49 protein-coding genes, 16 tRNA genes, 3 rRNA genes and 1 riboswitch (2 of these 69 running past the window's edge) are annotated in these 57,671 nt (G+C 46.4%); of the genes, 21 read left to right on the top strand and 47 right to left on the bottom strand.

Going from position 1 to position 57,671, the window contains the following annotated elements; genetic code table 11:
• Positions 1-1,645, bottom strand: the 5' portion of a protein-coding gene (locus tag B2M23_RS12715; RefSeq protein ID WP_052237480.1) for a glycoside hydrolase family 3 C-terminal domain-containing protein. It extends 977 nt beyond the left edge of the window; only the first 1,645 of its 2,622 coding nucleotides appear in the window; its start codon is at positions 1,643-1,645; the stop codon falls past the left edge of the window.
• Between the two features lie 19 nt (positions 1,646-1,664).
• A complete protein-coding gene (proC, locus tag B2M23_RS12710; protein WP_038354057.1) occupies positions 1,665-2,474 on the bottom strand; it encodes a pyrroline-5-carboxylate reductase in 810 nt (269 codons plus the stop codon).
• A 179-nt stretch (positions 2,475-2,653) separates the two neighbouring features.
• On the opposite strand from proC, the gene B2M23_RS12705 reads away from it, so the two are divergent.
• The 4 genes from B2M23_RS12705 to B2M23_RS12690 are packed head-to-tail and all read left to right on the top strand — an operon-like array spanning position 2,654 to position 7,561.
• Entirely contained in the window at positions 2,654-3,397 is a 744-nt protein-coding gene (locus tag B2M23_RS12705; RefSeq protein ID WP_038354058.1) for an ABC transporter ATP-binding protein, read from the top strand.
• Positions 3,398-3,406: 9 nt separating this feature from the next.
• Positions 3,407-5,368 (top strand): FtsX-like permease family protein, encoded by a 1,962-nt coding sequence (locus B2M23_RS12700; RefSeq protein WP_038354059.1) that lies wholly within the window; start codon positions 3,407-3,409, stop codon positions 5,366-5,368.
• A gap of 38 nt (positions 5,369-5,406) precedes the next feature.
• Positions 5,407-6,969 carry an ATP-binding protein gene (locus B2M23_RS12695; protein ID WP_038354060.1) on the top strand — a complete coding sequence of 521 codons (1,563 nt, stop codon included), beginning with the start codon at positions 5,407-5,409 and terminating at the stop codon, positions 6,967-6,969.
• Positions 6,947-7,561 (top strand): response regulator transcription factor, encoded by a 615-nt coding sequence (locus tag B2M23_RS12690; RefSeq protein WP_038354061.1) that lies wholly within the window; start codon positions 6,947-6,949, stop codon positions 7,559-7,561. The genes B2M23_RS12695 and B2M23_RS12690 overlap by 23 nt, the downstream gene beginning before the upstream one ends.
• Positions 7,562-7,859: 298 nt before the next feature.
• Here the strand turns inward: B2M23_RS12690 and B2M23_RS21250 are convergent, their stop codons facing one another.
• The 5 genes from B2M23_RS21250 to B2M23_RS12675 are packed head-to-tail and all read right to left on the bottom strand — an operon-like array spanning position 7,860 to position 11,921.
• On the bottom strand, positions 7,860-8,006 hold the full coding sequence (locus tag B2M23_RS21250; protein WP_167617902.1) for a hypothetical protein: 147 nt from the start codon (positions 8,004-8,006) through the stop codon (positions 7,860-7,862).
• Positions 8,007-8,015: 9 nt separating this feature from the next.
• Positions 8,016-9,173 (bottom strand): uroporphyrinogen decarboxylase family protein, encoded by a 1,158-nt coding sequence (locus tag B2M23_RS12685; RefSeq protein WP_038354062.1) that lies wholly within the window; start codon positions 9,171-9,173, stop codon positions 8,016-8,018.
• A gap of 25 nt (positions 9,174-9,198) precedes the next feature.
• On the bottom strand, positions 9,199-10,575 hold the full coding sequence (locus tag B2M23_RS12680; protein WP_038354063.1) for an MFS transporter: 1,377 nt from the start codon (positions 10,573-10,575) through the stop codon (positions 9,199-9,201).
• A 31-nt stretch (positions 10,576-10,606) separates the two neighbouring features.
• A complete protein-coding gene (locus tag B2M23_RS21245; RefSeq protein WP_167617900.1) occupies positions 10,607-10,753 on the bottom strand; it encodes a hypothetical protein in 147 nt (48 codons plus the stop codon).
• Between the two features lie 10 nt (positions 10,754-10,763).
• Complete coding sequence (locus tag B2M23_RS12675) at positions 10,764-11,921, bottom strand: uroporphyrinogen decarboxylase family protein (protein ID WP_038354064.1); 1,158 nt, start codon at positions 11,919-11,921, stop codon at positions 10,764-10,766.
• A gap of 197 nt (positions 11,922-12,118) precedes the next feature.
• Between B2M23_RS12675 and B2M23_RS12670 the strand changes: the two genes are divergently transcribed.
• The 3 genes from B2M23_RS12670 to B2M23_RS12660 are packed head-to-tail and all read left to right on the top strand — an operon-like array spanning position 12,119 to position 14,192.
• Entirely contained in the window at positions 12,119-12,781 is a 663-nt protein-coding gene (locus tag B2M23_RS12670) for a TetR/AcrR family transcriptional regulator (RefSeq protein WP_052237481.1), read from the top strand.
• 22 nt (positions 12,782-12,803) lie between these two features.
• Complete coding sequence (locus B2M23_RS12665) at positions 12,804-13,895, top strand: 3'-5' exonuclease (RefSeq protein ID WP_038354065.1); 1,092 nt, start codon at positions 12,804-12,806, stop codon at positions 13,893-13,895.
• Between the two features lie 18 nt (positions 13,896-13,913).
• Complete coding sequence (locus tag B2M23_RS12660) at positions 13,914-14,192, top strand: type II toxin-antitoxin system HicB family antitoxin (RefSeq protein ID WP_038354066.1); 279 nt, start codon at positions 13,914-13,916, stop codon at positions 14,190-14,192.
• A gap of 53 nt (positions 14,193-14,245) precedes the next feature.
• Here the strand turns inward: B2M23_RS12660 and B2M23_RS12655 are convergent, their stop codons facing one another.
• Positions 14,246-15,148, bottom strand: coding sequence for a ribokinase (locus tag B2M23_RS12655; protein ID WP_052237482.1), 903 nt, complete (start codon positions 15,146-15,148; stop codon positions 14,246-14,248).
• Between the two features lie 149 nt (positions 15,149-15,297).
• Here B2M23_RS12655 and B2M23_RS12650 point away from each other — a divergent pair, with 149 nt between their 5' ends.
• The 3 genes from B2M23_RS12650 (at position 15,298) to B2M23_RS12640 (ending at position 19,343) form a co-directional block, all read left to right on the top strand.
• Complete coding sequence (locus B2M23_RS12650; RefSeq protein WP_038354067.1) at positions 15,298-16,176, top strand: putative ABC transporter permease; 879 nt, start codon at positions 15,298-15,300, stop codon at positions 16,174-16,176.
• Positions 16,177-16,259: 83 nt separating this feature from the next.
• Complete coding sequence (locus tag B2M23_RS12645; RefSeq protein WP_038354068.1) at positions 16,260-18,449, top strand: DNA topoisomerase III; 2,190 nt, start codon at positions 16,260-16,262, stop codon at positions 18,447-18,449.
• Positions 18,450-18,491: 42 nt separating this feature from the next.
• A complete protein-coding gene (locus B2M23_RS12640) occupies positions 18,492-19,343 on the top strand; it encodes an Mbeg1-like protein (RefSeq protein ID WP_038354069.1) in 852 nt (283 codons plus the stop codon).
• Positions 19,344-19,426: 83 nt separating this feature from the next.
• Here B2M23_RS12640 and B2M23_RS12635 read toward each other — a convergent pair.
• The 5 genes from B2M23_RS12635 to fdhF all read right to left on the bottom strand — a co-directional run bounded on the left by B2M23_RS12635 (position 19,427) and on the right by fdhF (position 23,946).
• Positions 19,427-19,501 (bottom strand) — tRNA-Gly (locus B2M23_RS12635).
• 118 nt (positions 19,502-19,619) lie between these two features.
• Positions 19,620-19,704, bottom strand: a tRNA-Leu gene (locus B2M23_RS12630).
• Between the two features lie 118 nt (positions 19,705-19,822).
• Positions 19,823-20,590: a formate dehydrogenase accessory sulfurtransferase FdhD gene (fdhD, locus tag B2M23_RS12625; RefSeq protein WP_038354070.1), complete on the bottom strand. Its 768-nt coding sequence runs from the start codon at positions 20,588-20,590 to the stop codon at positions 19,823-19,825.
• A complete protein-coding gene (locus B2M23_RS12620; protein ID WP_052237483.1) occupies positions 20,529-21,194 on the bottom strand; it encodes a molybdenum cofactor guanylyltransferase in 666 nt (221 codons plus the stop codon). The genes fdhD and B2M23_RS12620 overlap by 62 nt, the downstream gene beginning before the upstream one ends.
• 64 nt (positions 21,195-21,258) lie before the next feature.
• On the bottom strand, positions 21,259-23,946 hold the full coding sequence (gene fdhF, locus B2M23_RS12615; protein WP_038354071.1) for a formate dehydrogenase subunit alpha: 2,688 nt from the start codon (positions 23,944-23,946) through the stop codon (positions 21,259-21,261).
• A gap of 291 nt (positions 23,947-24,237) precedes the next feature.
• On the opposite strand from fdhF, the gene B2M23_RS12610 reads away from it, so the two are divergent.
• Entirely contained in the window at positions 24,238-24,507 is a 270-nt protein-coding gene (locus B2M23_RS12610; protein WP_038354072.1) for a hypothetical protein, read from the top strand.
• Between the two features lie 116 nt (positions 24,508-24,623).
• Here B2M23_RS12610 and B2M23_RS12605 read toward each other — a convergent pair.
• From B2M23_RS12605 to B2M23_RS12540, 14 genes are all read right to left on the bottom strand, one after another.
• Positions 24,624-24,708 (bottom strand) — tRNA-Tyr (locus B2M23_RS12605).
• A 10-nt stretch (positions 24,709-24,718) separates the two neighbouring features.
• Positions 24,719-24,794 (bottom strand) — tRNA-Thr (locus B2M23_RS12600).
• A gap of 170 nt (positions 24,795-24,964) precedes the next feature.
• Positions 24,965-25,040 (bottom strand) — tRNA-Lys (locus tag B2M23_RS12595).
• A gap of 28 nt (positions 25,041-25,068) precedes the next feature.
• A tRNA-Asp gene (locus B2M23_RS12590) sits at positions 25,069-25,145 on the bottom strand.
• 18 nt (positions 25,146-25,163) lie between these two features.
• Positions 25,164-25,238, bottom strand: a tRNA-Glu gene (locus B2M23_RS12585).
• Between the two features lie 68 nt (positions 25,239-25,306).
• Positions 25,307-25,381, bottom strand: a tRNA-Asn gene (locus B2M23_RS12580).
• Between the two features lie 9 nt (positions 25,382-25,390).
• Positions 25,391-25,507 (bottom strand): 5S ribosomal RNA (gene rrf / locus B2M23_RS12575).
• A gap of 75 nt (positions 25,508-25,582) precedes the next feature.
• Positions 25,583-28,446 (bottom strand): 23S ribosomal RNA (locus B2M23_RS12570).
• A 173-nt stretch (positions 28,447-28,619) separates the two neighbouring features.
• Positions 28,620-28,696 (bottom strand) — tRNA-Ile (locus B2M23_RS12565).
• A gap of 17 nt (positions 28,697-28,713) precedes the next feature.
• Positions 28,714-28,789: transfer RNA gene (locus tag B2M23_RS12560), tRNA-Ala, on the bottom strand.
• A 22-nt stretch (positions 28,790-28,811) separates the two neighbouring features.
• Positions 28,812-28,887, bottom strand: a tRNA-Ala gene (locus B2M23_RS12555).
• A 70-nt stretch (positions 28,888-28,957) separates the two neighbouring features.
• A 16S ribosomal RNA gene (locus B2M23_RS12550) occupies positions 28,958-30,481 on the bottom strand.
• The 16S, 23S and 5S rRNA genes sit together here with 9 tRNA genes alongside, the layout of an rRNA operon.
• Before the next feature lie 416 nt (positions 30,482-30,897).
• Complete coding sequence (locus B2M23_RS12545) at positions 30,898-31,461, bottom strand: ECF transporter S component (RefSeq protein ID WP_013379303.1); 564 nt, start codon at positions 31,459-31,461, stop codon at positions 30,898-30,900.
• 88 nt (positions 31,462-31,549) lie between these two features.
• Positions 31,550-31,680: riboswitch (FMN riboswitch) on the bottom strand.
• A gap of 71 nt (positions 31,681-31,751) precedes the next feature.
• The gene (locus B2M23_RS12540; RefSeq protein WP_013379302.1) at positions 31,752-32,684 is read right to left on the bottom strand and encodes a magnesium transporter CorA family protein; all 933 of its coding nucleotides are present in this window, start codon (positions 32,682-32,684) and stop codon (positions 31,752-31,754) included.
• A 414-nt stretch (positions 32,685-33,098) separates the two neighbouring features.
• Between B2M23_RS12540 and B2M23_RS12535 the strand changes: the two genes are divergently transcribed.
• The 4 genes from B2M23_RS12535 to nudC all read left to right on the top strand — a co-directional run bounded on the left by B2M23_RS12535 (position 33,099) and on the right by nudC (position 39,007).
• Entirely contained in the window at positions 33,099-34,637 is a 1,539-nt protein-coding gene (locus tag B2M23_RS12535) for a sensor domain-containing diguanylate cyclase (protein WP_227206249.1), read from the top strand.
• A 192-nt stretch (positions 34,638-34,829) separates the two neighbouring features.
• Positions 34,830-36,467: a glutamate/gamma-aminobutyrate antiporter gene (gadC, locus tag B2M23_RS12530; RefSeq protein ID WP_013379298.1), complete on the top strand. Its 1,638-nt coding sequence runs from the start codon at positions 34,830-34,832 to the stop codon at positions 36,465-36,467.
• An 80-nt stretch (positions 36,468-36,547) separates the two neighbouring features.
• Positions 36,548-37,966: a glutamate decarboxylase gene (gene gad, locus B2M23_RS12525; protein ID WP_038354114.1), complete on the top strand. Its 1,419-nt coding sequence runs from the start codon at positions 36,548-36,550 to the stop codon at positions 37,964-37,966.
• Positions 37,967-38,179: 213 nt separating this feature from the next.
• The gene (gene nudC / locus B2M23_RS12520; protein ID WP_038354115.1) at positions 38,180-39,007 is read left to right on the top strand and encodes an NAD(+) diphosphatase; all 828 of its coding nucleotides are present in this window, start codon (positions 38,180-38,182) and stop codon (positions 39,005-39,007) included.
• A gap of 59 nt (positions 39,008-39,066) precedes the next feature.
• Here the strand turns inward: nudC and B2M23_RS12515 are convergent, their stop codons facing one another.
• The 8 genes from B2M23_RS12515 to B2M23_RS12480 form a co-directional block, all read right to left on the bottom strand.
• The gene (locus B2M23_RS12515) at positions 39,067-39,720 is read right to left on the bottom strand and encodes a TetR/AcrR family transcriptional regulator (protein ID WP_013379295.1); all 654 of its coding nucleotides are present in this window, start codon (positions 39,718-39,720) and stop codon (positions 39,067-39,069) included.
• A gap of 200 nt (positions 39,721-39,920) precedes the next feature.
• The gene (locus B2M23_RS12510; RefSeq protein WP_013379294.1) at positions 39,921-40,358 is read right to left on the bottom strand and encodes an ACT domain-containing protein; all 438 of its coding nucleotides are present in this window, start codon (positions 40,356-40,358) and stop codon (positions 39,921-39,923) included.
• Positions 40,359-40,388: 30 nt separating this feature from the next.
• Positions 40,389-41,441 (bottom strand): nicotinate-nucleotide--dimethylbenzimidazole phosphoribosyltransferase, encoded by a 1,053-nt coding sequence (gene cobT / locus B2M23_RS12505; RefSeq protein WP_038354116.1) that lies wholly within the window; start codon positions 41,439-41,441, stop codon positions 40,389-40,391.
• 91 nt (positions 41,442-41,532) lie between these two features.
• The gene (locus B2M23_RS12500) at positions 41,533-42,114 is read right to left on the bottom strand and encodes an HDIG domain-containing metalloprotein (protein ID WP_038354117.1); all 582 of its coding nucleotides are present in this window, start codon (positions 42,112-42,114) and stop codon (positions 41,533-41,535) included.
• A 13-nt stretch (positions 42,115-42,127) separates the two neighbouring features.
• Positions 42,128-42,982 carry a shikimate dehydrogenase gene (locus tag B2M23_RS12495; protein ID WP_038354118.1) on the bottom strand — a complete coding sequence of 285 codons (855 nt, stop codon included), beginning with the start codon at positions 42,980-42,982 and terminating at the stop codon, positions 42,128-42,130.
• A 168-nt stretch (positions 42,983-43,150) separates the two neighbouring features.
• Entirely contained in the window at positions 43,151-43,984 is an 834-nt protein-coding gene (locus tag B2M23_RS12490) for a MetQ/NlpA family ABC transporter substrate-binding protein (protein WP_013379290.1), read from the bottom strand.
• Between the two features lie 20 nt (positions 43,985-44,004).
• Entirely contained in the window at positions 44,005-44,664 is a 660-nt protein-coding gene (locus tag B2M23_RS12485; protein WP_013379289.1) for a methionine ABC transporter permease, read from the bottom strand.
• Entirely contained in the window at positions 44,654-45,688 is a 1,035-nt protein-coding gene (locus B2M23_RS12480) for a methionine ABC transporter ATP-binding protein (protein WP_038354119.1), read from the bottom strand. Before B2M23_RS12480 ends, B2M23_RS12485 begins: the two co-directional genes overlap by 11 nt.
• A gap of 333 nt (positions 45,689-46,021) precedes the next feature.
• On the opposite strand from B2M23_RS12480, the gene B2M23_RS12475 reads away from it, so the two are divergent.
• From B2M23_RS12475 to B2M23_RS12465, 3 genes are all read left to right on the top strand, one after another.
• A complete protein-coding gene (locus B2M23_RS12475; RefSeq protein ID WP_038354120.1) occupies positions 46,022-47,116 on the top strand; it encodes a putative NPN-dependent ornithine cyclodeaminase in 1,095 nt (364 codons plus the stop codon).
• Between the two features lie 66 nt (positions 47,117-47,182).
• The gene (gene pyrE, locus B2M23_RS12470; protein ID WP_038354121.1) at positions 47,183-47,848 is read left to right on the top strand and encodes an orotate phosphoribosyltransferase; all 666 of its coding nucleotides are present in this window, start codon (positions 47,183-47,185) and stop codon (positions 47,846-47,848) included.
• 167 nt (positions 47,849-48,015) lie between these two features.
• Positions 48,016-48,516 carry a hypothetical protein gene (locus tag B2M23_RS12465; RefSeq protein ID WP_052237492.1) on the top strand — a complete coding sequence of 167 codons (501 nt, stop codon included), beginning with the start codon at positions 48,016-48,018 and terminating at the stop codon, positions 48,514-48,516.
• 53 nt (positions 48,517-48,569) lie between these two features.
• Here the strand turns inward: B2M23_RS12465 and B2M23_RS12460 are convergent, their stop codons facing one another.
• Positions 48,570-49,010, bottom strand: coding sequence for a hypothetical protein (locus B2M23_RS12460; RefSeq protein WP_038354122.1), 441 nt, complete (start codon positions 49,008-49,010; stop codon positions 48,570-48,572).
• A 169-nt stretch (positions 49,011-49,179) separates the two neighbouring features.
• On the opposite strand from B2M23_RS12460, the gene B2M23_RS12455 reads away from it, so the two are divergent.
• Entirely contained in the window at positions 49,180-49,779 is a 600-nt protein-coding gene (locus tag B2M23_RS12455; protein WP_038354123.1) for a nitroreductase family protein, read from the top strand.
• A gap of 81 nt (positions 49,780-49,860) precedes the next feature.
• Complete coding sequence (locus B2M23_RS12450; RefSeq protein ID WP_038354124.1) at positions 49,861-50,574, top strand: ATP-binding protein; 714 nt, start codon at positions 49,861-49,863, stop codon at positions 50,572-50,574.
• A 365-nt stretch (positions 50,575-50,939) separates the two neighbouring features.
• On the opposite strand, the gene B2M23_RS12445 is transcribed toward B2M23_RS12450, so the two are convergent.
• The 11 genes from B2M23_RS12445 to gatC form a co-directional block, all read right to left on the bottom strand.
• A tRNA-Lys gene (locus B2M23_RS12445) sits at positions 50,940-51,015 on the bottom strand.
• Between the two features lie 166 nt (positions 51,016-51,181).
• Positions 51,182-51,257 (bottom strand) — tRNA-Gln (locus B2M23_RS12440).
• A 9-nt stretch (positions 51,258-51,266) separates the two neighbouring features.
• Positions 51,267-51,342: transfer RNA gene (locus tag B2M23_RS12435), tRNA-His, on the bottom strand.
• A gap of 20 nt (positions 51,343-51,362) precedes the next feature.
• Positions 51,363-51,439, bottom strand: a tRNA-Arg gene (locus tag B2M23_RS12430).
• Between the two features lie 13 nt (positions 51,440-51,452).
• Positions 51,453-51,526 (bottom strand) — tRNA-Gly (locus B2M23_RS12425).
• Between the two features lie 405 nt (positions 51,527-51,931).
• Complete coding sequence (locus B2M23_RS12420) at positions 51,932-52,423, bottom strand: metallophosphoesterase family protein (RefSeq protein ID WP_038354125.1); 492 nt, start codon at positions 52,421-52,423, stop codon at positions 51,932-51,934.
• Positions 52,424-52,441: 18 nt separating this feature from the next.
• Positions 52,442-53,041 (bottom strand): RdgB/HAM1 family non-canonical purine NTP pyrophosphatase, encoded by a 600-nt coding sequence (gene rdgB, locus B2M23_RS12415; RefSeq protein WP_038354126.1) that lies wholly within the window; start codon positions 53,039-53,041, stop codon positions 52,442-52,444.
• A 20-nt stretch (positions 53,042-53,061) separates the two neighbouring features.
• Positions 53,062-53,784 (bottom strand): ribonuclease PH, encoded by a 723-nt coding sequence (gene rph / locus B2M23_RS12410; protein ID WP_038354127.1) that lies wholly within the window; start codon positions 53,782-53,784, stop codon positions 53,062-53,064.
• 68 nt (positions 53,785-53,852) lie between these two features.
• Positions 53,853-55,292 carry an Asp-tRNA(Asn)/Glu-tRNA(Gln) amidotransferase subunit GatB gene (gatB, locus tag B2M23_RS12405; RefSeq protein WP_038354128.1) on the bottom strand — a complete coding sequence of 480 codons (1,440 nt, stop codon included), beginning with the start codon at positions 55,290-55,292 and terminating at the stop codon, positions 53,853-53,855.
• A 17-nt stretch (positions 55,293-55,309) separates the two neighbouring features.
• Positions 55,310-56,773: an Asp-tRNA(Asn)/Glu-tRNA(Gln) amidotransferase subunit GatA gene (gene gatA, locus B2M23_RS12400; RefSeq protein WP_038354129.1), complete on the bottom strand. Its 1,464-nt coding sequence runs from the start codon at positions 56,771-56,773 to the stop codon at positions 55,310-55,312.
• A 10-nt stretch (positions 56,774-56,783) separates the two neighbouring features.
• Positions 56,784-57,071, bottom strand: coding sequence for an Asp-tRNA(Asn)/Glu-tRNA(Gln) amidotransferase subunit GatC (gene gatC / locus B2M23_RS12395; RefSeq protein ID WP_013379276.1), 288 nt, complete (start codon positions 57,069-57,071; stop codon positions 56,784-56,786).
• A 192-nt stretch (positions 57,072-57,263) separates the two neighbouring features.
• On the opposite strand from gatC, the gene B2M23_RS12390 reads away from it, so the two are divergent.
• A protein-coding gene (locus B2M23_RS12390; RefSeq protein ID WP_052237493.1) for a class I SAM-dependent methyltransferase crosses the window boundary here: on the top strand, positions 57,264-57,671 show its 5' portion. 213 nt of this gene lie beyond the right edge of the window; 408 of the gene's 621 nt are visible here — the first part of the coding sequence; it begins with the start codon at positions 57,264-57,266; its stop codon lies off the right edge, out of view.

The following is a 57,671-nucleotide window of genomic DNA, read 5'->3' as shown; positions in this document are numbered from 1 at the left end:
AGCGCACAGACCGGTTCACATAGTCATAATAGCGGTATCCTACAAAAATACTTTCACCATAATTGACACTGTCCTCTGTTCCTGGAAAGTTGATGTAGGCGGGCGTATCCTCCAGACGCATGGGAATAGTCTCTGCCAGCCGCCCTGATGGATTGACACAGCCAAAAAGGATATCCGAAACTGCAGCGCCTACGGCCTGGCCGCCCAGCCAGGCTTCCAGAACGGCCTTTGGCTGATCTTCAAATTCCAGGTCTACCACGCCGCCGTTGAATAATACAACGATGGTGTTGGGCTGTTCCTCACAGACACGCTGGATCATTTCCAGCTGGTTTTCGGGCAACTTAAGGGAGGTGCGGTCATATCCCTCGGATTCCAGCTTATCTGGCAAACCGGCACACACCACTGCCACATCGGCCTTTCCGGCCGTTTCCGCTGCTTCTTTTACGATTCTCCTGTGCTTTTCATCAGAGCTGTCTGAATAGCCCTGGGCCGTCAGCAGCTTCACCCTGTCCGCCATCTCAGCCGCAATGGCGTCATAGGGCGCCTCAATCCGGTAAGGATTGATCTTCGAGCTTCCTGAGCCTTGATACCTGGGGTCAAAGGCCATTTTTCCGATAACGGCAATGGTTTTTAACTTTTCCTTATCCAGGGGCAGCAGACTATCTTCATTTTTGAGCAGAACCATGCTCTCAGCCGCAATACGGCGCGCCAGCAGGTGCTGCTCATTAATATCCACAGGCTCCGGTGTGCCGGCTGCCTGTCGGTTTTTCTCTGCCTCAAGGGCAAAGGCAATGAGCCGCTCTGCCATTTCATTCAGCCTTGTCTTTTTAAGTTTTCCTTCCTTGATGGCGTCAAATATTTTTTTATCATTGACGCCGCCGCTTCCTGGCATTTCAAGGTCAAGTCCTGCCTTCACACCCTTTACTCGGTCATAAACAGCCCCCCAGTCGGTCATTACAATCCCCTGGAAGCCCCACTCATTTCTCAAAATTTCTGTCAGAAAATGCTTGTTTTGGGATAAAAATTCACCGTTTATACTGTTGTAGGAGCACATAACCGCCATTGGCCCCGCTTCCTTAACCGCAATCTCAAAGCCCTTTAGATAGATTTCGCGCAAGGCCCGTTCATCAATAAGTGCATTGACGGTCATCCGGTGTGTTTCCTGGTTATTCCCCAGAAAATGCTTTAAGGTCGCGCCGGTGTGCTCTCTCCTGGCGCCCTCAACAAAAGCCTTGGCCAGATGGCCGGACAGGTACGGGTCCTCTGAATAATATTCAAAATTCCGGCCGCACAGGGGCGAACGTTTAATGTTCAGCCCAGGACCCAAAATCAGGTCAACGCCTGCCGCGTGGGCTTCCCTGGCAATAGCAGAGGCCATCTCCCGGATCAGCGATTCGTCAAAACTGCAGGCCGCAAGGGTAGCCGGAGGAAAGCAGGTTGCAGGCAGACTGTCACCCACACCAATTTTTCCCTCTTCCTTTTCAGCCTCAACCCGCAGGCCGTGAGGGCCGTCTGACATCACCACTTTCGGAATTCCAAGCTCCTCATAGGACTTGGTCTCCCAGTTATTTTCACCAGAACAGAGTGATGTCATCTGCTCCAGATTCAGTTTTCTTCTCAATTTGGTAATTAAAGAAGAATCCATGCTCAAAACCTCTTTTCGTTTATTTCTTCAATAAGCTGATGGACTTAAGCGCGCACGCGTCAACCGCTGAGATTACCGCGTCTCGGAATCCCGAAGCCTCCAATGCCCGCACTGCCTCGATGGTGGTACCGCCGGGGGTGCATATCTGGTCTTTTAGAACGGCTGGATGCTCACCTGTTTCCAGCACCAGTTTCGCCGCACCGTATACAGACTGGGCGGCCAGACGATAAGCCTGATCTCTGGGGAAACCGTGCAGTACACCGCCGTCAGCCATGGCTTCGATAAGAAGCATGGTGTAGGCTGGTGCCGAGCTCGCGATGGAAGGCACAACATTCATCAGCTTTTCGTTTATGATCTCAACCCTGCCAAAGCTTTTGAATATGGTCATAACCTCTTCAATATCCTGCTCTGTCATTAGCTCATCCGGACAGACTGTCGAGTCCGATTCACCGACAAAAGCAGGTGTGCTTGGCTGAGTCCGGATCACCTTAGTATCCTTACCCAAAATATCTTTAACATCACTAAATTCCACACCCACTGCAATGACAATCACAATCGCATCTTTTTTGGTATGGCCGGCAATCTCACGCAGAACATCGGCATAGACAAAAGGCTTAACCGCCAGCACCAGGTAATCCGCTTCGCCTGCAACAGCGATATTTGATTCGGCCGTCCGAATGCCAAATTTTTCAGCCACCTTCTGGCGCTGTGACTCCGATGGGTCGTAAGCGATGATGTGCTCCCCTGTAAAGAGACCGCTGCTCACCACGCCGCCGATCATGGCCTGAGCCATATTACCGCATCCAATAAAACCAATTGTATCTTTCATTCTAATCCTCCGTCCGTTCAATTATTTTTAAATTGTAAACCTCAAAACTCAATTACACCTTTATTTTAAACCTCTTTAACCCTTTATACAAACAAAATTATGCGCTTTTTACTCACTCATTATTTTTCTGCCTTCCGTATACTAAAGGCAAGCTTAATAAAAACAAGGAGAACAAAATCATGTCCGTTTTACTGAATGCACAAAATCTGACCAAATATTATGACAAAAACCAATGTCCGGCTCTGGATCGTGTTTCGTTCAAAGTAGCCTCCGGTGAATTTGTAGGGATTATGGGCGCCTCCGGCTCCGGGAAAACCACCCTGCTCAATGTCCTGTCCACCATTGATTCACCCACAGAAGGGAGCATCACCCTCGGCGGGATGAATATACAAGGGCTCAACGACAATGCCGCAGCAGATTTCCGGCGTGACCACCTTGGGTTTATCTTTCAGGAATATTTTCTGCTCGACAGTCTGACAGTACAGGAAAACATCGCCGTACCGCTTACGCTGATCGGCGCTCCGGCCCACAAAATTGACACAACGGTTCAAAAGCTGGCAGAGCGTTTTGGCATCGCTTCCCTTTTGGGCAAATACCCCGCCCAGCTCTCCGGTGGACAGCGCCAGAGGACCGCTGCAGCAAGAGCCTTGGTGAAAAACCCCGACGTCCTCTTCGCCGACGAGCCCACCGGAGCACTGGATTCCGCCTCAGCGGCTGCCCTCCTGAAAAAGCTCAGCGCGGTAAATGCCGAGCTGAAGACCACCATCCTCATGGTAACCCATGACGCCTATGCCGCAAGCTTTGCAAGCCGCATCCTCATTTTTAAGGATGGACGCATCACTAAAGCGCTGCACCGAAAAGAAGAGACATCTTCCCGTTTCTATACGCAGATTCTAAACGCTGTTTCAAGTTTAGACCAGTAGGAGGCTTTTATGAAACTTTTTGACCTTGCCTATAAAAACCTTAAAAAAAATTATCGCTTCTACCTGCTGTATTTTCTTTCTGTCACCCTTGTTCTCGCAGTTTACAGCTGCTTTAAGGCTTTTTCCATGAATACCTTAGTCATGGAAAAAATATCTGAGGACGGACGGGTTGAGACAATGACGAGTGTGGTCTCTGTGATCCTCATGGCTTTTGTCCTGTTCTATATGGCCTATTCCAACAGCTTCTTCACAAAACGGCGAATGGGAGAGCTGGGTATTTACGCCCTGCTTGGCTTTCGAAAAACAAAAATAATGGTGCTTCTTTTTTTTGAAAATCTTCTGATCATTTCTGTTGCCCTGCTTTCAGGCTTGATCATCGGCAGTTTTTTACATAGAGGCGTGATTCTTCTGTTGACAGTTCTCCTGAAATTAAAAATTAATCTGTCCGAAATTCCACTTTTTAATCCAGCTGCATTATCTCAAACGATCCTGTTTGTCTCTGCCGCTCTGATTTTTCTTCTCCTGTCCAATGGCTTTTTTTTAAAAAAGGTCAGCGTCTTGTCCATAGTAAAACTTGAGAAGAAAAGTGAAAAGCCCTTAAAGCTTCATCCTGCTTCGGCTGTTCTTGGGCTGGCATTTCTGGTTTCAGGCTACTGCCTGGCTTTTAACATTACCGCAGGTATCCGATCCCTCTGGGTCACCGTTGGATTTCTGCCCATGGCTGGGCTGACCTTTCTTCTGGTAACCACTGGAACAATATTCTTTATTCACTCCTTTCTGCCCTTTGGCATCCAAAGCATCCGCAGACATAAAAAAATGTTTTATAGGCCGGATACCATCATAGTTTTACCAAAGTTTGTCCACCGCATCCGCAGCAACGCGCGGATACTTATCCTGCTCACCCTCCTCTCTGCCGCAACCCTTGGTATCCTCGGCTCCACGCTCTGTACCTATTCCTTTTCGGAGCAGGGCCTTTCCAGAATCACCCCCGCCGCCCTTGAATTTCCTGGCGATAATCCAGAAAAAATGCAGGAGGCCCTCAGCCTTATCCAGCGCCATCACCCCGTGGAGGATTATCAGGTCATTGAAACGAACCTGCTGATCGCTGCTTCCAACTCATCTGAACTTCCAGATTTTGAGTACACCAGAAAAAACAATGGCCCGCATTTCGCCATTATGAGCGAGACCGACTACAATCAGAGAATGTCCGCCATGAAAAAAGCTGCCGCACCGTCTCTCACACAAAATGAAGCGATCCTCGTGCGCTATCTGAGTGACAGCAGCCTGTCTGCTGGAGCCACCTATGACCTCGCATTGCCAGACGGAACATCGCAGCGTGTTTATATCGTAGAGACCACTCTGAACAACGCTACCGGCTTTGCCAACGAAGGCGTTGGAACACTGGTTATTTCAGACACCCTCTATGCCGCGTTAGTGCAATCGAACCTTGAAGCGACCTCAGTGGTCAGTATTTTTGGGAGCAGCCTGTCAGAGGACTCCGCCACAGCCGAAGCCCTCTCACCGCTTTTCGAGGATGACTACCGTTTCGCAAGCGCCTGCCTTAAGAGGGATGAATTTCTGATTGCCAGCAGTCCAAACCTGCTCTTAACCGCCTTTGGCGCGTTCATATTTTTTATTGCCATGGGCTGTATCCTCTATTTCAAAAGCGTCTCGGATACCAGCTATGACATAAAGGATTTTGAGATCTTAAAAAAGCTGGGCTGCCAAAATAAAGCCCTGCACCGCATCATTGCAAAACAGAACCTGATTCTTTTCAGCATTCCCTGTATTCTCGGCGGCTTACACAGCTTCTTTGCCCTGCAGTGCTACAATGCCCTCATGCCGCAAATCATCAGCAGCGCTGCTCTGCTGCCGCCTTTTATGCTGTCCTACGTTTTGTACCTGCTCGTTTTTGCGCTGTACTATATCATCACACAATATGCCTGCTGCAGAATCGCCGACAAGGCCTGATTATGCTATAATAAAACTATCACAAAAAGGAGAACGCCATGAAAAGCCAATATCTTCACTCTCTGCTGCTGATTATCCTCCATCAATTGCTCCTGACTGTCTTTTTGTGCTGCGAATTTTGGCTTCATCTGGATTTTGGAGTGGAAGCGGTGATGCCTCTGACGGTCATTTTGCTGACAGACTTTGGCGCAGCTTTTATCCAGCTTCAAAACTACCGCTCCAATTCCTTTTTAAAACATTACACCCTGGTGCTGGTCTTTGTATCCTGGTGCATGCTCTTCCTGCGGCTGGAGCTCCCAGTTTTTTCGGGACTTGGCCTTCTGCTCTACGCAACCCTGCCTCTGGTACTCTCCCGCTTTTTCCTGAGCTTTATTTTTCAGGCGTCTCTCTACTCAGGCAGGAAACTTGCTTTGTACCTTCAACTGATACTCACACTGATGACACTGGTGAGCTTTCCCAGTCCTTACCTGTTTAATCTGCTTCTGGGTGTTCAGTGTCTGGTAAACATTGCCTCCTTTGGCGTAATCCTTCTGGCCAATAAAAAAAGAAGCCTGTACTTTTTCAGACAGGAAGGGCGCAGTCTGCTGATTTCCCTGCTGCTGATTCTCCTTCCCGCTGTTCTGTACAGCCTCGTCTTCCGGTACAGCCCTGTCTTTCTGTCCAACACCGGCCTTTACGTTCTCATCGGCCTGCCGTTTATCAGCGTTCACAGAATTTTAAAAACCAGCCGGCAGAACACCTCTGCTAGCGGCCATCCCGCAGTCTCTTTCCTTTTATCGCCCATTACTCTTTGCGGTGCGGCTGTCTTATCCGCGCTTGGCTGGTTCCTCGCCCTTCCTGTTATTGCGGTTTTTATTTTGCTGCACACAGCCCTTTGGTTTATTCTGCTTTACTATTTTGGCGCTGCGTATCAAACTTTTAAGATTTCAGCCAATAAGGGTGGTGCTCTCTACAGTGATCCCCTCACCTGGCTTAACCGTGAGGAAGCTCTGAAAAAAGAGTTTTCAGACTATCTGCACGATGCGGTTCTGCAGGATCTTCTATCTGTGAAAAACCTGGCTGCAAAGGCAGACTGCCCAGAGATCAGAGTCCTAATCATCCGCACCTTAAATCAGCTGAACACCTCTATCCGTGATGAAATGCAGGCTTACTCACCAACGCTTCTAAGCTCAATGACTCTGAGAGAAAATTTTGAAAAGCTGCTGGAAGGCGTTGCGGAAACTTATTCCTTAAAAAAGGTGCAGGTCCGTCTGGACTGCCCCGATGATCTCTTTCTCATCGAGCCTTATAACCGCATCGTTTTCCGTTTAATAAAAGAGCTGGCGAATAACGCCTTTAAGCATTCCGACGCGTCAGAAATCAAGGTCTGCCTGTCTGTGAAGGACTGTTGTATCCACCTGTCTGTCCTCGACAATGGAACTGGCTTCACCTCCTTACCTTCCGACCTTTTCAGGCATAAGGGCCTTGTATCTGTTTCGGAAACCCTCACAGCAGCCGGAGGCGATCTGAATATTGCGCCCAATGAACCTTCCGGGCTCTGTGCTTCTGTGACCCTCCCCATGAAAGGAGATACTTCTTATGAACATTTTATTGATCGATGACCACGCTCTTTTTGCCAAAAGTCTTGAAATTGTTTTGGCGGATGCGCCTGAAATCGAGAGGTTCACGACACTCCTGAACCCATCAGAGGCTGCCGCGCATATTCGCTGGCTTCATCCGGATATCCTTCTCCTCGATATCAATCTCGACACAGTCAGTGATGAAGACGGTATTGCGCTTGCTTCCGGGCTTAAAAAGGAATTTCCCGGCCTAAAGCTTGTCTTCCTGACCGGCTACGACCTCCCGGTTTACCGCCATGCCGCCGAAAAGCTGGGAGCCTGTGGTTTTTTAAACAAAAATCTTGAGCCTGACAGGCTGCTTGAAAGCCTGATTCAGATTAACAAAGGCGTTCTTGTCTTTCCCAGGGCAAATGAATATATCGAAGAACTGACCGCAACAGAAACGAAAATTTTACAGCTTTTATCGGAAGGGTATAAGCGCAAGGCCATCGCCGAGATGCTTTTTTCAAGTGAACGCACAATTTCAAACCATATTCAGCATATTTTTGACAAGCTCGATGTCTCCTCCTCGCTTGAGGCGGTGACAAAGGGCATAAAATTAGGCTATATCCGTCCTTCCTACCATAAAAAATAAGCCTGCCCCACAATGGGAGCAGGCTTAGAATATCAAAAAAATTGAGAGACGAAGCTTTTTACCTAAGGAAGAAAAAATCATCCTGCGGACACTACGCCCGCGCCTATATCTTCTTCACTAAAGTTGTTGCTTTACGACGCCAGTGTCCGGACATTCCTGTAAAGCGGCACGATTCCTGGCTGTTTACCACAGCGCCTGGATCTTTTTTCTTATCTGGATAAAAGGCGCAGTCTCGGGCTTCTCCACTTCTTTGACAGTCTACAAACCCAATCTTCAATGGGATAGGCTTATTTTCATTTTACATCAGCATAAACATTGCAAAGCTGAACATCTGCTCCTCCAGCCCCTGGAAGGTATCCTCCGCCATGGGAATATCTTCTTCCGCAATACCATACTTTTCCATGTTTTCGTCTAAATTATTGTAATACTCTGATTTAATCTCCATTCCTGCCTCCTAATAAACCGCGTATTCTTTCACAAAACGCAGCAGTGCCTGATATTTATCAATTTCCACATCGCTGACTCTGAGAATGGATTTATCCAGGCTGAAGATATAACGCCCTCCGGGTGCCAAAATGTCAATGATTTCCTTTGCCTTGTCCTGAATTTCATCCAGTGTTCCTGTCTTCAGCATTGCCAGCGGATAGAAACCAGTCAGTATGAACTTGTCTCCCAATTTTTCCTTAAAGGCCTTCGGATCTCCAAACTCAGCCATCAGCTGGCAGCCTGCGGGCAGCTCACGAATATAATCAAGGAAGCGTGTGAAGTCATGCTCGAGGAAAATCGAGACATTCGTATTTGTTTTTACCAGCTCTTCCACAAGCTTTTTAAAGGTCGGCCAATAAAAGCGTTCAAAATCCTTTTCCTTCATATAAGGTGCCATGTGCAGCGGAATCATACAGCCCCCTGCCTTTTCCGGCGTTCCCTTGGCGCCAGCCTTGATCATCAACGGCAGAATCGCTTCACAGGCAGCTTCCACCTTGTCCGGCACACGCCGGATATCCATCATCATGCCCGTGAAAGATCTCAACAGGTCAGCGATAAAATCAAAGGGAGCGTCAGTCTGGGCAAAGGCTCCTCCCAGATTTGACTTCCCATATTTCAGGCACAACTCATTTTTCGCTGCCCCAACCTGCCCCATAGTGCTGTAAAAGGTATGGAAGCCCTTTGCCAGCGCTGCCGAGGACAAAGGCCAGGGCTTATCCAGCTCGGTATAAAGTCTGGGAATAACGCTGTCCCATAAAAATTTATAGGGTTCCGCGGTCAGGGCATCGTATTCTTTGGGTTCCATGGCTGCAATCTCAGGGTGCTGTAAAAAACCATCTGTCCCCATCACAAAATGTTTTGCCCCTAAAATTTTATAAAAATGGGCAAAACGGACTGCTGTTACGCCGAGATTATCACTCTCAAAATCCTGCGCTGCTTTTTCCATGGCGTCGATCAGATATTTTATATCATACTGTTGTGTCTTAAGATCATAACCGGCGTATTCCAGGGCCGCCGCGCCATCCATGTTCAGGTTGATGGGTACGCGCTTTGGTATTTTACCTGCGCGCACATCCATATAAAGCTGATTTCGTTCCTCTATCATTTTCTGTAAATTATTCTCCATTTGTCTCCCTCTGTTCCACCCGAACTTAATTTTTCCGGTTCATAATCTCTTCACGCATTTCTGGCAGTTCCTTTTCATTGATATTGTAGAAAAACAAAAATACAACACCAACAAGGAGTAATCCTGCCGGCAGCAGCATAGAGATCATGTTAATGCCGCTCACCACCTGGGCTGTTGGTTCAACCCCGGCCTGAAAACCGGTTGATGCCAGCCCGAAGGCAGCGATGCTGGTTGAAAAGACAGCTGCAACCTTAATGGACAGCTGGAATACGCTAAAGATTGCCGCTCTGGCGTTCTTACCGGTTCTATACTCACCAAAGTCAACAATGTCTGCGTACATGGCTGTATTCACAACATTCCCAAGGGAATAACCCAAGTACCCAATGGATGCCAAAATCGTAATCAGTGTCGGGTTTCCGCTGTTTAGAAACATTAACACAAAACATACCGCCATCACAATGTTGCCGCACATATAGGTCGTTCTCTTGCTGAGCTTTTTGGTGATAAATGGAACCAGCGTCGCCCCGATGAACAAAAGAATATTAACAGAACCAAAGAATACAGCAACCTTGGCCGGATCGTTGACCACATATTTAAAGAAGTATGGGAACATCGAAAATACCAAAAGGCTTGCCAGAATCCGGGTAACGTCGGTCAGGAACAGCAACAGCAGCGGCCGTGTTGTCACAATCTGCTTAAGCATATCCTTTACGGAAGGCCCATTATTTTTAGCGTCTTTGATTTCTTCCTTGCTGCTCATTACTTTACGGTCTTTGGTTGCAAAGAAAAGGGTCAGATAGGTAAAGACGATCATCAGGCCCACTAAAATAGCAGTCAGCAGGAATCCCTGCTCGGTATAAGCGTCCGCGCCGCCGAAGAAATAAATCATCGGAATCAGCGTCCAGCCGGCAATAATTTTACCAATGGCAGCTCCCTGGCCGCGGAAGGTGGAAAGCTGCACCTTTTCCTTGGGATCATCGGTTAAGGATGAGTTCATGGAGGTATAGCCAATGTAGGCCACATTCGTTGAAATACAGAAGACCGCGTATACAATGGCTCCTACTGCAATCAATGCCGCCTGCGGCAAAAAGCTCAGATTAACAAATAAAATTGCGTTGGTGATAAATATACATATCGCACCGATAAACAGCCACGACCGGTACTTGCCCCAGGGCAAATGGCTTTTTTCAATAAACGGTCCCAAAATAGGAACACTGATGGTGTCTATAATCCGCCCTACGGTCATTATAATCCCTGCCGTTACCGCCGAAATACCAGCTACGTCGGTAAAAAAGATCAGCAGATAGGAATTTGACAGGGTTACCATCATCTGGAATCCAACATCTGCAAAGCCATAGGAAAATTTCACAAAATTTCCTAGTTTTCCTCTTGTATCATTCATTATTTTTTCGCTCCCTCTCTCCCATATCTTTTCATATCAAAAGCTTGATGATAAATCCGAACAGTTTTTCCTGCGTCGCCTGCCAGTATGGCTCCAGATAAGCGTTTTCCTCATAATGCAGACCATTGGCCTCACAGTATTCTTCCCAGCTCGCCAGATAGTTTACTTCCTGATTCATGATTGACCTCCTAATATTTTCCGTATTCTTCCACAAATTCGTACAATGCCTTAACATTTTCAGGTGTTCCGTCATTGGGATAGGTAATGCCCTTGGAAACCGTGAAAATATAGCCTCCGCCGGGTGCCAGGATATCCATTTGCTTTTTGGCCGCATCGATAACCGCCTGCTTTGTTCCGTACTGCAGGAGTGATACATCGTAACCACCGGTAATGCACATCACCTTTCCAAGCTTGTCCTTGGCCAGCTGATGATCCATGTATTCAAAAACACCAAGGATACGGCCCTTCGGTAAATCCTGCAGATAGTCGTAGTAACGCGTCCAATCCCCCTCAAAATAAATGCGCATATACTGTCCTCTTGCCGCCATCCGCTCCACCAACGCTTTAAAGCTTGGCCACCATAGCTTCGCAAAGTCCTTTTCCCTCATAAATACAGGCATATGGAGCGGCATACTCACCAGCTTGCCCGGGACTGCCGGGAGCTGTGCTGCCAGCCGGTCCATCAAAGGCATAACCGCTTCTGCAGCTGCTGCCACCTTCTCAGGCTGTCTCCGGATATCCATGGTCATAGCAGAAAATCCGCGGATCATATCAGCAATATAATCCATCGGTGCCTCGACAAGTCCTCCGCCTGTCAAAGGCAGTCCATATTTTTGGCTCACCCGGGCTGCTTCCATCAAAATCGGCGTATTCATATCATTCTGAATATTCATGGCCCGTACCAGCGAAACGCTGCTGCTTCCATTGGCCGGATCTAAAGCTTCGTAAACTCTTGGCAGTATCCTATTGACAATACATTTAAAAGGATCTGCAATCAATTCGTCGTATTCCTCTGTTTTCATACAGCATACCTCAGGGTGCTGCATAATGCCTGTTTTCCCCTCATTAAAGCTCTGTGATTGTAATGATTTGTAAAACAAAGGATTTCTCGAAAACAAAAATGGCGCTGTATCTGTGGCAAAATCCTGGGCCAGTTTTTCCATGGCCTCACCCATGATTTTAGGATTGACAGTCGAACCCTTAATCGGATACCCAGCGTAATCAATGGCCCAGTATTCGCCAAATCTTGTCTCATGGGGTACCCTGTCTGGCTGCTCAAGACTGACCGCCTGAATGTAGCGCTTTTCTCTTTCTTCATACAACTTCATAACGTTCGCATCACTCATAATTTCCCCTCCATATTTTTGAATATAAAATAATATATTCAATTTTATATTCAATATGATATACCTCAACCATTTTTTTGTCAAGCCTTTTATCTTAAATTTATTTTTTTTACAAAATAGCATTTTCATCCTTTAAATCGTGCGGTTTGTAAACAATTATGTTATAATAATTAAAATAGTTTAAAATCGAGGATACTATGGCACAATATAAAAATGGCATTGAAACAAAGAAGAAAATTTTACAGACCGCAAAGGAGCTTTTTTATAGACACGGCTACCGCCAGACGACCATTGCGATGATCGCTGAAAAGGCCGAAATTCCAGTTGGACTGGTTAATTACTATTATAAAAAAGAGGCTCTGGTTGGCAGTATTTACCACGAATTTATACTCGCGATCAACGAAATGGTTGAGGAGCAGCTTGCAGCGCAGCTGGAAAACCATCTTCAAAAGCATATTTTGTTCAATCATATTTTTTATATCAAAATTTTTGAAGATCCAGCCAATAAAATCCTCTATGAACTCCTTCTCACGAAGGATCTGGTTTTAAAGGAAACACACCAGTTTGTGCGTGAATCCATGATGGCTGTTATTTCGGAGTTTGACCTGCACATCCAGAAAGAAGTGTTTCAAAAGCTGATGATCGCTGAATATGGCGCGAGGAAATATCTTTTGAAAGACTGTTTTGAAACGCTGGACCCTTTAAAATCAAAGGACTTTATCAACTTCCTGGCAACCATAACCGTACGTCTTGCAGGTGTTGACACAAATATTATTGAAAAGAATTTAAAAAAAGCAGACAGACTTCTAAACCTTCTCGATACCTCTGATATCTGCTTTTTAATTAAAAAAGACTGCTAATTGATACTTAAGGACATTTATCATGAAATCTATGCTATGCCAATTTAAAAAAGTTCAGACAAAACCTCTTCCTCATATTCTTAAAGTTATGAACATCAGCGAAAAAAAGCTTTTTGAACTTTTTGAAATGTGGATTAATCAGGGCAATATTACCCCCGTTCATCCGGTTTTTAAAGAGCTCAAAAAAAGACGTGACGCCGAAATCAAAAGAAAACGACAGGAAAAACAGGAGCTTGAGCTTTTAAAGTACAAAGAGCTTCGTCAAAGACAATATTCAAATAAGCAAATCGCAAGAGAAATGCATTATCCCTACGACAAGCTCAATTCCTTTCTGAAAAAATGGTATAATACGCTCAGGCGCCAAGGCTTAAGCAATGAGGCTATTGCTAAAGAGCTAAATGCCAGCAAAACTGAGCTGACCCCCATTATTCTGGCCTATGAGGAACGCCAGCGAATGCATGAAGAAATGCGAAGACACCGCATCGCGGAAAACAAGCGTTATGCCAAGACTCATCTCAAACGTATCCGCGAGGATCTGAAAGGGCCCTCCGAATATTTTATTTTTGATACTGAGGCGGTCCAATGCCCGGATGAGCTTATTGAAATTGCCGTCATCGACTGCAAGGGTACCACCGTGTATAACAGCCTGGTGAAACCCAGCCACAAAATCAACTGGCGCATCAGCTCACTTACCGGGATTACCAATCAGATGGTCATGGATAAGCCCTCTATCCACCAGGTAATGCGTGATCTGCGTGATCTGATCGCCGGAAAAACGCTTATGTCCTGGGGAATTGACTATGATTCCGTACTGCTGAGAAAATCCATTGACTCCACTGGCATCGACCTAGATTGCAAATTCTGTTGTGCCCAAAAAATCCATATGGGATTAGTGGAAGACATCAATCAGATTGCACTCCAAAGGGCGGCGGACTGTGATATGCAGAACCACCGCGCTCTGGATGACTGCAAACTCGTGCTGGATGTGCTCAGAAAGGATATCGAGATGATTGACAATAAGTCCGCTGGACTCAAACAGCGTATGCCTGCCGAAAGCAACAGCAGCAATACGATCTTTATTCCGCGAGCAGAGCCTCTTGCCGCTACTACCTAAAAGAAAGGAACCGATTCATTGGATAATACAGAAAAGCTAACCTATGCCTACCCCGCTGTTTTTACACTTAAAAGTGAGGATAATATTACCTTTGGCTTTCCAGATCTTGGCGTTGATGGGATTCCCATAAAAGCGGCCGACCTTTCAAAGGCTTTCGATATTGCCGCCGAGGTTCTGGGAAAATGGATAAACGAATGTTTTATTCTGGAAAAGCCGCTTCCTGAACCCACAACATTGGAAAACCTCAATCTGACCCCGGAACAGAAAGGGTTGTGGATTGAAATTGTAGAAGCATAAAAAAGACCCTTCAGTGGGTCTTTTTTGTTATCTTATAATCGGTATACGTCATTTCAGTGTATACCTGCTTTCGTATCGACTTCTTCTTTTAAAGGAATTGACGGTGCAGCGCCCATTCGCGTAATACAAATGGAGGAGGCTGTTGTCGCTCTGTAAATTGCCTCTTCATCACTCATTCCCGCTTCAATTCCAGCCAGATAGTAGCCAGTAAACGTGTCTCCCGCACCGGTCGTATCCACCACTTTTTCGCATTCTACCACAGGTTGCAAAAAACTTTTACTCGAATCAGAAAACATCGCACCTTCACTTCCCAGAGTTAAAACAATTTTTGCTTTTGGGAACCGTTCACGTAACCCTGAGAGGATTTTATCCGGCGCTTTTTCTCCTGTCAGCGCCGCTCCCTCAATCTCATTGAGCAGAAAAATATCCACCAGCTCCAGCGGCAAATTCAGGCAGTCATTATCCATTGGAGAAGGATTCAGAGCAATTCTAGCTCCCTTCTCTTTTGCAGTCCGCATCATTTCCGCAATGGCACTCGTCTCGTTTTGAAACAGAACCAGATCACCCTCGCAAAGTGTCTTTCCAATCTTCTCGACATAAGCACTGTCCGGCATACCATTGGTTCCCCGATACAGTATAATACAGTTCTCGCCATGCTCATCTACCTGAATAACCGCATGTCCGTTTGTCTCTGGAACTCTCTGCAGCAGCCCGATCTCTACACCGCTCTCTTCCATAATATCGACCAGAAACTGAGCGTCCTCGATTCCGGCGAATCCGGCATGCCGTACCTCAGCCCCGGCGCGCGCCAAAGCGACAGACTGGTTAAGACCCTTTCCTCCCGGAAAAACCGAGCGGTCCTTTGAAGATAGTGTCTCACCCGGACTCACAATTTTTTCCATGGAATAGACATAATCAATATTTAAAGAGCCAAAATTCATGATCATCTTTTTCATCTCCTTTTTCTCTTTTCCTCATTATAGCTGGTCTCGCTTAAAATTCCCAGTATTTTATTCTTGAGTAAATCTTGAAAGACTGCTGGTGTTAGCGCTTATAAAATTATGGTATAATACTAGGGAATAACTTTTATAGAAAGGAAAACCAAATGTACTATAACTTATGCCTGCTTTTCACATACTTTTTTCTTTACGCTGTTATTGGATGGTGCTGTGAAGTCGTATTTTGCTCTATCCCAAAGAAAAAGTTTATTAACAGAGGTTTTTTAAATGGTCCATACTGTCCGATCTATGGGGTTGGTGCAATCATTATTGTTTCTATTTTAGGGCCATATATTAACGATCCTGTCAGTGTATTTTTCGTAGGTGTCGTCTCAACCTCTGTTCTGGAATACATTACGAGCTGGGCGATGGAAAAGCTGTTCCATGCAAAATGGTGGGACTATTCAAATCGCAAATTTAACATCAATGGCCGTGTCTGTCTCAGAAATTCGCTGCTCTTCGGTGTTATGGCGCTTACTCTGATGTATCTTGTCCACCCATTTGTGGAGCGTATCATCTCGCGTTTTTCACCCTTTTGGCTTGAAGTCCTGGCGACCTCTTTTGCTGTACTTATGATTGCCGATCTGGTTACCTCTACACTGGAAACTCTCAACTTCAAGAACAAGCTTAACCGCGTATCCGAACTGGCAACCAGTGTCACCAATGACCTTAAAGAAAAAGGCGTGGAGACAAAAGGACAGCTCACTCAAAAGATTACAGATGTCCGATATGCACAGCATGAACTTCTCGAAACAGCCAAAGACGATGTTCAAAAGCATGTTGAAGAGTTTACAGGCCGACTGTCTGAAAAGGCCGCCTTCCGCCGCTATTCACACAGCCGTATCATCAACGCTTTCCCAAACATGATCTCCAAGGATGATCCTGATTCCCTGAATCTGTACCGTGAAGCAATGCTGCACACGAAAAAAATTCGAAAACTGCACAAAAAAGCGAAAAAACAGGCTAAAAAGTCTCAGGAAAAATAATTTGAACAATGCTATAATAAAAGCGGACCCATTTGGTCCGTTTTTATCATTTTACACACTTATTAATACAGAAAGGACTTTTTATGTCACAAAATAAAACTCTTGTTCTTGCAGAAAAACCTTCTGTTGGAAAAGATATTGCCCGCGTCCTGAAATGCAAAAATGGACAAAACGGTTATCTCGAAAACGAACACTACATTGTCACCTGGGCTCTTGGCCATCTGGTATCACTGGCCGATCCCGAGGCCTATGGCGAAAAATATCAAAACTGGAATATGGAATCACTCCCTATGCTGCCGGAGCACATGAAACTCACTGTTTTAAAGGGCAGCGGAAAGCAGTATAAAATTGTTTCCTCTCTTCTCGGCCGTTCCGAAGTAAAAGATATCATCATCGCGACCGATGCTGGCCGCGAAGGTGAACTTGTTGCCCGATGGATTCTGGATAAGGCACACTGCCGCAAACCAATCAAACGCCTCTGGATCTCCTCTGTGACTGACAAAGCCATCTCAGAGGGTTTTAAGCATTTAAAACCCGGCGCCGAATTCAATAACCTCTACCGCGCTGCGCAATGCCGCGCTGAGGGGGATTGGCTGGTCGGGCTTAATATCACAAGAGCCTTGACCGTCAAATATAACGCCCAGCTCTCTGCTGGCCGCGTTCAGTCTGCAACGCTTAACATGATCGTCGAGCGTGAAGAAGCAATCAAAAATTTCAAACCCAAACCTTACTACAACATTCAGGTTAAAACGCCACAATTTATACTCACCTGGCAGGGCCAGCACGGAAAGAACATCACTTCAAGGGAAACTGCAGAGAAAATTCTTCAGAAGGTGAAGGGCAAATCCGCTGTTATCAGAGATATCGGCAAAAAGCCAAAGAAAAGCTATTCTCCAGGTCTCTATGATTTGACAGAGCTTCAAAGAGACGCTAACCGCCTTTTTGGTATGAGTCCCAAAGAAACCTTGAATATCATGCAGCGCCTTTATGAAAATCATAAAATTTTAACCTATCCCCGCACCGATTCAAAATACCTGACACAGGACATTGTGCCAACGCTCTCCGAACGGCTCAAAACAATTTCCATTGGTCCTTATAAGGCGGCTGTCAGCGAGATCTTCAAGCTCGGCATCCATACAAACAAAAGCTTTGTTGATGACAGCAAAGTTTCCGATCATCATGCGATCATTCCTACCGAACAGCGTGTTATACTGGCAAACCTCAGTACCGATGAACGAAAAATTTATGACCTGGTCATAAAGCGCTTTCTCAGTGTTTTTCTGCCCCCTTATGAATATTTGCAGACAACGGTCACAGCCGATATCGCCGGGGAAGCACTGACTGCTAAAGGGCGTGAAATTGTAACACTAGGTTATAAAAAAGTCTATGAAAATCAATCTGAGGAGGAATACGATGAGGATAACGAAGACCAGAAATTGCCTTCACTGAAAAAGGGGGATTCGCTTGCTGTCTCCCAGATTTCTCTAAAAGAACTCGAAACAAAGCCTCCGGCACGTTTTACAGAAGCCACGCTGCTGTCCGCCATGGAAAATCCTCAAAAAGTGGTGAAGGTTGACGCTAAAGCTGCCAAAACCCTTGGTGAAACCGGCGGAATCGGAACCGTTGCCACCAGAGCCGACATCATTGAAAAATTATATAAGATGTTTGTTATTGAAAAAAAGGGGAATTCCCTTTATCCTACCTCAAAGGGAAAACAGCTTATCGACCTGGTTCCTGCTGATTTAAAATCGCCGCTCATGACCGCAAAATGGGAACGCCAGCTGGAATTGATCAGCAAAGGCAAAAGCGATCCTGAAGCTTTTATCGCAGACATTAAAACCTACACCACCGAACTGGTCGCTGATGTTAAAAACAGTAACGAAAAATTTGTTCACGACAACAAAAGCGGACAAAAATGTCCAGAATGCGGAAAAAACCTTCTTGAAGTTAAAGGCAAATACGGTATGATGCTCGTATGCCAGGACAGAACCTGCGGCTACCGTGAAAATGTCAGTAAAAACACGAATGTCCGCTGTCCCGAATGTCATGTTAAGCTGGAAATACGCGGTAAAGGCGACGGTGCTCTTTATTTCTGCAAACGCTGCGGGTTCAGAGAAAAGGTTTCTAGCTTTAACAAAAAACATTTTGACGGCAATCGGAAAAACAGCAAACGTGAAGCTCAGAATTATATGCGCAAAATGAAAAAAGAAAATCAGGAAGCTGTCAACAATCCTTTTGCTGAAGCTCTGGCAAAGCTCAAGGAATCCGAATAGTTTTGGCGCTTCCCAACACCTATCAGAAAGGAGGTTCCTCCAATGCTTTGTCATAGCCAATTGAATCTTTTAAGCCAGCTAACAGCCCTTCCACTTCCTGTTCATCCGGAGGACCTGCCCATCCCTATTTCTGAGATGGTGGCTGTTCACCGCCGTCATTATCCAAAACTGGCAGGCGACGCAGCCATGACCTCTAAAGAGTGGCGCCATTCTCTGGAGCTTATTCAGAAAGACAGTGCTCTGATGTCCCTTCAGATTCTCAGTCAGGCCGATGAACCCCGAAATGGGCTTTATGGTCTCTGTTTCAGCTCAGATTCGCCTGAAACAGGCATTATTACCTTCAGAGGAACCGTTGGCCTTGGCGGATGGATTGATAACTATAAAGGCGCTTTTTCCGCAGAAACAGACCAACAGAAAAATGCTCTCCGTTTCTATGAATACTGCAAGAAAAAATTTGGCTTTTCAAACTTTGATTTAGCAGGCCATTCTAAAGGCGGCAATGATGCGCAGTATATCACTATTCTAAACGGCGAGTGTGTCAATCAATGTGTCAGCTTTAACAGCCCCGGTTTTTCAGCTGATTTTATCGGCAAATATTATCATCAAATCAAAAAAAACAGGGAAAAGATCACGGCCTATGAGGGCGCTTATGATATCGTCAATATATTGCTGACCAGCATTGCCGGAAAGCGGCTGGTCATTGAAACCGGCTCAAAAACACCCAAAAACAATCATAAGCCTAATCATATTCTCAATGCGTTTGGACATATTGGCCTTCCTGGAAAACGCCATCCCCTCTACAACAGCATCCAAAACATGACAGTTGCCATGACCTTTGCTGTCTTCCAGGCCAAAAGAAATTTAAAACGTAAAAACAAAAAAAATCCTGCATAGAACAGGATTTTTTTGTTGCTTTGATAATCAATTTTAATAAAAATAAAAACAGCCGTAGCTGTTATAAGTCTCAAAAAATAAAATGGAGCGGAAGACGAGATTTGAACTCGCGACCCTCGCCTTGGCAAGGCGATGCTCTACCACTGAGCCACTTCCGCTTATCTTCGCTTGAACAATTTTCATCAGCGAACATATATTATTATAATCGCTCCTCTTTATTTTGTCAAGCACTTTTTTAACTTTTTTCATATAAATGTGTTTGTTTTATATAAAAAGTGGTGCGGATGAAGGGAGTCGAACCCCCACATCATTAGATACTAGATCCTAAGTCTAGCGCGTCTGCCAATTCCGCCACATCCGCACAATGCAGCGTTACTCAGACGAGCAAAGCATCTGTATGTAACGTGCTCAATTATAATAACAAATGACGCCACCAGTGTCAAGATTTTTTTAACCTTTTTCTGATGATTTTTTTACATTCAGGCGTATAAATTCAGTCGCTCTCCCCTTACAAATCCCATCAAGGTCACTCCATGCTTTCTGGCCAGCTGAACGCTTCCGTTTGTAGGCGCAGAAATGGATAAAACACAACGAATACCATTTTGGATGATCCAAGTCATTACCTCGCTTGGAATCCTGCCAGTTGTTAGAAGCATTTTGTTTTCAGGGGTGATTTGGTTCAGCAAAATACCGCCAAACAGCTTATTATAGGTATTGTAGCGGCTGACGTCATCGTAGAACAGCACGGCTTCTCCCTTTTCATACAGACCAATGCTGTGCACTCCGCCAGTTTTTACAAAAAGCTCCGACTTCTGGCTGAAGCCTTCCATCATTTCAAAAATGCCTTTTTCCGTCAACCCGTATCGTTTCAATACTGTTTGAAAATCGGCCTCAAAGGGATAGGTCTGTTTTTCTTCATTCCTTGTGAGAATGCTCTCCTCAGACAATTCAAAAAAATCTTTTAATTTCGATGTCCTCTCATGGCTGTCAATATAAACAGCCGCTCCTGTCTTAACAGTACTTCGCTCAATTTCTATTTTATTTACCTGATGAATATCCTTTATAAGACCTTTCAGATAAAAAAAGCCGACACCCAGCTCTTTTAAATTTTGGGGCGTACTCATCAATGAGATCATTTTCTGTCCATTAAGATACAACGTAACCGGATACTCCTCAACCATTGGGTCAAAGACCCTTTTGGCGCCTCTTGGCGTGATCTTTACAATTTCTTCCAATTTCACTGACATCGCCAACTCCTTTTAAATGCTTTGATAAATCTCCAGGGGTGTTTAAATTACAAAAAAGGCGCCAATCCGGCGTGTAAATACGAGCATCCTTCTCTGCTATATAATAAATATTTTCCCGGCTTAAGTAATGAAAAACGCTCTTTCTTCCACTTTTTAAAAAACGCTCTGCTGATGGCAGCAAGTCCCTTGAATAAAAAGCATTGAAGGGCTCAATCCACTCTTTATAACGTGTGACACAGCCTTTTTTATCAGGATTTTCTTCTAAAAGTGTCATCATATGCCGAATAAAAGCCAAATCATAATTAGGCATATCACAGGCTGTGACATAAACATAGTCTGACTGGCTGTAAAGCAAGGCGGTATAGATTCCTGTCAGGGATGCTGAGATATCCAAAATATCCGGATATACACCTGTAATGCCATGAATACCGACAATCTCATCCTCACTGCAGCCGACTATGATTATTTCATCAAACAAAGCGGCCAGCTGGTCAATAATGGATTGCAACAGTGCTTTACCTGAAATGACGAGGTTTTTTTTATCCTTTCCCATTCTGGTGCTTTTTCCACCAACCAGGATGGCAGCTGTTTTATACTTTTTCATTGTCTTTCTCCCAGAATATGAAAACACTCCCTCCACCACCAGCCATGATGAAGGGAGCCCACATTTATTTTGCTTCTTCTAAAAAGACTTTACAAACCTTGAACGGTGGAATCTTAGCGATCGGATCGACCTTACCGCCGGTCAGGCAATTGGCACCCTTGTCACCATAATGGAATGGCATAAACAGGGTGTTTTCCTGAATTCCTTTATTATAGACTGCTTTTGCGGTTACAGAACCTCTTGGCGATGTTACCTGAATAAACTGACCTTCTGAAAATCCGTTTTCTTCAGCCGTTTTGGGATTAATTTCGAAGAAAGGATCTCCAACAATCTCCTGAATGCCCGCAGTTCTCTTAGTCATCGTGCGGGTATGATAATGCTGCAGAATACGTCCAGTCATGAGAATCATCGGATAGGTTTCATCCGGCTGATCTTCCGGTGCAATGTAGTGCGCAACATTGAACATGCCTTTTCCGCGCGTAAACTGGCCTTTATGCAGGAATTTAGTACCTTCTGATTCTTTGTCAGGGCATGGCCACTGAATTCGGTCGCCGCGTTCCAAACGCTCGTGTGACACACCGGCATAGCTCGGGGTGACCGATGCGATTTCATCCATAATTTCGGCTGAGCTGTTAAAATTAAAGCCTTCAGAGCCCATACGCTGTGCAAGCTCACAGATGATACGCCAGTCCTCTTTGGCCACGCCAGGCGCCTTTACAGCTTTTCTGAGCAGCTGGACCCGGCGCTCGGTATTGGTGAATGTACCGTCTTTTTCGGCATAAACCATTGCTGGCAGAACAACATCCGCATATTCTGACGTTTCAGTCAGAAAAATATCCTGGAGTGCGATAAAGTTTGCCTTCTCAAAGGCTTCCTTAACATGGTTTGTGTTGGGATCAGAAACCAGTGGGTTTTCACCCATAATATATAAAAACTTCACGATGTTTTTATCCACATCGTCAACAATTTCCGTAATCGTATGGCCTGCATTTGTCGGCAGCTCTGTTCCCCAGGCCTGCTCAAATTTCGCAAGAACGTCTGGGTTATTCGTCTTCTGGTAGCCTGTAAAATCGCCTGGAAGAGCCCCCATATCACAGGCCCCCTGGACGTTATTCTGACCACGAAGCGGGTTAACACCACAACCTTCACGGCCAATCTTGCCGGTTATCATTGCCAGATTAGCGGTACTCATAACACCATCGGTTCCGGTAGCGTGCTGGGTCACACCCATTGAATAGAAAATGCCGCCTTTATCCTTAGTCGCATATAAACGTGCTGCCTTGCGCATTTCTTCGGGATCAACTCCACATATCTCAGCACATTCTTCTACTGTAATTGTGTTTAAATATTCTTCAAGCGCATCGAAATTTTCAGTCCGCTCGTTAATAAAATCACGGTCTTCCAGATGTTCATCTAAAATCGCTTTCATCAAACCATTAAACAGGGCAACATTGGTGCCTGGCTTGATCTGAAGATATACATCGGCATATTTTGCCAGTTCAATTTTACGCGGTTCCGCCACAATCAGCGCCGCGCCTTTCTGTACTCGCTGCTTGATCTTAGCACCGATGACAGGATGTGTCTCAGTGGTATTTGAACCGCTGACGAGAATAACATCCATCACATCCACTTCTTCGATGCTGTTTGTCATAGCACCGCTTCCAAAGGATTTAGCCAGCCCAGCAACGGTAGAGGCATGACAAAGTCGCGCACAATGGTCAACATTGTTCGTCTTACCGACTGATCGGATAAATTTCTGGAACAAATAGTTTTCTTCATTGGTACAGCGGGCTGACGAAAAACCTGCCACAGCCTGCGGGCCTTCTGAAATCGCTTCTTTCAGCTTCTGAGTAATCAGATCATAAGCTTCTTCCCAGGTTGCTTCTTCCAAAACGCCATTTTTTCGAATAAGCGGCGTTTTCAGACGATCCTCACTGGCCACAAAATCATGGGCAAAGCGCCCTTTAACACAAAGAAGATTATTGTTAACATTGCCCGGAACACTCATAACATCTGTAATCTTGTTATCCCGAACCTTTAATTTCAAAGTACAGCCTACGCCACAATAAGGGCAAATTGTTTCTACCGTATCGGTATAAGGCAGCGGCATGAACTTTTTCGGCGCCAGTGCTCCTGTAGGGCATTCGGCAATACAATTTCCACAGTTTACACAGTTTGAGTTTTTATCACCGCGCAGCATATCGAAAACTGGATTAATATTTGTTTCGTAACCACGGTCGCATTTTGCTAAAACATGATTGCACTGAAGGTGTTCACAAACCTTAACGCAACGATTACATAAAATACATTTGTTGGGATCATAAGTATAAAAAGGACTTGAGTCATCGATTGGCTGACCCTTTTCCAAAGATTGACCAAAGCTTTTCACTTCGTCATACTCGATACAATTCCCATTTAGATCGACAAAACGACAGGTGCCGAATTTGTAGCAGGTAAAGCAATCAAATGTATGATCTGAGAAAAGCATTTTTAAGACAAAGCGGCGTGCTTTACGAACAACCGCATTATTCGTATAGACGACCATCCCTTCGCCTACCGGTGTTGAACAAGCGGTCTCCAGTCTTCTGGCTCCTACCACTTCAACAAGGCACATCCTGCAGCTTCCTTCAGGATCAAAGCCTTTAAAATAGCACAAAGTCGGGATATCAATCCCTACTTCTTTAGCGGCGTTAAGGATCGTAGTGCCCTCGGGAACGCTCACTTTCTGATTGTCAATTGTTAAATTTACCATTTCAAACATCTCCTAATATAATCTACCAAAATTACATTGTAATCCTTATTATAGTATCTCATTTTTCGCATTTTTGTCAATCACCCCAGTGGAAATTTACTTACATTTCCTCGATTTTGTTATTTTCTTAAATCTTAGGGTATAATTTCATATAAAGATAAAGTAGAGGCTTTATTTAAGCCGCCTATTTTGATTAGTAGTAAATTTTTGACATCTTGTGGACAAGACTTCAAAGTTATCGTATAATCAAAATAGGTCACGTAATCGATGAAAGGATTAAAGGTGGTTACTATGTTGAATGATATTTCAAAAACCTTACTGAAAAAGATGGAATCTGCAAATTATTCAGATGATGGCATCGCTACAGTTTCACTGGAAGAATTTACAAATGTTGATGAAGCGAAGGCTGCTGTTTTGGAAATCGAAAAATTAACCGAGTATTCTGAACACAAATTAGACCTTAATGAAGGAACAATGATTCTTTCTGTTTACAACCCAAAAGAAGATATTAATGGTTTTGTCACAAGACATCCAAATCGAACAGCCTGTGGCGGTAAATAATTATACTTTGAACCTTGGGGCCTCTCAATTAAGAGAGGCCTTTTGTATTCAACCCGTATCGTAACAATACGGGTTGAATTTTTGCAATAAAAAAAACGATCCAACGATCGTTATAATGGTGGGGAGAGATGGATTCGAACCATCGTAGACTCAGTCAACGGATTTACAGTCCGCCCCCTTTAGCCACTCGGGCATCTCCCCAAAATAAAAATGGAGCTGATGATAGGACTTGAACCTACAACCTGCTGATTACAAATCAGCTGCTCTGCCAATTGAGCCACATCAGCTTAATGATAAACCTATTAAATTCCAATTCGAACAATTGCTGCTCCCGGCCATCTGCCTAACTAAGCGATTCACACCAAATCACAGATTTGGGTTCTCTGCTTATGCCAATTGAGCCACATCAGCTTAATATAAACTTATTGAATTATAAAACCTAAAACAAATAAAAAAATGGTGACCCATGGGCGACTTGAACGCCCGACACCCTGATTAAAAGTCAGATGCTCTACCAACTGAGCTAATGGGTCACAAAAATTGGTAATATTAAGATAAAAATGGCGACCTGGAAGAGACTCGAACTCTCGACCTCCAGCGTGACAGGCTGGCATTCTAACCAACTGAACTACCAGGCCGCATGGTGTTATTAAAAATGGTGACCCCTGGGGGATTCGAACCCCCGTAACCGCCGTGAAAGGGCGGTGTCTTAACCGCTTGACCAAGGGGCCAAATGTCTTTGGCTTAAAAAGACGGATATGGAAAAGTTCCTGCTTATCCATATCCGTTTGTCTTCAAATGGCTCCCCAGGTAGGATTCGAACCTACAGCCTATCGGTTAACAGCCGAGTGCTCCACCGTTGAGCTACTGAGGATTATTTAAGACCCCGCGATGTCCTATCCTCCCAGGCAGTTGCCCACCAAGTACTTTCAGCGCTGAAGGACTTTACTTCTGTGTTCGGTATGTAAACAGGTGTTTCCCCTTCGCCATCATCACGAGATCAATCTTGCGTTTTTATTCGGTTTTTGGTCATTCAAAACAACATAAAGGAAAAGAGTTTTCAAAATGTCTTGATGGGATCAAGACCTCGGCCGATTAGTACTGGTCAGCTCCATACATTGCTGCACTTCCACCTCCAGCCTATCTACCTGGTCGTCTTCCAGAGGCCTTACTTCTTTCGAATGAGATATCTTATCTTAAGGGGGGCTTCGTGCTTAGATGCCTTCAGCACTTATCCCTTCCAAACTTAGCTACCCAGCGATGCTCCTGGCGGAACAACTGGTGCACCAGCGGTTTGTCCATTCCGGTCCTCTCGTACTAGGAACAGCTCCTTTCAAATATCTTACGCCCACGACGGATAGGGACCGAACTGTCTCACGACGTTCTGAACCCAGCTCGCGTGCCTCTTTAATGGGCGAACAGCCCAACCCTTGGGACCTGCTTCAGCCCCAGGATGAGACGAGCCGACATCGAGGTGCCAAACCTCCCCGTCGATGTGGACTCTTGGGGGAGATAAGCCTGTTATCCCCGAGGTAGCTTTTATCCGTTGAGCGATGGCCCTTCCACTCGGAACCACCGGATCACTAAGCCCGACTTTCGTCTCTGCTCGAGATGTCTCTCTCGCAGTCAATCACCCTTCTGCCTTTGCACTCTTACAGATGGTTTCCAACCATCCTGAGGGTAACTTTGGGCGCCTCCGATACTTTTTAGGAGGCGACCGCCCCAGTCAAACTGCCCATCTGACACTGTCCGCTTGCCGGATTACGGCAACGCGTTAGAATTCCAATATAACAAGAGTGGTATCCCAACAATGGCTCGGCACACACTGGCGTGCATGCTTCTCTGCCTCCCACCTATCCTGTACATGTTATATCAAAACTCAATGCCAGACTACAGTAAAGCTCTACGGGGTCTTTCCGTCCTGTCGCGGGTAACTCGCATCTTCACGAGTACTACAATTTCACCGGGTGTGTTGTCGAGACAGCGCTCAAATCGTTACGCCTTTCGTGCGGGTCAGAACTTACCTGACAAGGAATTTCGCTACCTTAGGACCGTTATAGTTACGGCCGCCGTTTACTGGGGCTTAAGTTCGCACCTTCGCTTACGCTAAGCACTCCCCTTAACCTTCCAGCACCGGGCAGGCGTCAGCCCCTATACGTCATCTTTCGATTTAGCAGAGACCTGTGTTTTTGCTAAACAGTCGCTTGAGCCTCTTCTCTGCGGCCCCCGAAGGGGCACTCCTTCTCCCGAAGTTACGGAGTCATTTTGCCGAGTTCCTTAACAACACTTCTCCCGCTCATCTTAGGATTCTCTCCTCGCCTACCTGTGTCGGTTTACGGTACGGGTACCTCTTTGCTCGATAGAAGCTTTTCTTGACAGCGTGAAATCGGCGACTTCCCTACTTATTTTTCGTTCCGCATCACAGCTTGACCTTATGCAATGGGGGATTTGCCTCCCGCTGCAGTCTCACTGCTTGCCCCGGCTCTTCCAACGGCCGGGTTCGCTTATCCTTCTGTGTCACTCCATTTCTCAAACGCATTGAGGTAGTACTGGAATTTCAACCAGTTGTCCATCGCCTACGTCTTTTGACCTCGGCTTAGGCCCCGACTAACCCTGAGCGGACGAGCCTTCCTCAGGAAACCTTGGGCTTTCGATGGTGAAGATTCTCACTTCACTTTCGCTACTCATGCCAACATTCTCTCTTCTCTTAAGTCCACCATCCCTTACGAAATGGCTTCGCCCCTAAGAGATTGCTCCCCTACCACTGTACCTTATGGTACAATCCATCGCTTCGGTGCCTGATTTTAGCCCCGTTCATTTTCGGCGCACCACCACTCGACCAGTGAGCTATTACGCACTCTTTAAATGTATGGCTGCTTCTAAGCCAACATCCTGGTTGTTTGTGCAGTGACACATCCTTTCCCACTTAATCAGTACTTGGGGACCTTAGCGGATGGTCTGGGCTGTTTCCCTTTTGACAATGAAACTTATCTCCCACTGTCTGACTGCCCTGTTAAAATGCACGGCATTCGGAGTTTGATATGGTTCGGTAAGCTTGACGCCCCCTACCCAATTCAGTGCTCTACCTCCGTCATTCATCACAGAACGCTAGCCCTAAAGCTATTTCGGGGAGAACCAGCTATCTCCGTGTTCGATTGGAATTTCACCCCTATCCACAACTCATCCAAGCCTTTTTCAACAGACACTGGTTCGGGCCTCCACTTGGTTTTACCCAAGCTTCACCCTGGTCATGGATAGATCACACGGTTTCGGGTCTACAGCATGCAACTAAGGCGCCCTATTCAGACTCGCTTTCGCTTCGGCTCCGCACCTGAAGTGCTTAACCTCGCTACATACCGTAACTCGTTGGCCCGTTCTACAAAAAGCACACTGTCACTTGCGCTCCAGCTGCTTGTAAGCACAGGGTTTCAGTTTCTATTTCACTCCCCTCCCGGGGTTCTTTTCACCTTTCCCTCACGGTACTTTCCGCTATCGGTCACTGGGTAGTATTTAGCCTTGGGGGGTGGGCCCCCCATCTTCCCACAGGGTTTCACGTGTCCCGTGGTACTCCTCGAATCTCCTCATCTCGGCTTTTCGCATACGCGCGTCTTACGCTCTTTGCGGGGCCTTCCCATGCCCTTCTGCTAAACGGAAATGATTGATGGATTCTGGGCTCTTCCTCGTTCGCTCGCCGCTACTTAAGGAATCGATGTTTCTTTCTTTTCCTCCGGGTACTAAGATGTTTCAGTTCCCCGGGTTCCCTCCGTTAAGCTATGGATTCACTTAACGGTGACGGCCCTTCTGACCGCCGGGTTTCCCCATTCGGACACCCACGTCTCAACGGATATGTGCTCCTAAACGTGGCTTTTCGCAGCTTGTCGCGTCCTTCTTCGGCTCCCAGTGCCAAGGCATTCACCCTGTGCTCTTTGTTTCTTGATCTCCACGAATGCTTTCGCATTTCGTTTTGTTTTTCTTTTGTTCTCTTTCTGAGCTCAAAAGAATGTTGTTTTTGAAATTGCATTTATTAAGAAGTTTTTTACTTTGTTTAATATTTGCTCTTTACTCTTTTTTCTTTATGTTGTTTTCAATGACCAATGTATGATGTTTAATCATGGTGGGCTTGGGAGGACTTGAACCTCCGACCTCACGCTTATCAGGCGTGCGCTCTAACCACCTGAGCTACAAGCCCATATTTTATTATCAATATGGTGGAGACGAGGAGACTCGAACTCCTGACCTTCTGCATGCGAAGCAGACGCTCTCCCAACTGAGCCACGCCCCCGCAATTGCTTTTTATGATAAGATGGTGGAGATGAGGAGATTCGAACTCCTGACCCCCTGCTTGCAAGGCAGGTGCTCTCCCAACTGAGCTACACCCCCAGATTATCATTTTTGTGTATGACTTTGGGTCATACAAAAGAAAATAGTACCATGACTTCCTGTTCCCTAGAAAGGAGGTGATCCAGCCGCACCTTCCGATACGGCTACCTTGTTACGACTTCACCCCAATTACTAGCCCCACCTTCGACTGCTGAGTCCTTGCGGTTCTCTCACAGGCTTCGGGTGTTGCCAACTCTCGTGGTGTGACGGGCGGTGTGTACAAGACCCGGGAACGCATTCACCGCGGCATTCTGATCCGCGATTACTAGCAACTCCAACTTCATGCAGGCGAGTTGCAGCCTGCAATCCGAACTGGGATCTGTTTTAAGGGATTTGCTTCACCTCGCGGCTTCGCGGCCCTCTGTTCAGACCATTGTAGCACGTGTGTAGCCCAGGTCATAAGGGGCATGATGATTTGACGTCGTCCCCACCTTCCTCCGTATTGTCTACGGCAGTCCCTCTAGAGTGCCCAACTTAATGCTGGCAACTAAAGGCAGGGGTTGCGCTCGTTGCGGGACTTAACCCAACATCTCACGACACGAGCTGACGACAACCATGCACCACCTGTCTCTCTGTTCCCGAAGGAAACTTCCTATCTCTAGGCTCGTCAGAGGATGTCAAGACCTGGTAAGGTTCTTCGCGTTGCTTCGAATTAAACCACATGCTCCGCTGCTTGTGCGGGTCCCCGTCAATTCCTTTGAGTTTCAACCTTGCGGTCGTACTCCCCAGGCGGAATGCTTATTGTGTTAACTGCGGCACTGAGTTTCCCCAACACCTAGCATTCATCGTTTACGGCGTGGACTACCAGGGTATCTAATCCTGTTCGCTCCCCACGCTTTCGCACCTCAGCGTCAGTATTTGTCCAGCAAGCCGCCTTCGCCACTGGTGTTCCTCCTAATATCTACGCATTTCACCGCTACACTAGGAATTCCACTTGCCTCTCCAATACTCAAGTCTACCAGTTTCCAATGCACTTCACCGGTTGAGCCGGTACCTTTCACATCAGACTTAATAGACCGCCTACGCGCCCTTTACGCCCAGTCATTCCGGACAACGCTTGTCCCCTACGTATTACCGCGGCTGCTGGCACGTAGTTAGCCGGGACTTCCTCATTGGGTACCGTCATGTTTTCTTCCCCAATAACAGAGCTTTACGATCCGAAAACCTTCTTCACTCACGCGGTATTGCTGCGTCAGGGTTGCCCCCATTGCGCAATATTCCCCACTGCTGCCTCCCGTAGGAGTCTGGACCGTGTCTCAGTTCCAGTGTGACCGTTCGCCCTCTCAGACCGGTTACCCATCGTCGCCTTGGTGGGCTGTTATCTCACCAACTAGCTAATGGGACGCGGGTCCATCCTATGGCACCGGAGTTTTCATGATCTTGCCATGCGACAAAACCATAATATAAGGCTTTACTCCCAGTTTCCCGAGGCTATTCCTTTCCATAGGGCAGGTTACCCACGCGTTACTCACCCGTTCGCCACTTTCCAGTTCTAATTTCACCCGAAGGATCATTCAAAACCTTCTCGTTCGACTTGCATGTGTTAAGCATACCGCCAGCGTTCGTCCTGAGCCAGGATCAAACTCTCAATAAAAAGTTTATCGTTTAGCCTTTCGGCTTCTTGATCTGGTTCATGTGATGATTTTTTTGAAGTGTTCATCGCACTTGCGTTTTATCCTTTGCTGATTTTCATCAGCTGGAATTTCAGGTTTTATGGTACTATTCTCTTTTCTATGACCCGAACCTCTTTATCTATACTAATGAAGAGATTCATCTGCCGTCCTTGACAGCTTGTTTATGATACAACATCTCACAGGCTGTTGTCAAGCGCTTTTTTGCTTTTTTCAAAATCTTTTTTCGAAGACTTTTACTCAAAATCAGCAGCGCCTTATTGCTGACGACTTGACATAGTTTATCAGCTTTTTTATGAACTGTCAATAGGTTATTTGATTTTTTTTATAAAAAAAGCGAAATCCGTGAAGATTTCGCTTCTCAATGGCTTATTCAGGCTTATTCAGCCAGCTTTGTTTCTTTGATTTCCATGCCTAACACCTTTGATACAGACTTGTAGACAATAAATGTAATGAGCGCATTGACACCTGTTTTAATTAAATTAAATGGTATAATGACTGGAATGAGCATTGCTATAACCGCCTCAATTGGTGTTCCCATAAACAGCGGTGTGAAAATCAGATTCCAGATAACCATTGTGATCGTCATTGCCAGGGCTCCAAAGAGCAGTCCAACAACAGCGCCCTTCCGTGTACGATGCTTCTTATAAATATTGCCTGCCACTAGGACAAAGCTTCCCGTCGCAAAGAAATGCATCATAATGCCGATAATACCGCTGGCCGAACTTACCGTTAATCCCTGTAAAATAGAGACAACCGCTGTTAAAACCAGGCCACCTAACGGCCCAAACATAAATGTACCGATCAAAATGGGGATATCCGCCGGATCATACTCTAAAAAAGGAGCTGCCGGGAAAATTGGAAAGTGAATTAAGTAGACCAATAGTATGGACATCGCTGCCAATACCGCCATTTGAGTGATCGTCTTCGTTTTGACGTTCATGATGATACCTCCTGTGGGTCTGTCAGGTCGTATTAAAAAAGCCCTTAGGTCTGTGTACCTAAGGGCTCAATACTAAGCGCATCAACTGTGCTAATTTCTTTCATCCGGACTATACCGTTGGTTCTGGATTCTAACCAGATCGGCCTTTCGGCTCGTAGACTTATTGCTCCTTCGCACATCACTACCAGTGAGGAATTACACCTCGCCCTGAAACAGACATATCATTTAATTTTCTGTATACATTATAGCGCCATTCGTCTATATTGTCAAGCAGCTTGAACAATTTATTGCTATGAGAACATGTTTTTTCTGAATAATATCATTGCTACCAAAGCGGTTAGGATCACAACGATAATCACAACTGCTCCAAAATTAGCAAACGGCAGGCCCGAAACGTTCATTCCATAAAAGCTTGAGACCATTGTTGGTATTGCCATCAATATTGTAATGGAGGTTAAAACCTTCATTACAATATTCAAGTTGTTTGAAATGATCGACGCGAAAGCATCCATCGTACCGCTCAAAATATTGCTGTAAATATTGGACATCTCAATGGCCTGCTCCACTTCAATCAGCACGTCCTCTAACAGCTCGCGGTCATCTTCGTAAAGCTTGATGACACGCCCCCGCTGAAGCTTTTCAAGCACGGACTGGTTCGCTTTTAATGAAGTGGAGAAGAACACCAAACTCTTTTCCAAATCCAATAACTGGATAAGTTCTTTGTTTTTCATCGAACGATGCAGTTCCTTCTCGATTTCGGTGCTCATTCGGTTAATATGTCTCAGGTAAACCAGGAACCGGGTCGCAACACGGTAAAGCATCTGAAAAATAAACCGGGTTTTCAGATTTGTAAAAACATGCTTTACCCGGCCCTTTGCAAAGTCATCGATAATGGTATTGCTTTGCAGACAGACCGTTATAATGTTCTCATGGGTTTCGATAATCCCAACCGGTATGGTACTGTATAAAACCATCTGTGAGGTTTTATCCACTATGGGTACATCGATGGTTATTAATGCCTGATTCATATCCTCATCAAGCTCGACACGTGAGATTTCTTCTTCATCCAGTGCGGCACGGAGAAAATCCTCTTCTACATTTAATTGATCTGAAATTGACAGAAGCTCTTCCTCTGTGGGATTTACCATGTTAATCCAGGCATGCTTTTCAATTTCATCAATTTCTACAATTTTTCCATCAATCGTTTTGTAAATATTGATCATTTTGACCTCCCTCGTTAGAAAGCGGTCAAAATATATGCTGATATTATGACCGCTTGATTATTCAATTTTAGTAAGCGCTTCTCTCCAGGGTCTGCGTCCATAATATCACTCCTTTTTGTATCTTAAGGGCTTATCACAAAGAAAAAACCTTCACATAAAACATGAAGGTACTGTTTAGGATTGTGCCCTCTACCTACTATACGTGTTTGAGAGAATAATGTCAATCTTTTTTTATTTTTACTCTCGTTAAACTTGTGTTAAAATAAAGTAGAGTTGGGTAGAAATCTCCTGGAGGTGACACATATTTTGAAAGTAAAAAGAAAGCTCCCCCTTTTAATGATTCTGTTAGTGGTGATACCGCTTTTAATATTATCTTCCATTATAAGCATTTATATGTCAAGAAGCTCTTTGGAGATGCGAAAGCAGGCCCTGTCAGATGTTTCTGAATCCATCGCCAACTATCTGGAAGAGTTTTACAAAACACAAATGGATGATCTGGAATTCACAGCTCAGATTCCCGCTTTCGCCAAGAGTCTGAGCGATCCGTCAAACTCTGAGCTCCTGGAGCCGGCGCAGCAGCTCCTGAACATCAGCGCTAAAACAAACAGCGTTGTCAATCGCAATTCAATCATCGACCTGTCCGGAAATGTCGTGGCTTCATCGGACCCTAATTATCAGGGGACAAACGTGAGGGATTCAAGCATGTTCAAAACATTGATTGAGCAAAACAAGGATTCCTACAATGAAGTTGTGGACACGCCGTCCAACGGCAGTAAATGCCTCGCATTGGCCATAAAGATATACGATACTTCCCAAAAACCCATCGGAATTTTAAACCGCAATGTCAGTATTGGAAGTATTAACCAGCAGATCAGCCAGCGTAAGGTGGGCGACAGCGGCTATGTCTATATTCTGGACTCCAAGGCCAAACAGCTTTCTACAATTATGGAGGAAGGTCTCTCCTCAGAAGAAAGTCAGGAGAACGCCCTCAATAATGACGCAGATCTGAAAAAGTTCATATCCGATGTTGAAAACAACCGACTAAAGAGCAACACTGGATTCTTTACCTATAACTATGATGGTACCCCTGTTATTGCCAATTACGAAAAGATCCCTACCTCTGGCTGGGTCGTGGTTGTCTGTATGACGCAAACCGAGGTTTTTAAAGAGGCCAACACCCTGCAGACCATGCTGCTTCTCACTACATTGACGATTACACTGGTCGCTCTGTTTATCGGAATTCAGCTTGCCAAAACCATTACAAACCCTCTTACCTATCTGACCGAAAAGATCAAGCAGATTCAGCATGAAAACTTTTCTGTGCGCTGTGAAATTCCAGGAGACGATGAGTTTCACGAGCTGGCTGACAACATCAATCAGATGACTGAAACCCTGGAAATCAGCAAGCATGAGCTGGTAAAAACAAATGAACTTTTAAAGAAGTCGGCTTATATTGACGGGCTGACCAACATTCCAAACCGTAAGTCTATTTATCACACAATGGACACGCTGTTCAGAAAATACAACAATCAGGCTCTTTTTCTTTTTGACCTTGACGGTTTTAAAACCATCAATGATACCTTCGGACATCATATGGGCGACGCCGCACTCAATGCTGTGGCCAAAATTCTAAAGGGCATTGCCAGCGATAATGTTTTCCCTGCCCGTCTGGGCGGTGATGAATTCCTGATATTTATCAATAATTATTCAAATCCAAAGGATGTTTTGGATTTAGCGGAAAATATCCTTCGGAATATCGAAAATATTAAAAATCTCAGGGAGCACCCTGTCAATCTTTCTGCCAGTCTGGGGATCACTTTCCTCAAGGATGATACCATTAACCGCAGCCAGTGGATACGCCAGGCTGATGAGGCCATGTACGATGCCAAGCATAATGAGACCTCCGCTTATGCTATCTATGAAAAAGAAGCTGATTTGTTTCATGAAGATTGAGACGAATTACCCAAAAAGATCCTTAAAAATCGCCTTAAATGCGATTTTTAAGGATCTTTGTCGTTTTTCAATCATTTTTAAAATAAAAATTTTTATTTTTACTTTTTTCTTCTTTTTTGTTTAAACCAAAATTTCGCCGGGTAAGTAATTAACCGTAAACCAAAAGAACATTTTTTAGGAGGTGTTTCTCACATGAATAAACCAAGTTCGCAAAGCACTGGACCTAAAAAGACCTTAACCTTATTTGGCTTCTTTGCCATTACTGCTTCAATGGTTATGACGGTCTATGAATATCCAACCTTTGCATCATCTGGTTTCCAGCTTGTATTTTTCTTATTACTTGGTGGATTTTTATGGTTCATTCCTGTTGCTCTCTGCGCCGCTGAAATGGCGACGGTCGATGGCTGGCAGGACGGTGGTATTTTTGCCTGGGTCGGAAATACACTTGGTGAACGATGGGGTTTTGCCGCAATCTTTTTTCAATGGTTCCAAATAACCGTCGGTTTTGTCACCATGATTTATTTCATTCTCGGCGCATTCTCGTATGTGTTTGACTTCCCTGCACTCAGCAGCAATCCGACCATACAGTTTATCGGCGTATTAGTTGTCTTCTGGGCCTTGACCTTCTCTCAGCTCGGCGGAACCAAGTACACCGCGATCATTTCAAAAGTCGGCCTGATTGTCGGGATCATTATTCCGGCCATTATTCTTTTCGGTCTGGCGATTGCTTACTTTACAACCGGCGGTCCGCTGAATGTCGAAATCAGCGCAAAAGCATTCATTCCTGATTTTTCTAAAATCAATACGCTGGTAATTTTCGCTTCATTCGTTCTGGCCTTCATGGGTGTTGAAGCTTCTGCCTCACACGTCAATGAGCTGCAGAACGCCAACAAGAACTATCCGCTGGCCATGTTTATGCTGGTCATTATGGCCATTATCTTAAACACCATCGGTGGTATGGCGGTTGCGGCTTCCGTTCCGGCAAGCGAATTAAGCATGAACTCTGGTGTTGTCCAGGCGTTCGCCGCTTTGATGAATCATGTTAATCCACATCTTGGATGGCTGGTTAAAATCATTGCCTGCATGATTGCGGTCGGCGTTATGGGCGAAGTAAGCGCCTGGGTTGTCGGCCCTTCAAGAGGTCTTTACACCACAGCACAAAAAGGTATCTTACCTGGTGTTTTCAAAAAAGTCAACAAACACAATGTTCCTGTTCCGCTGATTATGGTACAGGGCGTTATCGTCACCATTTGGGCAGCTGTTCTGACCTTTGGCGGCGGCGGCGCAAACATTTCATTCTTAACTGCAATTTCACTGACCGTTGTGCTTTATCTGGTCGGTTATATTCTCTTCTTTATCGGCTACTTTGTTCTTGTCTACAAACACAAGGATCTCAAACGTGCTTACCAGGTACCTGGCGGCACAGCTGGTAAGACCATTCTGGCAGGCATCGGCTTGATTATGTCGGTTGCTACCTTTATTATCTCTTTCTTCCCGCCATCTCAGCTTGCAGCGACAAACGACGGAAAATACGAAACGGTTCTGATGATCAGTTTTATCCTGGCTGTTATCGTACCATTCATCATTTACGCACTGCATGATAAGAAGGGCAAGAAGATTAAAGAACCGCAGCATGTTACCATGGCAGACCGTCCAGGTCATTTCAATTACATCAGTTTAAGAGGCCGTGGCGAACATCATATTAACCCAGATCCTGAAGATTACATGAATCAGGAAACCGCGCCGATTGCTGACCCAGCCCAGGAGGCCGCAGCTGCAGCGCAGACCGCTCAAACGAGCAAAGCGGACAAGCTGTCCACTAAAAAATAACTTATTTTACGCTGTGTCGTCAATTATCATTGGCTTGACATAAATAAATTTAATTCAAACATTTTTAGGAGGTAATCAAAATGTTATATTCAAAAGATGATCAGGACAAATTAAAGGATCGCTACTTAACCCCAATTTTTGGTACAGAAGCAAGTGATGAACCCTTACCCAAATACAAACTTCGCAAGGACCCAGTTGAACCGGAGGTTGCTTACCGCTTAATCAAAGATGACTTATTGGATGAAGGAAGTGCCAGACTGAACCTTTCCACCTTCTGCCAGACTTACATGGAACCAGAAGCTACAAAAATCATGGCTGAAACACTTGAAAAAAATGCGATTGATAAATCGGAATACCCTCAGACAACTGAACTCGAAAACCGTTGTGTCAATATGATTGCTGATCTGTGGCATGCACCGGATGATGAAAAATTCTTAGGCACCTCTACCGTAGGTTCTTCCGAAGCTTGTATGCTTGGTGGTATGGCCATGAAATTCAGATGGCGTAACAATGCGATCAAGCAGGGCTTAGATGTAAAAGCTAAAAAGCCAAACCTGGTTATCTCCTCTGGTTATCAGGTATGCTGGGAAAAATTCTGTGTGTACTGGGATATCGAAATGCGTCTCGTACCCCTGGATGAACAGCATATGAGCATGAACATGGATACCGTTATGGATTTCGTTGATGAATACACCATCGGTATTGTCGGTATCATGGGGATTACCTACACTGGTAAATTTGACGACATCAAAGCTCTGGATACTTTAGTCGAAGACTATAACAAGAAAAACCCTAAATTCCCAATTTACATCCATGTCGACGGCGCTTCCGGCGGTATGTTTGCACCGTTTATTGAACCAGACCTGGAATGGGACTTCCGTCTTAAAAATGTTGTTTCCATCAATACTTCCGGTCATAAATACGGCCTGGTATATCCAGGTATTGGCTGGGTATTATGGAGAGATGAAAAATGGTTGCCGAAGGAACTGATCTTCAGCGTCAGCTACTTAGGCGGCAGCCTGCCGACAATGGCCATTAACTTCTCACGCTCTGCAAGCCAGATCATTGGACAGTATTACAACTTCTTACGTTATGGCTATGAAGGCTACAAGAAGATTCACGAAAGAACAAGAGACGTTGCCATGTATATCTCTAAAGAACTGGAAAAAACCGGTTTATTTGAAATCTACAACGATGGCTCCAACTTACCAATCGTCTGCTGGAAGATGAAAAAAGACGCAAATAAAGAATGGAACTTATATGACCTTGCTGACCGTATCCGCATGAAGGGCTGGCAGGTACCGGCTTATCCACTGCCGGAAAACTTACAGGACGACATTATCCAGAGAGTCGTTGTCCGTGCTGACTTAAGTGAACAGCTTGGCGTTCTGCTCATGGAAGACATGAACCGTGCGATCAAGGAACTGGACGAAGCACACATTCTGCCACATGGCGGCGACCAGGTTAACAACAAGGGCGTATATGGTTTTACGCACTAATAAGAACATCAAAACCGTTTGATGTTTTCCTCTCCTAACCAATAGAACAGGAGTGTCTCCTATCCACTCCTCTAATCCACTACAACCCGTATCGCAGCGATGCGGGTTGTTTTTTAATGGCTGCATTGTCGTCCAGGCGCTGTTGTGGTATAGTTAGTAGCAGACGCAGCGGCTACGCCCTACGCCATTTCACAGCATCAAAGGAGTAAAATCATGATACAGGACATTGAACCTTACCGGCTGGCAAATGAATATGAACCAGCCCCGCCAAAAAAGGATGCTTATATTTTATGGTACAAGGAGGATTACATTCTTCTCAGGCACAGCGATGAAGCCATTTCCTTTCCCCGCTTTTCGGACATCCCACCGGACATGGGCGGGCGTTATGCCTATCTTTTTTCGGTGGGCCAGGACACCTTTTACCTCTCCGAAGCGCCTGAGGCTGCTTTTAACGAGGACTTTTATCTCGAAAACATGCAGGTCCTGCGCCGCACAAGCCCCCGCTACCTGACCTATGCCGGGCTGGTCGGCTACCAGCTGTATAACTGGTACCGGAACCGCCGTTTCTGCGGCCGCTGCGGCGAGCCCATGAAACCTGCCGCCAATGAGCGCATGCTTTACTGTCCGGAATGCGGCAATCTGGAATACCCAAAAATCTCCCCTGCTGTCATCGTCGCAGTGACAGACGGCGACCGTATCCTCATGTCAAAATATGCCGGGCGGGCTTTTAAAAAATATGCATTGCTCGCTGGCTTTGCCGAGATCGGCGAGACCATTGAGGAAACGGTCAAGCGCGAGGTCATGGAGGAGGTCGGCCTTAAGGTAAAGAACATCCGCTATTATAAAAGCCAGCCGTGGCCCTTTTCAGATTCTCTTCTCTTTGGCTTTTTTGCAGACCTGGACGGTGACGATACCATCACTTTGGATGAAAATGAACTGGCGGTTGCCGAATGGTTTACGCGCGACGAGATGCCGGTCAAGGCTGATGGCTTCAGCCTCACCAATGAGATGATGATGCAGTTTAAAAATGGCCTTTACTAAAGGGACTCGTACATCATAAAAAACCAACCCGTATCGTGGCGATACGGGTTGGTTTTTGTTTAAACCAGAAACCGGATATGCTCTGGATTTTTATTCTTCAGAAAATCAAAAGCCTGCTTGATGGTGTTCTGGATCATATCTCCGTCCAGATCCATCAGTCTGAAAAGTGTTTTTACAAAATAAAAGCACATCTGGTCTTTTCCAAATTCAATCTCGCGTTCATAGTAGTTAATGAACAGTTCTTTTCGGGAACCAAACTCAGCCATTGCAATAACATCCAAGTCCTCGTCTGTATAGGATTTGTTTAAAAAATCAAGGCATGAGCGGTTAAGTGTTTTGGTGATGGACAGGCGTCCGCCATTATCCACATCCTTAACCAGCACCTCGTAATACAGCAGAGTATTGTGGGGGTCGGATAGAATCGCATTGTAATACAGCACCAGTGTAAAGCAATACTTGGTGTAAAGGTTCAAGTCTTTTTCTGACGCTTCAGAAACATAATCATAAAGCGCCATAAAAAAGGTATTGTAAATATCAGAAATCATATCATCTTTTTTCTTAAAGTAATATGTGATTGTTCCCAGCTTTACATTAGCATAATCCGCTATATCCTGGATACCTGTTTTATTATAGCCATTTTCATAAAAAAGCTGCTTGGCTGCATTAATAATGTTCTGTTTGGTGAGCGTCCCTTTTTTTGATTTAGCTACCATTAACAGTTCCTTTCTCGTTAATTTGGGGTGGGGTTTTTACTGTAAAAATTATTTATTCACTATTAAAATTGGATATTGGTTTTATTATATCTATTTTTTGAAAAAAAGTCCATAAAAAAATAAGAAAGCTTTGATTTTACGAGATTTTATCTTAATAAAAAACAGTGTTGACTCCGAGGAGGCAACACTGTTTTTTATTTTTATTTCATGAGCAGCTCATCACTCTCCAGAAGATTGGCGTGGGGCTCCTTGTCAAAGACTTCCCGCACCTTTTCGTCGTCGTCTTCATCAATCTTAAAAATGATAATGGCGTTGGAGGTGTTCTGCGGCAGGAAGGAGTAGGCATACTCAATATTGACGCCGCCTTCTGTCAGCAGCTCAACCATATCGCTCATTCCGCCTGGGCGGTCTGGAATCTCAACCGCCATGACATTTGTTTCATTCGCCATGATATGCGCTTCTCTGAGCGCCTCCAGCCCTTTATCCGTATTCTGTAAAATCAGGCGGACAACGCCGTAGTCAGCGGTCTCCGCGATGGTTAAGGAACGGATATTAACGTCTTCGGCCTTTAATACCTTGAGCATCTCGCTCAGGCGGCCTTCTCTGTTTTGTATAAATACAGATACCTGTCTGATCATATTCTGCCTCCTGTTTCTCTGTTTTCCTTTTTAAACAACGTCCATATTAACATCTGCATAGGTGGCCATATCGCGGTTCATGGCAACTGCGGCATCCAGCAGATAAAAAGCCAGCGCAGCCCCGCTGCCTTCGCCCAGGCGCATATCCATGTGTAAAAACGGTGCAAAATCCAACAGCTCTGAACCAAATTTTGCGCCCTTTTCATCAGAAGCATGCGAGCAGATCAGGTAATCCTTGACCTCTGGTTTCAGGGCAATGGCAATGGCGGCGGATGCGGTAGAAATATAGCCGTCAACCACAACCGGCACATGGCAGGCCGCGCCTGCGAGCATGACGCCTGTCATGGCCGCGATTTCCAGACCGCCAACCTTTGACAGGATATCGACCGGGTCGTTTTTATCCGGTTTGTTTAAAGCGATAGCATCGCGGATAACCTGTGCTTTGTTTTTTGTCAGGTCTTCTGAAAGATTGGCGCCCACACCGGTAATTTCCTCTGGATCAACATCGCCCAAAACGGCAAAAATCGCAGTGCTTGGGGTTGTGTTTCCAATGCCCATCTCACCGGTTCCTAGAACCTTATAGCCTTTTTCAATGGCTTCATTGGCGGCTTCAATGCCGATTTCCAGCGCTTTGACTGCTTCTTCACGGGTCATGGCAGGTTCCTTGCGCATGTTGGCGGTGCCGCGGCGGATTTTCTTATCCACAGCTTCACAGTCTGCCGGAAGGTCTGGGATCATGCCAACATCATAGACGAAAACATCGGCGCCTGCCAGGCGGCTGAGCACGCCGACACCTGTCCTGTAGGCCGCGATCATGGGGGTCATCAGCTCTGTGAATACCTGCGGCGCGGCAGAAACGCCTTCGTCGCACACACCGTGGTCGCCTGCAAAGCAGAGCACTGCCTTTTTCTTAATATCCGGGATGACCTCTCCGGTAATGGCTGAAAGCTGTTCAGCAATATTTTCCAGAACACCTAAGCTTCCCACTGGTTTTAAAAGGATGTCAATGCGTTCTCTCGACTGCTTTTTGGCCGCTTCGTCAATTTTCTGGATTTTATCCAGGGTTTCCTGTAATAAACTCATTTTATTTCCCTCTCAAGTTAATTTCTTTTTCTAATATAGTATTATAGCATTACCGCTTGTGCGATAAAAGATGATTTCATGCGAATTCGGGTTAATTTTCGACCTCGCCTCTGAGATCAATGGCGTCGCAGACTTCACGCATCCCCAGGATCACTTCCTCAATAACATCTCCGAGGTCCATTTCCAGCCGCTCACAGCCCTTTTTAATGATCTCACGGTCGACGCCTGCGGCAAACCCTTTGCTTTTAAACTTCTTTTTAACAGACTTGGTCTCCAGATCCAGCACGCTTTTAGACGGGCGCATAATGGCCGTGGCGTTGACCAGGCCCGTCAGCTCGTCAATGGTGTAAAGGACCTTTTCCATCTGCGACTGTGGCTCGATATCCACGCAGATTCCATAGCCATGGCTGGCCACTGCCCGGATGATTTCGGGGTCGATGTCACGCTCCTGCATAATTTCCTGAACCTTTACACAGTGCTGATCCGGATACTTTTCATAATCCAGGTCATGGAGGAGTCCGACGATTCCCCATTTTTCCTCATCCTCGCCGTATTTCCGCGCAAAATGGCGCATAACACCTTCTACCGCCAGGCCGTGCTTTACCAGCGCGTCACTCTCATTGTATTCCTTCAGAAGCGCCAGGGCTTCATTTCGGGTTAACATTTTTGACATATTCTGCCTCCTGTTATTTAAAATATTTATTTTGGACGTCATATACCGGCATTTCGTGTCCGGTCCACAGTTTAAAAGCGTCTGCCCCCTGCCAGAGCAGCATGCCCAGACCGCCGACGGTTTTACAGCCCTGTTCCTCCGCCATTTTTAGAAGCTTGGTTTCTCTGGGGTTGTATACAATGTCAGATACCACAAGCCCGGGATGGAGCAGGCTTTTGTCCTCAATCACCGACTGACCGGATCTTGGTGCCATGCCAATCTGGGTGGCATTGGTGAACAGCGCCGCGCTCTCAAGCGCTTTGCTGAGCTGAGCGGTGTCCGCAATGCTGTAGGCCGAGGCGATGCAGCCAGTGTGCCTGTTGATATCATCGGCGATTTTAACGGCTTTGTCCAGGCTCCGGTTAAAGATCACAATTTCTGCCACACCATCCAGGGCCGCCTGTATGGCAATTGCCCGGGCCGCACCGCCGGCCCCGCCCAGCACCATCTTTTTATGGATAACATCCACGCCATATTCGCGCAGCATCCGCATATAGCCGCTGCCATCGGTCGTATAGCCCTTTAATACACCGTTCTCGCTGACGACCGTGTTGACAGCCTCCATGAGCTGCGACGCTGGTGAGAGCTCATCGACCAGCTCACACATTTTTGTCTTGTTTGGCATGGTCAGGTTCCAGCCCCGGGCATTCAGAAGCTTCAGCCCTTTTACGGCTTCTGCCAGCTGCGTCTCGCCAACCTCAAAGGCAAGGTAGGCATAATCCAGCCCCAATAGCGAAAAGGCCATGTTATGCATTGCCGGCGATACGCTGTGGGCCACAGGGCTCCCCAGCAGACAGATCAATTGTGTTGTTCCTGTAATCTCTACCATCACGCTTATTCCTCACTTTTATCAAATCGTTATTGCTATTATAGCACAAATTTTCTAAAGAGGATGGACTATATAAAATTCAAAGGGTATCGCGGCAATACCCTTTGAATAAACCTTATAAAAAAACAGGAGACCGCCACCGGCGTGTCTCCTGTTCAGATTCGAGCTTTAGAAAATTGATACAACAGAGCCCTGGTAGGTATCTTCGATGAATTTTTTCACATCGTCGCTCTTTAAGGCTTCCATTAAGGCTTTGGTTTTGTCAGAGTTTTCATCGCCTTCGCGGACTGCTACAACATTAGCGTAGGTCTGGGCAGCTTCAGAATCTTTTTCTTCTTTGGCTAAAGCGTCAGTAACCTTTAAATCTGCCTGTAATGCGTAGTTGCCGTTGATGACAGCCATGTCAACATCCTGTAAGGAGCGGCCAAGCTGTGCGGCTTCCAGCTCCTGAACATTTAAGTTTTTGGGATTTTCTGTGATGTCTTTAGGTGTAGCGGACAGTCCAGCATCAGGATTTAATTTAATCAGTCCATTCGCTTCCAGCAACAGCAAAGCGCGTGCTTCATTGGTTGTGTCGTTTGGAACCGCAATGGTTGCGCCATCACTCAGCTCAGCAAGCGATTTTGTTTTTCCAGCATATAAACCAAGTGGTTCATAATGAACTGCCCCGGCTGATACCAGTTTAGTGCCATTTTTTTCGTTAAATTCATCCAGATAAGGCTTGTGCTGGAAGTAATTCGCATCCAGCTCTTTGTTTTCAAGCGCCATATTCGGCTGCACATAATCCTGGAATTCAGTAATCTTAAGCGTATATCCCTTTTCCTTCAGAACATTTTCAGCTGCTTTTAGAATTTCAGCATGAGGGGTCGGCGATGCGCCCACCACGATGGTTTTATCATCCGAGCCAGAGGCTGATCCCCCGCCGGAAGAGCTGCAGCCTGCGGCCATCACCGTCACAAGGCCTAACGCTACCAGTACAGACAATACTTTTTTAAATTTCATCCTTCTTTTCCTCCTGGAAATTATTTTCTCTTATCCTGCTTTTCAGCGATCTTCATCCCGATTTCCTGGAATACCTGAACCACCAGAACCAGCAGTACAACAGTCACAATCATCACGCCGTTCTCGTAACGGTAATACCCGTAACGGATGGCAATATCACCGAGGCCGCCGCCGCCCACAATACCAGCCATAGCTGAATAGCCCAGGATGGTGGTGGTCGAAATGGCTGCGCCCACGATCAGCGAAGGCTTGGCCTCCGGCAGAAGCACCTTGCAGATTACCTGGAAAGGGCTGGCTCCCATAGAAAGCGACGCCTCAATCAGTCCCTTATCCACCTCACGGAGTGAGGATTCCACCATACGCGCGATAAACGGCGCAGCCGCCATAACCAGCGGCACAATGGTCGCATTGGAGCCAATGGTGGTACCGGTAATGAAGCGTGTGATCGGGATAACCGCGATCAGCAGGATCAAAAACGGAATGGAACGGGTAATATTAACAATAATGTCTAAAATTTTATGGACAATGGGCAGAGGCTTAACCCCATCCTTGTCACAGGCCACCAAAATAACCCCCATCGGGATTCCCAGCACATAGGAAATCAGGGTAGATGCCAAAGTCATGTACAGGGTTTGAAGCAGGCCCCACCAGATCATATTAATCATTGTGCTATCCCACATAGTCCGGCACCTCCTCCACAGTCAATCCATTGGATCTCAGATAATTCAGCACCTTGCTGGCGGTTGTGCTGTCCTCAGGCAGCTGGATGACCATCTGTCCGCGGGCAATGCCGTCGATATTTTTCATGTCCGCATACATAATGTTGACCAGCGCCTTACATTCCAGAATCATCCGGGCTATTACCGGATCGTAGGACGAGCTTCCGTCAAAGACGATGCGGCAGCAGTTCTTGCCGACGTGGCCAGTGAGGTTTTCACCGTCCGGGAAAATCATTCTCCTGGCAATGGCAGTTTTTGGATTGGTGAATATTTCCTCCACACTGCCCTGCTCGGCAATATGGCTCTTATCAATAATGGCCACATGGCTGCATATTTCCTCCACCACGCTCATCTCATGGGTGATCACCACAATGGTGATGCCCAGACGCTTGTTTATATCCTTTAAAAGTGTGAGGATCGACCGTGTGGTGGTGGGGTCAAGAGCTGAGGTGGCTTCGTCACACAGCAGCACCTTCGGGTTGTTGGCCAGCGCACGCGCGATGGCAACACGCTGCTTCTGCCCGCCGGACAGCTGGGAAGGATAAGACTGCGCCCGGTCGCTGAGGCCGACGAGCTCTAAAAGCTCTGCCGCGCGCCCCTTGGCCTTGGACTTGTCATACCCCGCGATTTCAAGTGCAAATAAAATATTCTTTTCGGCAGTCCGCTGTTCCAAAAGGTTGAACTGCTGAAAGATCATCCCCATGGAATAACGTACTTTCCGAAGATCCTTTTCCGATATTTGCGAAATATCCTCACCGTCCACTAAAACGCCGCCCTCGGTTGGTTTCTCCAGCAGGTTCATACAGCGCACAAGCGTGCTTTTTCCAGCGCCGCTCATACCGATGATGCCAAATATATCGCCTTTATGAATGGTGATATTAATATCATCCAAAGCCTTCACATCGCCACTTTTTGTATGGAAGGTTTTCCCCAGAGACCGAATCTCAATGATGGGCTGCGCCTGTTTGTTTATTGGTGTTTCCATTTCTACCTCCTCTCAAAAAGCTTGATTTCTCAAATATCATTCCGTACTCTTTCATATGGTATTGAAAGGATACACTTTTACAATTATATTCTAGATTTAAAGCCTTTGTCAAGGTATACAGCGTTCAAGTGCAAAACCTGCAATATTCATATAAATTTATTCATATATGTTTTATATGCTTTTGTATTATAAAGGTTCTTTTTACTTTTGTCAATACTTTTGAAAAATATTTGACCATGTCTTTTGTCCTGCGTTGAATCCCTGATTTTAAAGTGCTATAATGAGCTTTAAAAGGAATACTATTTTATGGCTATCAATTAGGAGTGAATTAAAATTATGTTTAAATTACCTGAGTATATCCCACCGGACTTTCACACAGAGCATTTTGCCGGTTCTCCGGACGTTCATACCGAGCCCGCCCCCATGGACGGCGTTGTCCCTGAAAATTTTTACGCAACCTCCATTTTTCCTGAATATTTCAAGATCAACGGCCACTGGATCCTGATCCGTGAAAGCCGGATGGACTGCGTTGTCGTCATTGAGGACGGACTTCCCCATGCGGTCGAATTCCGAAACGTCAAAAAAGGCGACGCGGTTGTCATCGGCCGCAGCGACAACGGCGAAACCGGCGTCTATGTCCACCAAAATGCCTTTAACCGAAATTTCCAGGACAATACAGACAATTTTGCCTTTCGGATGAGCAATTCCAGAGAGACGGCTTTTTCCAGCGATTATGACCGCCTTTACGACCTGCTGCGCTACGAAAAGGATCACGGCTACGTGGTCTGGGTGCTTGGACCGGCGGTCGCCTTCGACTACGATTCCCGAAACGCCATGTCATCGCTCATAAAATCTGGTTACGTCGACGCTCTTTTTGCCGGCAATGCCCTGGCAACCCACGACCTGGAAGCAAGCTTTTTCCACACCGCCCTGGGGCAGGATATTTATTCAAAATGCAGCTGTAAAAATGGCCATTACCATCATATCGAAACCATTAACCGCGCCCGCTCTTCCGGGTCGCTTAAAAATCTGATCCATGACTATAACATCCGCGAGGGCATTGTGCACGCCTGTCTGAAAAAGGATGTTCCCATGGTACTGGCCGGCTCGATCCGTGACGACGGCCCACTGCCCGGCGTCTATTCCGATGTCTATGAGGCTCAGGACGCCATGCGGGCCTATACGCGCAGGGCGACCACCGTCATCTGTCTCGCGACCCAGCTTCACACCATCGCGACCGGCAATATGACGCCCTCTTACCAGCTGGTGGGCGGCGTGGTCCGGCCCGTCTATTTCTACACGGTTGACATCTCCGAATTTGTAGTGAACAAACTTAAGGACCGCGGCAGTCTGAGCAGCGAGTCCTTTATCACCAATATCCAGGATTTTGTTGTGAATCTGGAACGTCATCTGCTTGGCAACGGATAAACTGTTTGCCACCCGGGCGGATATCGTATATAATTTTATTAAGAAAACAATTATCTGGAGGATACTATGGGTTACAAAGAAGACTTTATCGATTTTATGGTGCGCTCCGGCGTTTTGACCTTTGGCGATTTCGTGACCAAAAGCGGCCGTAAAACACCTTATTTCATCAATACTGGCAACTATAAAACCGCTGAACAGATTTCAAAGCTGGGCGAGTACTACGCAGCCTGCATCAAAGAAAACATCGGGGAAATGGATTTTATGTACGGTCCTGCCTACAAGGGCATTCCACTCGTCATTACCGCCGCAGTTTCCCTTTACAGGGATCACGGCGTCAACATTCCCTACTGCTTTAACCGCAAGGAAGCCAAGGATCACGGCGAAGGCGGCAGCATTATCGGCTACAAGCCCCAGGACGGCGACAAGGCCATCATTATCGAGGATGTCATCACTGCCGGCTCCTCTGTCCGCGAGAGCGTTCCGCTGCTCAAAGGCCTGGCCGATGTAGACATCACTGCCCTGATCATTTCGGTCGACCGTATGGAAAAGGGGAATAATGACAAAAGCGCGATCCAGGAAGTCAAAGAAGCGTTTGGTATTACCACTTACCCGATTGTAACCGTACGGGATATCATCGCTCATCTCTACAACTATGAAATTGACGGAAAAATTGTGATTGACGACGAAATGAAAAAGCGCATGGAAGATCATCTTGATAAAAACGGTATTTAACCCGAAAAGCTCCGGAAACCTCCGGAGCTTTTATTATAACGTTCATTAAATTCACGTTAAATCCCTAAGAAGTCACTCTTTTTAAAATCATATTGCTTTCGCTCACATAAGGTGCTACAATGGATTTAATTAGAGATATTCTAAAAATATATGAAAGGAGAAATCACATGTCTGATAGTATTTATTACTCTTCAACCGATGCGGGTGTTGCTGCTATTATTTTATCTTTTCTGGCCGCTTACTTCGTGATCATTTTAATCGTTGGTATCGTCTGCTATGTTTTTAACTCGCTTAGCTTATACCAGATGGCTAAAAACCGCGGTTTTGACAGCCCCTGGCTGGCCTGGATCCCCATCGCCAAGACCTACCTGATGGGTAAAATCATCAACGAAAAGGTCGCCTTTGGTTCATGGGTCATTCCATATGCCCATGTATTCCTGCCGCTGCTGCCATTTGCGAGCGGGCTGCTTTCCATGATTCCATTCATTGGCTGGCTGTTCCCCATCGCCTATGCTGTTTATTATTACGGCGCATTATACCGTCTTTACCGCATGTATAAACCGGAAAACGCTGTTTTATTCCTGGTGCTCAGCATTATTTTTGCGATTACCCAGCCGTTCTTCCTGTTTTCCATGCGCAACAATCAGGAAGAAGAATACCTGGCATAAACCAGACGGTTCAATTCCTATTTACAAAAAAACGTCCCCGCGGGGACGTTTTTTTATGCCTGCTGTGCTGAACGCATATTTCTCCAGGCTCCAAAGGTATAGACTCCCGGAATGATCAGCCCTGCCACAAGGGTAAGGATCATATCCACTGTAAAGCCGGTCCGCAGGCTTCCGTAAATAACAGAGCCCACCTGGAATACAATAATGATGATGCCGAGAATAAAGCACAGCGCGCCCTTTTCCGCTTTTTTAGAAAAAGCAACGCCCAAAATTCCCACCACAAGCTCAAAAGCACAGACAACTGCGCTCACCATCAGATTGACCGAGAGATCCCTGATGGTAATGCCCATAATCTTCTCCATATCCGCCGCCATCGACGGGTCCATGTTATTGTAGCCAATGATACCGGAAACGGCGATAACAGCGCCAAAAACGCCTATGACGGCCATTAAAATCCCGCCAACCTTTAAAACTTTTCTTCCTGCTGCTTCCATAGCTGCACCTCCATACTTTTCCTGACCAATTGTAGCACAATTTTTTTAAAATCACATTATATTTTTATCCTCTGGTGTTATTTTTTTTATAAACCGGGTATATTTTTAAATAATAATTGTTCTAAAATATTATTTCGTATATAAATTTAAATTAAAAGGAGAATACATTATGTCAAAAGATTTTTACAGTGCGATTTTAAACCGCCGCAGTTTCTATGCCATCAGCAAAAAAAGCCCGATCTCCGACAATAAAATCGAAGAAGTGATTGGCCACGCCATCAAGCACACCCCCTCTGCCTTTAACAGCCAGAGCTCAAAAGTCGTTTTACTCTTTGGCGAACAGCACGACAAGCTTTGGGATATTGTGATGGAGACACTCCGTCAGAAGGTACCTGCAAACAAATTCCAACCGACCGAGGACAAAGTCAACAGTTTTAAAGCCGGCCACGGAACGGTCCTTTACTTTATTGACGATACCGTTACAGACAGCCTGGTGGAACAGTTTCCGCTGTACGCAGATAACTTCCCGGTGTGGGCAGAGCAGGCCAATGGTATGCTCCAGTTTTCTGTATGGAATTCCCTGGAAATTGAAGGACTGGGCGCAAACCTTCAGCACTACAACCCCCTTATCGACGAAGCTGTTAAAAAAGAGTGGAAGCTTCCAGATGCCTGGCGTTTAAGAGCACAGATGCCTTTTGGTGAACCCACTGCCATGCCTGGCGATAAGGATTTCCAACCGCTATCGGAACGCTTAAAAGTTTTTTACTAAAATATATTTGTTGCTGATGCAACAGAATTCCTCCGGAAAATATGCTATACTACAGTCAACACCTGAACTGGAGGAACAATTATGATACGTAAAATCATTAAAATTGATAAAGAAAAATGCAACGGCTGCGGCCTGTGTGTAGATGCCTGTCACGAAGGGGCCATCGGTCTGGTTGACGGTGTCGCCACACTGTTAAGGGATGATTACTGCGACGGTCTGGGGGATTGTCTGCCAGTATGTCCTGAAGACGCCATCCACTTTGAAGAGCGGGAGGCCGCCGCTTATGATGAAGCCGCTGTTCAAGCTAAAATGGAAGCTGAAAAGGTTCAGCCCAAGACACTGGCCTGCGGCTGTCCGGGAACAACCTCCCGCAAGATTGAGCATCACTCAAAAACGGAGGCCTGCAGTCACAGCGCTGCCCCTGCCCAGTCCCGCTTAAACCAGTGGCCGGTACAGATCAAACTGGTGCCGCCGAAAGCACCATATTTTGACAATGCAGACCTGCTCATTGCTGCCGACTGCACTGCTTATGCCTACGGTGATTTCCACAATGCATTCATCAAAAACCGGATCACCCTCATCGGCTGCCCAAAGCTCGACGATGTGGACTACGCTGACAAGCTGACGGATATTCTGGCCAATAACGCTATCCGGTCACTGACCGTTGTAAGAATGGAAGTGCCATGCTGCGGAGGCATTGTCAATGCTGTTAAAACCGCTTTAAAAAACAGCGGAAAGATTATCCCATGGTCGGTCACAACGGTATCGACTGATGGCAAAATTTTAGATATTTAATATGAAAAAATAACCCGACCCGTATCGCCACGATACGGGTCGGGTTTATTTGTTCTCTAAATAAAAAAAGCAACTGTCTCACAGCTGCTGTATCTTCTAAAATGGTGACCCATGGGCGACTGCAATTACTCCGCAATTGCCTGCCTCATCCTCTGCTCCCGCGTCGTCTTCGGCAACGCTCACTTTTCAAACGCAGTGCGTTTGAATGCCTCCGGCACCAGCTATTTATGTTCGAAATTGCATTAGCAATTTCATCCAGAGCGCCAGTCGCACTTGCTCCTGACTTGCCTCTTAGCGTTCAAGCCGCCTGGGTTGTTCTTTAAATAAAAAAAGCAACTGTTTCACAGCTGCTCTATCTTCTAAAATGGTGACCCATGGGCGACTTGAACGCCCGACACCCTGATTAAAAGTCAGATGCTCTACCAACTGAGCTAATGGGTCATAAACTATATTCTTTTTCTCCCACTTCGCAATGACGCTTGTCTTATGTTGAAATTGCTCCGCAATTCCATTGAGAGCGTTACTCGCCCCTGCTCGCAACTTGCAACTTCGCTAATGGGCCATAAACTTACTTTTATAAAGACTTTTCCATCTTGTTATAACAAAGTGGCAGGGGTAGCAGGACTCGAACCTACGCATGCCAGAGTCAAAGTCTGGTGCCTTACCGACTTGGCTATACCCCTGTAAAAAAATGGGGTGGACGAAGGGACTCGAACCCTCGACAACCAGAACCACAATCTGGCGCTCTACCAACTGAACTACGTCCACCAAGTTTAAAGGAAAAGATATGGCGCGCCAACAGGGATTCGAACCCCGGGCACACGGCTTAGAAGGCCGTTGCTCTATCCAACTGAGCTATTGGCGCAATTTTGCATAAATGGAGCGGGTGAAGGGAATCGGACCCTCGCGACTGGCTTGGAAGGCCAGGGCTCTACCACTGAGCTACACCCGCATACTTTTAAATAATATTTTTATTTTAACATTTCGCAGAAACTGTCACACTCCCGGACTAAGCGATTCACACCAAATCACAGATTTGGGCTCTCTGCTTATACCACTGAGCTACACCCGCATACTTTTTAATAATATTTTTGTTTTTAACATTTCGCAGAAACTGTCACACTCCCGGACTAAGCGATTCACACCAAATCGAAGATTTGGGTTCTCTGCTTATACCACTGAGCTACACCCGCATACTTTTAAAAATTGTTGCCCTCCGCATTGGCTAAAAAGTGTTGATATCGCCTTGTTCACAGCACTTTCTCGCTGAGGACAAGTGTTAGTATACTGCAAAAAAAGACGAATGTCAACACTTTTTTCACAAAAATGCTTGAAAATATATGATTTTTTACAGAGTTCAGTTTTCCTCTGGCATAAGCGGAATAATCTCACCGCTGGCACTTCCATTTTCAATGGTCAGAATGCCAAAGGTTTTTTCTTTGCCAAAATGAGGAAGGGATACACTGCCTGGATTCATCATTAAAAGGCAGTCATCCTGATCGATCATCGGGATATGGGTGTGGCCGAAAAGCACAATATCCGCGTTTTCCTCCAGCGCTTTATAGCGCAGGGTGCTGTACTCATTCTTAACGTGGAGGGTGTGGCCGTGGCAGGCCAGGATCACCTTGCCGCCAAGCTCGGTCTTGATAAAAAGATGCCCCTCCTGAGAATAGACATCCATATTGCCCTTGGCCGCAAACACCGGCACCGATGTCCAATGTTTGATCTGCAGGGCGTCGTCCACGTAATCGCCCATATGAAAAATCGCCTCTACCTTGCCCATCTGGCTGACCGCGCGTTCCAGGTCGCCCAGATTGCCGTGGCTGTCGCTGACTAATCCGATCCGCATGTTCCCTTCTCCTTTCTGCTACTGGTATTTCTCTAAAATCTGTTTTGCGCGCGCTACTGCTCTGGCACGGTGGCTGACAGCATTCTTTTCCTCTGGCGCCATCTGCGCGTAGCTTTTGCCTGTCTCTTCCACAATAAAGAGCGGGTCATAACCAAAGCCCTCATCCCCCATAAAATCATCGGCGATTCTGCCTCTGACAGTCCCCCGGACGGTCAGCTCCTGGCCATCGGGTAAAATCATGGCAATCACACTGACAAATTCAGCGCCGCGTTTTTCCTCTGGCACATCTTTCATGGCTTTTAAAAGCTTTTCGTTGTTATCGCGGTAGGTCACATCCTCCCCGGCATAGCGGGCAGAATAAATTCCCGGCGCGCCGTCCAGCGCGTCCACGGACAGACCGGAGTCATCCCCCATAATGATCATCTCAGCGTCCTTCACAAAGGGCTGAATGGCTCTTACCTTAATCAGGGCATTGTCCTCAAAGGTTTCGCCGTCCTCGATGATCTGGATGTCGATGCCCATATCCTTCATGGTCTTTACTTCAAATTTATGATCCAGCATGGCCTTGATTTCACAGGCCTTGTCTTTGTTTCCGGTTGCAAGCACTATGGTTTTCATCACAATCCCTTTCCGGGCGCTTAGAGTGTTCCCAGCGCCTCTTTCTGAATGTTAATCAATTGATACACACCGTCTTCTCCCAAAGCCAGTAGCTTCTGGAATTCATCCCGGGTAAAGGGGCGTTCCTCTCCGGTTCCCTGGATTTCAACGATTTCGCCTTTGTCGGTCATGACAATGTTCATATCAACCTCTGCTGTGGAGTCCTCCTCATAACAGAGATCCATAATGGGCTCATTCTGGTTGATGCCGACACTGGTGGCCGCCACGTAGCCGTTAATGGGCCACTCGTCAATGACTTCCTCCTCCATGAGCCAGGTGACTGCGTCATACAGCGCCACAAAAGCGCCGGTGATGGACGCGGTGCGGGTGCCGCCGTCGGCCTGGATCACATCGCAGTCAATCCATATCGTCCGTTCTCCGAGCTTTTCCATGTCGATCACAGAACGCAGGCTCCGGCCAATTAAACGCTGGATTTCAACGGTTCTTCCGTCAATTTTGCCGCGGCTGCGGTCCCTTCCCTTCCGGGAGCCGGTGGAGCTTGGAAGCATTTCGTATTCGGCGGTGACCCAGCCCTTTTTTTCACCTCTTAAAAAGGGCGGTACCTTATCTTCCACCATGGCAGTGCAGATGACCTTGGTATTTCCCACCTCAATGAGCACAGCGCCCTGAGCGTTTCTCGTAAAATGCCGTGTGATGCTCACCGGTCTCAGGCACTCGTTACTTCTTCCGTCAATTCGATTCAAAATTTTCTCCTTCTTTTAATCACAACAACGGACGATCATGAGACCGCCCGTTGCTTTCAGTCGTTTATTCAGCTCTCTAATTTCCTGGCGACCAGCTCGCGGATGATCTTGTTGGCGACCTGCGGGTTTGCCTGGCCCTTGGTGGCCTTCATGACCTGTCCGGTCAGGAAGCCGTAGGCCTTCTGGTTGCCGGCTCCGATATCCTCGATGGATTTCGGGTTGTCTTCGATAACCTGAGCGATAATGCCTTCCAGCTCGCTGGTATCGCTCATCTGAGCCCAGTTGTTTTCTTCCACAATGGCCTTAGGGGTCTTGTCCTCTTCAAACATTTTCTCCAAAACCTTTTTGCCGATGGTCCCGCTGATGGTGCCATCCTTGATGAGCTTAAGCAGCTCAGCCAGCTCGGCCGGACTAAAGGGGATATTTTCCATTGACAGCTCTTTTTCCTTGAGCATGGCCGGGATATCCACCATCAGCCAGTTGGAAATCTGCTTGGGTTCGTCGTACAGCGCAACGGTTTCCTCGAAAAATTTCGCGGTGACCTTGGACGCGGTCAGAACGCCAGCGTCGTAATCCGGCAGCTTGTACTCTGCCACATAGCGGGCGCGCTTTGCTTCCGGCAGCTCGGGCAGGCCGGACTTGATCTGTTCAATGGTTTCATCGGTAATGACAATGGGCACCAGGTCTGGTTCCGGGAAATAGCGGTAATCGTGGGCTTCTTCCTTGCTTCGCATGGAGGAGCTGACGCCCTTGACGTCGTCCCACTTTCGGGTTTCCTGAATAATGCGGTGTCCTTTTTTGAGCTCGATAATCTGGCGTTTGCTCTCGTACTGGACCGCGCGCACTAAGGCCCTGAAGGAGTTCAGGTTCTTCATCTCTGTACGGGTTCCCAGCACATCGCTGCCCTTTTCCTTGACAGAGAGGTTGACATCGAAACGGATAGAGCCCTCTTCCATTTTACAGTCAGAAACGCCCACATATTCCAGAATGTTACGGATCTTTTCTGCAAAAACGCGGGCTTCCTCCGCACCGCGGATATCCGGCTCTGTGACGATCTCGATGAGCGGCACACCACAGCGGTTCACATCGACCAGGGTACCGTCTGCGGATTCATGGAGCAGCTTGCCGGCATCCTCCTCAATATGGATACGGGTAATGCCGATTTCCTTTTTTTCGCCTTCCACTTCAATATCCACAACCCCGCCGGTACAGATAGGCAGGTCAAACTGAGAGGTCTGATAGGCCTTTGGCAGGTCAGGGTAAAAATAATTTTTACGGTCCATTTTGCTGAAATTCGCAATATGGCAGTTCAGGGCCAGTCCGGCTCTTGTGGCATACTCAACGACCTTTTCGTTGAGCACCGGCAGCACCCCGGGCATCCCAAGACATACCGGGCAGGCATGTGTATTTTCATCTGCACCGAACGTGGTAGAGCAGGAGCAGAAAATTTTAGACTTTGTTGCTAATTCGGCATGGATCTCCATCCCGATGACAATATCGTATTCCATCTTTATTCCTCCTTTACCTATACAAGCTTTGGCTTCTGGTCTTTAAACGCGGTTTCACGTTCAAAGGCGTAGGCTGCCTGCAGAATTTTTTCTTCGCTCAGTACCGGACCCAGCAGCTGCATGCCGATGGGCATACCATCGTTGTCAAAGCCACAGGGAATTGAAATCCCCGGAATACCGGCGATGTTCACCGGAACGGTGTAAATATCGGTCAGGTACATTTCCAGCGGGTTACCGGTCTTTTCGCCGATACCAAAAGCGGTCTTGGCGGTGGTCGGTGTCAGCAGGACATCGCAGGAATCAAAAACATTTTTGAAGTCATCCATGATCAGGGTACGAACCTGCATGGCTTTCTTATAATAGGCGTCATAATAACCAGAGCTCAGGGCATAGGTTCCCAGCATAATACGGCGTTTAACCTCGTCGCCAAAGCCCTGGGTTCTTGTTTTGCGGTACATATCGACCAGGTCTGCGTATTCCTCGGCGCGGACACCGTAGCGGATACCGTCGTAACGGGCCAGGTTGGAGCTGGCTTCTGCGGAGGAGATCAGATAATAAGCGGACAGGGCGTAGTCCAGATACTCAAAGGAGACATCCACGATTTTTGCCCCCATACCGCGGTAGGTGTCAATGGCGCTGTCGATGGCAGCGCGCACCTCTGGCTGAAGGCCTTCGCCCATAAATGCCTGGGCCACACCAATCTTCATACCTTTGGCGCCTTCCTTCAGGTTCTGTGTATAATCCTTTTTATCCACCTTGAGCGAGGTTGAATCCTTAGGGTCATGGCCCGCGATGGCGCTTAACACGATGGCGCAGTCCTCAACATCCTTGGTGAAGGGGCCGATCTGGTCTAAGGAAGACGCAAAAGCCACCAGGCCATAACGGGAAACCAGTCCGTAGGTTGGCTTCATACCGACCACGCCGCAGAAAGCGGCGGGCTGGCGGATCGATCCGCCGGTATCGGAGCCCAGTGAGTAGTAAGCCATATCGGAGGCCACTACCACTGCAGAGCCGCCGCTGGAGCCGCCGGGCACGCGTGTGAGATCCCAAGGGTTTTTAGTGACCTTGAAGGCGGAGTTTTCTGTGGAGGAGCCCATGGCAAATTCATCCATGTTGGCCTTTCCGAGCAGAATCCCCTTCTGGGCCAGCAGACGGTCATAGACCTCTGCGTTGTAAGGCGGCACAAAATCCCCCAGAATTTTGGACGCGCAGGTTGTCTGAATACCGTCGGTACACATGTTGTCCTTTAAGGCGTAGGGGATGCCCTCAAGCACATCCTTCCTGCCTTCTTCGGCGATGAGCGCATCCAGCTCCTCCGCCTCTTTCATGGCGGTCTCGGTCGTCAGGCAGAGATAGCCGTCAACCTTATCCTCTACTGCGTCAATACGGTCAACCGCTGCCTGGGTGACCTCTTTGACAGATACTTCTTTCTTTTCAATAAGCCCATTGATCTCATGGACGGTCAGTTGTGATAATTCCAATTCGATCCTCCTATTCCAGAACTCTCGGCACTTTAAAGCAGCCGGCTTCTGATTCCGGCGCGTTGGCCAGGACTTTTTCAATTGGCAGTGAAGGCTTCACTTCATCTTTTCTAAAAACGTTCTGAACCGGCAGAATATGCTCTGTCGGCTTTACGTCTGATGTATCTAATTTATTCAAAGTCGCCGCGTAATCAAGGACTGCGCCCAGCTCATCCGCCAGACGGTCCGTTTCCGTTTCGGTGAATTCAAGGCGGGCCAGATCCGCAACATAGGTAACTTCTTCTCTGGTAATACTCATGATTTCATTCCTTTCGGGTAAATTTTTCTCATTATATCATTATAATTCAAAACCCTTTAAATGTAAATTATTTTCAGTAAAATTCAACCCGTATCGTGGCGGTACGGGTTGGCGCTCTCTTGACAACGCGAAGCTTTTCGCATATAATTATATATGAACAATTATTCATATATAATTATATGCGAGGTCGCTATGAACATTATAAAATACATGGGCACACAATTTGCCAACCCAAGGGGGCTTGGCGGTCATTTCTCCACCTTTCTGATGAACCGGCTTAACACACCCCAGTACAAAAGCATTGAGGCTGTCCTCAGGCAGGTAACTCCTGAGAGAAGCCTGGATATTGGCTTTGGAAACGGCCATCTCCTGCGCCGGTTTGCCAAGGGCTTTCCCGGCCAGTTCTACGGGATTGAGACCTCTGATGACATGCTGGAGCTTGCCATCCGAAAAAGCGAAGCACTCATCGCACAGGACCGTCTGGCCCTTGGGCCGGGAAACGCCCTTCAGCTTCCCTTTCCCGCCGATTTTTTTGATTTTGCCTATACGGTGAACACGGTCTATTTCTGGGAGGACCCCTTAAAGGGCTACCTGGAAATT

The organism is Eubacterium limosum (genome assembly GCF_000807675.2).
Classification (GTDB): Bacteria; Bacillota; Clostridia; order Eubacteriales; family Eubacteriaceae; genus Eubacterium; species Eubacterium limosum.
Note: the sequence above shows the minus strand (reverse complement) of the source record. Positions and strands in the feature narration are given on the sequence as shown.

What these genes read in the sequence shown, in the direction of transcription:
- proC (WP_038354057.1), bottom strand. Translation starts at nt 2,474, where the DNA reads ATGAAAGATACAATTGGTTTTATTGGATGCGGTAATATGGCTCAGGCC.
- B2M23_RS12705 (WP_038354058.1), top strand. Translation starts at nt 2,654, where the DNA reads ATGTCCGTTTTACTGAATGCACAAAATCTGACCAAATATTATGACAAA.
- B2M23_RS12700 (WP_038354059.1), top strand. Translation starts at nt 3,407, where the DNA reads ATGAAACTTTTTGACCTTGCCTATAAAAACCTTAAAAAAAATTATCGC.
- B2M23_RS12695 (WP_038354060.1), top strand. Translation starts at nt 5,407, where the DNA reads ATGAAAAGCCAATATCTTCACTCTCTGCTGCTGATTATCCTCCATCAA.
- B2M23_RS12690 (WP_038354061.1), top strand. Translation starts at nt 6,947, where the DNA reads ATGAACATTTTATTGATCGATGACCACGCTCTTTTTGCCAAAAGTCTT.
- B2M23_RS21250 (WP_167617902.1), bottom strand. Translation starts at nt 8,006, where the DNA reads ATGGAGATTAAATCAGAGTATTACAATAATTTAGACGAAAACATGGAA.
- B2M23_RS12685 (WP_038354062.1), bottom strand. Translation starts at nt 9,173, where the DNA reads ATGGAGAATAATTTACAGAAAATGATAGAGGAACGAAATCAGCTTTAT.
- B2M23_RS12680 (WP_038354063.1), bottom strand. Translation starts at nt 10,575, where the DNA reads ATGAATGATACAAGAGGAAAACTAGGAAATTTTGTGAAATTTTCCTAT.
- B2M23_RS21245 (WP_167617900.1), bottom strand. Translation starts at nt 10,753, where the DNA reads ATGAATCAGGAAGTAAACTATCTGGCGAGCTGGGAAGAATACTGTGAG.
- B2M23_RS12675 (WP_038354064.1), bottom strand. Translation starts at nt 11,921, where the DNA reads ATGAGTGATGCGAACGTTATGAAGTTGTATGAAGAAAGAGAAAAGCGC.
- B2M23_RS12670 (WP_052237481.1), top strand. Translation starts at nt 12,119, where the DNA reads ATGGCACAATATAAAAATGGCATTGAAACAAAGAAGAAAATTTTACAG.
- B2M23_RS12665 (WP_038354065.1), top strand. Translation starts at nt 12,804, where the DNA reads ATGAAATCTATGCTATGCCAATTTAAAAAAGTTCAGACAAAACCTCTT.
- B2M23_RS12655 (WP_052237482.1), bottom strand. Translation starts at nt 15,148, where the DNA reads ATGAAAAAGATGATCATGAATTTTGGCTCTTTAAATATTGATTATGTC.
- B2M23_RS12650 (WP_038354067.1), top strand. Translation starts at nt 15,298, where the DNA reads ATGTACTATAACTTATGCCTGCTTTTCACATACTTTTTTCTTTACGCT.
- B2M23_RS12645 (WP_038354068.1), top strand. Translation starts at nt 16,260, where the DNA reads ATGTCACAAAATAAAACTCTTGTTCTTGCAGAAAAACCTTCTGTTGGA.
- B2M23_RS12640 (WP_038354069.1), top strand. Translation starts at nt 18,492, where the DNA reads ATGCTTTGTCATAGCCAATTGAATCTTTTAAGCCAGCTAACAGCCCTT.
- fdhD (WP_038354070.1), bottom strand. Translation starts at nt 20,590, where the DNA reads ATGTCAGTGAAATTGGAAGAAATTGTAAAGATCACGCCAAGAGGCGCC.
- B2M23_RS12620 (WP_052237483.1), bottom strand. Translation starts at nt 21,194, where the DNA reads ATGAAAAAGTATAAAACAGCTGCCATCCTGGTTGGTGGAAAAAGCACC.
- fdhF (WP_038354071.1), bottom strand. Translation starts at nt 23,946, where the DNA reads ATGGTAAATTTAACAATTGACAATCAGAAAGTGAGCGTTCCCGAGGGC.
- B2M23_RS12610 (WP_038354072.1), top strand. Translation starts at nt 24,238, where the DNA reads ATGTTGAATGATATTTCAAAAACCTTACTGAAAAAGATGGAATCTGCA.
- B2M23_RS12545 (WP_013379303.1), bottom strand. Translation starts at nt 31,461, where the DNA reads ATGAACGTCAAAACGAAGACGATCACTCAAATGGCGGTATTGGCAGCG.
- B2M23_RS12540 (WP_013379302.1), bottom strand. Translation starts at nt 32,684, where the DNA reads ATGATCAATATTTACAAAACGATTGATGGAAAAATTGTAGAAATTGAT.
- B2M23_RS12535 (WP_227206249.1), top strand. Translation starts at nt 33,099, where the DNA reads ATGCGAAAGCAGGCCCTGTCAGATGTTTCTGAATCCATCGCCAACTAT.
- gadC (WP_013379298.1), top strand. Translation starts at nt 34,830, where the DNA reads ATGAATAAACCAAGTTCGCAAAGCACTGGACCTAAAAAGACCTTAACC.
- gad (WP_038354114.1), top strand. Translation starts at nt 36,548, where the DNA reads ATGTTATATTCAAAAGATGATCAGGACAAATTAAAGGATCGCTACTTA.
- nudC (WP_038354115.1), top strand. Translation starts at nt 38,180, where the DNA reads ATGATACAGGACATTGAACCTTACCGGCTGGCAAATGAATATGAACCA.
- B2M23_RS12515 (WP_013379295.1), bottom strand. Translation starts at nt 39,720, where the DNA reads ATGGTAGCTAAATCAAAAAAAGGGACGCTCACCAAACAGAACATTATT.
- B2M23_RS12510 (WP_013379294.1), bottom strand. Translation starts at nt 40,358, where the DNA reads ATGATCAGACAGGTATCTGTATTTATACAAAACAGAGAAGGCCGCCTG.
- cobT (WP_038354116.1), bottom strand. Translation starts at nt 41,441, where the DNA reads ATGAGTTTATTACAGGAAACCCTGGATAAAATCCAGAAAATTGACGAA.
- B2M23_RS12500 (WP_038354117.1), bottom strand. Translation starts at nt 42,114, where the DNA reads ATGTCAAAAATGTTAACCCGAAATGAAGCCCTGGCGCTTCTGAAGGAA.
- B2M23_RS12495 (WP_038354118.1), bottom strand. Translation starts at nt 42,982, where the DNA reads ATGGTAGAGATTACAGGAACAACACAATTGATCTGTCTGCTGGGGAGC.
- B2M23_RS12490 (WP_013379290.1), bottom strand. Translation starts at nt 43,984, where the DNA reads ATGAAATTTAAAAAAGTATTGTCTGTACTGGTAGCGTTAGGCCTTGTG.
- B2M23_RS12485 (WP_013379289.1), bottom strand. Translation starts at nt 44,664, where the DNA reads ATGTGGGATAGCACAATGATTAATATGATCTGGTGGGGCCTGCTTCAA.
- B2M23_RS12480 (WP_038354119.1), bottom strand. Translation starts at nt 45,688, where the DNA reads ATGGAAACACCAATAAACAAACAGGCGCAGCCCATCATTGAGATTCGG.
- pyrE (WP_038354121.1), top strand. Translation starts at nt 47,183, where the DNA reads ATGGGTTACAAAGAAGACTTTATCGATTTTATGGTGCGCTCCGGCGTT.
- B2M23_RS12465 (WP_052237492.1), top strand. Translation starts at nt 48,016, where the DNA reads ATGTCTGATAGTATTTATTACTCTTCAACCGATGCGGGTGTTGCTGCT.
- B2M23_RS12460 (WP_038354122.1), bottom strand. Translation starts at nt 49,010, where the DNA reads ATGGAAGCAGCAGGAAGAAAAGTTTTAAAGGTTGGCGGGATTTTAATG.
- B2M23_RS12455 (WP_038354123.1), top strand. Translation starts at nt 49,180, where the DNA reads ATGTCAAAAGATTTTTACAGTGCGATTTTAAACCGCCGCAGTTTCTAT.
- B2M23_RS12450 (WP_038354124.1), top strand. Translation starts at nt 49,861, where the DNA reads ATGATACGTAAAATCATTAAAATTGATAAAGAAAAATGCAACGGCTGC.
- B2M23_RS12420 (WP_038354125.1), bottom strand. Translation starts at nt 52,423, where the DNA reads ATGCGGATCGGATTAGTCAGCGACAGCCACGGCAATCTGGGCGACCTG.
- rdgB (WP_038354126.1), bottom strand. Translation starts at nt 53,041, where the DNA reads ATGAAAACCATAGTGCTTGCAACCGGAAACAAAGACAAGGCCTGTGAA.
- gatB (WP_038354128.1), bottom strand. Translation starts at nt 55,292, where the DNA reads ATGGAATACGATATTGTCATCGGGATGGAGATCCATGCCGAATTAGCA.
- gatC (WP_013379276.1), bottom strand. Translation starts at nt 57,071, where the DNA reads ATGAGTATTACCAGAGAAGAAGTTACCTATGTTGCGGATCTGGCCCGC.